Raw genomic sequence first — 56,999 nt, forward strand, 5'->3', positions numbered from 1 at the left:
CGGTGCCAGACATTGTCGCCGGTAACCGTGTGATACGGCGGGCGCGCAAGTTCGTAGGCCATGCTCATGGCATCGAGCATGCTCCACAGCACGTCGAGCTTGAACTGCAGGATCTCCAGCATGCGTTGTTGCCCCTCGGCCGTCACGTAGTGCGCCAGGGTGATGCGCAACCCATGCTCGACATCGCGCCGCGCCTGGCTCAGGCGCGTGCGGAAATAGTCGTAGCCGGCGGCGTCGATCCACGGGTAATGGGTCGGCCAGGCGTCGAGTCGAGACTGATGGATCTGTGGGGCAAAGAGTTCGGTCAGCGAGCTGCTGGCCGCTTCCTGCCAGCAGGCGCGACGGGCGAAATTGACGTAGGCGTCCACCGCGAAACGCACGCCAGGCAGCACCAGCTCCTGGGAGAGGATCTGCTCGCGATCAAGGCCCACGGCTTCGCCCAGGCGCAGCCAGGCTTCGATTCCGCCCTCGCTGCCGGGAGCGCCGTCGTGGTCGAGAATCCGTTGCAGCCACTCGCGGCGCACGTCGCGGTCCGGGCAGTTGGCGAGAATCGCGGCGTCCTTCAGGGGAATGTTGATCTGATAGTAGAAGCGATTGGCGACCCAGCCCTGGATCTGCTCGCGGCTGGCGCGGCCGGCGTACATGGCTTGATGGAAAGGATGGTGGATGTGGTAGTAGGCGCCCTTGGCGCGCAGGGCGGCTTCGAATTCGCTGGGGGACAGGGGGGTGTCGGTCATTGCGGGTCTCCGGGGAATCTTCGGTGTCTGATCCGGCCTCTTCGCGGGCAAGCCCGCTCCCACAGGGTTCGGCAGTGTCCACAAAACCTGTGGGAGCGGGCTTGCCCGCGAAGGCGTCCTTCGCTACAGCTCAATACTCATGCCGTCGTATGCCACTTCGATCCCCCGCCGCTCCAGCAAAGCCCGCTCGGCCGAGTCTTCATCGAGAATGGGATTGGTGTTGTTGATGTGGATCAGCACCTTGCGCTGGCGGTTGAAACCCTCCAGCACGTCCAGCATCCCGCCGGGGCCGCTTTGCGGGAGGTGCCCCATTTCGCTGCCCAGGCTCTGGCCGACTTCGCACAGACGCATCTCGTCGTCGCGCCACAGGGTGCCGTCCAGCAGCAGGCAATCGGCACGCTGCATCCAGCCCAGCACTTCATCGTCGATTCGGCCAAGGCCCGGCGCATAGAACAGCGACGCGCCGCTGCGCAGGTCTTCAACGAACAGGCCAATGGTGTCGCCCGGTTGCGGGTTGCCGCGATTGGGCGAATACGGCGGCGCGTTGCTCACCAGAGGAATCGCGCGAAATTGCAAATGCCCGCAGGCCGCTATGCCGAACGGCTGGCGATCGAGGCCGATCGGTTGCCATTGCAGACCGCCGTTCCAGTGGCCGAGCATGTTGAACAACGGGAAACCGCTGCTCAGGTCTTGATGCACGCGCTCGGTGCACCAGACGTCATGGGGGCAGCCTTCGCGCAGACTGAGCAAACCGGTGCAATGGTCGATCTGGCTGTCCAGCAGCACGATGCCGGCGATGGCGCTGTCACGCAGGCGCCGCGCCGGTTGCAGTGGTGCAAAACTTTCGAGTTGCGCGCGAATGTCCGGTGACGCGTTGCACAGCACCCACTCCACACCGTTGTCACTCAAGGCAATCGACGACTGCGTACGACGCTGGGCCCGCAGGCTGCCATTGCGCACACCGGCGCACTGGCGGCAGTTGCAGTTCCACTGCGGAAAACCACCGCCAGCGGCGGAACCGAGAACGCGGATGTGCATGGCGGATGCTCCAGGAGGCAGGTCCGGCCAACCCATCGGCTGGCCGGGTGATCATTCAACGGTTGGCGAAATACATCGTCACTTCGAAGCCAATGCGCAGATCGGTAAACGCGGGTTTAGTCCACATGGGTCATTCCTCTTCTTGTGCCGGGTGATTCCGGTAGAGCCATTAATACACGGTGGGTCGGGGGGCCGAATGCTACTTTCGAAGGAGGTTTGGGGGGGATTTGGTAGGGGGTAACCGTATACATGAAACACACACAAACCCCTGTAGGAGCTGCCGAAGGCTGCGATCTTTTGATTGTGTATTCCAAGATCAAAAGATCGCAGCCTTCGGCAGCTCCTACAGGGATTGTGTGCATTCAGTGGGTTAGAAGAACCCCAGCGGATTGATGTCGTAGCTCACCAGCAGGTTTTTCGTCTGCTGATAGTGATCGAGCATCATCTTGTGGTTTTCCCGGCCGACGCCGGACTTCTTGTACCCGCCGAACGCCGCATGCGCCGGGTACAGGTGGTAGCAGTTGGTCCACACCCGTCCGGCCTTGATCGCCCGGCCCATGCGATAGGCGCGGTTGATGTCGCGGGTCCACAGGCCGGCGCCGAGGCCGAACTCGCTGTCGTTGGCAATCGCCAGGGCTTCGGCTTCGTCCTTGAAGGTGGTGACACCCACCACCGGACCGAAGATTTCTTCCTGGAACACGCGCATCTTGTTGTGGCCCTTGAGCAGGGTCGGCTGGATGTAGTAACCGCTGGACAGGTCGCCTTCCAGGCGTTCGGCCGCGCCGCCGGTGAGCAGCTCGGCGCCCTCCTCCTGGGCAATGGTCAGGTACGAGAGGATCTTGTCGTATTGCTGCTCGGACGCCTGGGCGCCAACCATGGTCTCGGTGTCCAGCGGGTTGCCGCGCTTGATCCTGGCGATCTTCTTCATCACCTCGGCCATGAACGGCTCGTAGATCGACTCTTGCACCAGTGCCCGGGACGGGCAGGTGCAGACTTCGCCCTGGTTGAAGAACGCCAGCACCAGGCCTTCGGCGGCTTTTTCGATGAACGCCGGCTCCGCGTTCATGATGTCTTCGAAGAAGATGTTCGGCGACTTGCCACCCAGTTCGACGGTGCTCGGGATGATGTTCTCGGCGGCGCAATGCATGATGTGCGCGCCCACCGGGGTCGAACCGGTGAAGGCGATCTTGGCGATGCGCTTGCTGGTGGCCAGGGCCTCGCCGGCTTCGCGACCGAAGCCCTGGACGATGTTGAGTACGCCCGCGGGCAGCAGGTCAGCGATCAGCTCGGCGAACACCATGATCGACAGCGGCGTTTGCTCGGCAGGCTTGAGCACGATGCAGTTGCCGGCGGCGAGCGCCGGGGCGAGTTTCCAGGCGGCCATCAGCAGCGGGAAGTTCCACGGAATGATCTGCCCGACTACGCCCAGAGGCTCATGGAAGTGATAGGCCGTGGTCAGCTCGTTGATCTCGGCAGCCCCACCTTCCTGGGCACGGATGCAGCCGGCGAAGTAACGGAAGTGGTCGGCCGCCAGCGGTACGTCGGCGTTCAGGGTTTCGCGCACGGCCTTGCCGTTGTCCCAGGTTTCGGTGACGGCCAGGACCTCAAGGTTCTGCTCGATGCGGTCGGCGATTTTCAGCAGCACCAGGGAGCGGTCCTGGGCCGAGGTCTTGCCCCAGGCGTCGGCAGCGGCATGGGCGGCGTCGAGGGCCTTGTCGATGTCGGCGGCGCTGGAGCGCGGGAACTCGGCGATCACTTCACCATTGACCGGCGAGGTGTTGGTGAAGTACTCGCCATTGATCGGGGCAACGAACTCGCCACCGATGAAGTTGCCGTAGCGCGGTTTGAAGGTAATGACGGCGCCTGGGGTTCCGGGTTGTGCGTAGATCATGGTGGGCCTCTGTCTGGGTCGATGCCTGTCGTACTGACAGGCGATGAGCCGATACTAGAGAGCCCCGCGTGCCAGACGAATGCGTCGTTGGCAGGAGGGGCTCTCGTTATTTGGTCGTAGGTTTCACACAGATCACTGTAGGAGCGAGCTTGCTCGCGATGAACCCGAGAACGCCGCGGGGTATCAGGTTTCCAGCGTTATCGTTGACGAACATCGCGAGCAAGCTCGCTCCCACAAGGGATCAGTGTTTGGCTACAAGGTCCTTGGGCAGCTTGAAGGTCCAGAGCATGCCGCCCTGGTTGAAGTCCTTCACCCGCTTGGCCACTTCGCCGCCCCACAGCGGTACCGCGCCGCCCCAGCCGGAGAGCACCGAGACGTACTGTTCGCCGTCCATTTCCCAAGTGATGGGCGAGCCGAGCACGCCGGAACCGGTCTGGAATTCCCAGACCTTTTCGCCGGTCTTGGCGTTGAACGCCTGCAGGAAGCCTTCAGGCGTGCCGGTGAACACCAGGTTGCCCTTGGTGGTCAGCACTCCGCCCCACAGCGGCGCGTAGTTCTTGTGGCGCCAGACTTCCTTGCCGGTTTTCGGATCGATGGCCCGCAGCACGCCGATGTAGTCTTCGTTCAACGGTTTGATGGTGAAGCCGGCACCGAGGAACGCCGCGCCTTTCTTGTAGGCGATGCCTTCGTTCCAGATGTCCATGCCCCATTCGTTGGACGGCACATAGAACAACCCGGTGTCCCGGTTGTAGGCCATCGGCATCCAGTTTTTCGCACCGAGGAACGCCGGTGCTACGAATACTGAGCTGCCCTTGACTTCCGAACCCGGGGCGCCGGGACGGCTGGCTTCGTTGTAGATCGGCCGGCCGTCCTTATCCAGGCCGGTGGCCCAGGTGATCTTGTCCACGAACGGGAAGCCACGGATGAATTTGCCGTTGGTACGATCCAGCACGTAGAAGAAACCGTTACGGTCGGCCGTGGCCGCCGCCTTGATTTCCTTGCCGCCTTCGCTGTAGTTGAACGACACCAGCTCGTTCACGCCGTCGTAGTCCCAACCGTCGTGGGGCGTGCTCTGGAAGTGCCATTTGATGGTGCCGTCGTCCGGGTTGAGCGCCAGGCGCGACGAGGAGTAGAGGTTGTCGCCAGGGCGCAGGTGCGAGTTCCACGGCGCCGGGTTGCCGGTACCGAACAGCAGCAGGTTGGTTTCCGGGTCGTAATACCCGCCAAGCCAGGGGGCTGCACCGCCGGTTTTCCACAGATCGCCCGGCCAGGTCTTGCCCGCCTCGCCGCCGGAGATGCCGTTTTCCACCGCTTTGCCGTCCTTGTAGACATAGCCCATATGGCCTTCGACCGTCGGCCGGGTCCACAGCAGATCACCGTTTTTCGGATCGTAGGCCTCGATCTTGCCCACCACCCCGAACTCGCCACCGGCCACGCCGGTAATCAGCTTGCCGTTGATCACCAGCGGCGCGGCGCTGATCGAGTAGCCTTCCTTGTGGTCGGCGACTTTCTTGCTCCACACCACCTTGCCGGTGTCCTTGTTCAGCGCCACGAGTTTGGCGTCGAGGGTGCCGAAAATCACCAGGTCGCCATACAGTGCGACGCCACGGTTGATCACGTCGCAGCAAGGGCGGATGTCATCGGGCAGGCGCGCATCGTATTGCCAGAGTTTCTTGCCGGTACGCGCATCCACGGCGAAGACCCGGGAGTAGGAACCGGTCATATACATCACGCCGTCCTTGACCATCGGCTGCGCCTGCTGGCCCCGCTGTTTTTCACCGCCGAAGGAAAACGCCCAGGCCGGGCGCAGTTCCTTGACGTTGTCGACGTTGAGAATATCCAGCGGGCTATAGCGCTGCCCTTGAACGCCGAGGCCGTTGGTCACGACCTGTTCCGGGTTCTTCGGGTCCTGGAGAATGTCCTGGTCGGAAACCCCGGCCAATGCCTGGCCGGACAACAGCATGGCACTGAGCAGCAGGCTCAGGACGAAGGGCTGGCGACGTGCGGGTTGAGTCATGACGGCTTCCTCTGCGGATTTTTGTTATGTCCGGAAATTTTCCCGGTCTGGTGCAGATTCTTGGGCGCAGCCGCCCTGGCAACAATTGCCCGCAATGAGGAGATTGCTAGTTCCTTGGTACAGGGTGGGAGAGATGAGCAACGATTTTGTACCTGACGCAGCCCCCCCTGTGGGAGCGGGCTTGCTCGCGAAGAGGCCGGCACATTCAACATCAATGTCGCCTGACACTCCGCCTTCGCGAGCAAGCCCGCTCCCACATTAGATCGGGGTGGGTCAGTTGTTTGCGGGGGAATCCACCCGCGTCATCCGCTCGCGCTCATAGCGCGGATACAGATGACTGACGCTGCGGATCAGTTCATAACGGCTCAGGTTGATCCCGGCGAAGCGTTCGGGGATGGGGCTGCGGATCATCTCGGCCATATCACTGCCATTGGCCGCGCCGTCGCGCATGAGCTGATCGAGCCAGGTCAGGTAATCGCGCATCTGCTCGAAGGGTTGACGATCGCTGGCCACCGGCCCATGGCCCGGCACGACCTGCGTCCAGGGCAAACCTTGGAGGGTCGCGATGTCCGCCAGCCACACTGACAGCCCCGGACTGTTGGGCGTGGTCAGTGCCCGCTGATAAAACACCAGGTCCCCGGCATACAGCACGCCGGTTTGCTGGTCGAGAATAGCCAGATCCGCGCCCGTATGCCCACCCAGGCTCAGCAGACGCAGATCGTGATTCCCAAAACTTTTCACGCCGGGTGTCAGCGTCTGCGTCGGCAACACCACTTCGGTGCCACGCATCCAGTCGCCGACCATCCGGTACATATTCTCGGCCATGGCATCGCCTTGCCGGTGCAACAGCTCGGTGGTGCCGGCCAGGGCGCCGATCGGCACGTCGGTGAAGGCCTGATTGCCCAGCACATGGTCCGGGTGGTGATGGGTCAGCAAGACCTCGATCACCGGCTTGTCGGTGGTGGCGGCGATGGCCTTGCGCATCGCTTCGCCGTAACGCCGGGACGGCCCGGTGTCGATCACCACCACACCGCGTTCAGTGACGATAAACGCGGTGTTGACGATGTTGCCGCCATTGGCCTTGGCGAAATTATCGGTGCTGCCTTCCAGCAGCCAGGTGTCCCGGGCGATCTGCCGGGGCTTGAGTGAGTAGTCGAGATCGGCCAGGGCCGGCAGACTGACGCTTAACACCATCAACAGGATCCAGCGCATGCCACGCTCCTTGGGGTCAGGGGATCGACGCATCGAACTCATTGCCGCTGTTGTCCCGTAGTAACAGACGCGTTTGCCCTGCCCCCTCGATGTCAAAGGCCAGGTTGGGGTTTTCGCTGACGGCGGGGAACAGCTCCAGCCGGGCCAGCACGTGCTCGTTGTGGTCGCGCAGCTCGGCATGGTTGATGAAGAATTCCGGAATGCCGCTGACCATGCCGTTGTCCATGGGATGGGCCACTTGCATACGCACTCGGCTGAACCCGTCCCGGGGATAGCGCCCGCCGAGCACTTCGCCGATGTGCTCCTCCCAGCCCGGCTGGGTGCGCACCACACTCGGCGCGGTGCAACCGCCACCTGCGGCGTCAATCAGGGTCGAGCCGACATGCCACAGCCCGTCACGGGTCAACACCGCCGCACGCAGGGGTGTGGCCTGTTCGATGCGAATGCGCAACGACAGCCAGGGCAAAACCGAATCCAGCGGCTGGAAGTCGACGATTTTCGGCAACGGATTCAGTTCTGCCCAGGCGAGGATTCTTACCACTTCGCCCTTGAACGCGCGGGCGTCGATTTCCAGCGGCACCTGCCGGGCGTCTTCGGCAAACGGCGGCGCCAGCAACTTGACCCGCTCATCGAAAACGAACGGCGCATTGCCCAGAAACTGCTGGTGATAGAAAGCCCACATCACCGATGGCACCGGGTCTTTGCCGGGATCGATCGCGCCAGCCTGTGCCGCCAGGCTCAACCAGCAGGCCAACAGACAACTCCCTCGCCATTTCATCGCCTGCTCCTTATTGATACATCTCGGGCACGTCGTAACGCAGGCCGTAATGGCCATAGATGGTCTTCACCGAACCCTCACGGATCAGGCCTTCGAGCGCCTCTTCCACGGCATAGGCCAGTTGCCGGTTGCTTTCGTGCACCGCCATGCCGATTTCCCAGAGCTGCTTGCCCATGTTCGGGTAAGCGTTTTCTGCCAGCGCCAGCTGCGGGTCGGCCGCTTCGTGCACTTGCCAGTCGATTTCGCCGCGCATGGCCATCACCGCGTCGACCTCGCCGGCCTTCATCGCGGCAAACGCCTGGGGCACGCCCGGATAGTGATGGGTCTTGCCGGCAAGCATGCCGTTGAACACCGAGGTCAGGTAGAACGACGGCACGCTGTCGACTTCGACACCAATCGGGTGCTGCTCGAACACCGCGACGCTGGCGACCTTGTCCAGCCTTCGGCGGTCATAGGCCACCTGCCATTGTTCGTTCTGGTAGGGACCGAACATCACCACATGGCCGTTGACCAGCTCACCGAGCTCGTTGCGCTTCTGCGCGTAGTCATGGTCGTAGGGTACGCGCATCATCAGGTCGGCCAGTTGCTGGTTGTGCAAGGCACTGGCACGCCAGATGTAATCGCGCAGGTCGTCGTCGAGCTTTTCCCCGGCTGGCGCCCAGATCAGCGTCAGGCGCACGCCGAGCGCCTTGGCCACGGCTTCGGCCAACTCGACATCGACACCCTGGGGTTTGCCGGCACGTTCAAAGCTGTAGGGGGCGAAGTCCTTGTAGACCGCAACCTTCAGCTCCCCGGCGGCGATCATTTCGTCGTAGTTGCGAACCTGCGCCTGCGCCGCCTGGCAGCACAGCCACAGAGCGCTGATCAACACCGCGAACAGGCGCATAGGTCACTCCTCGACGTGCACAGTGTCCAGATAAGTGCGCACCGCCCACAGAGCTTCCTGGCTCAGGTAGTCGGCCATCTTCGGCATGTACACGCGACCGTCGCGTACCGCACCATGGCGCACCCGTTCGGCGAACCATTCATCGCCCGCCTCGCCGACATCGAGCATGCGCAAATCAGGGGCGATGCCGCCGGACTTGGCCTCCAGGCCATGGCAGGCCGCGCAGTTCTGGGTGTAGGCCGAGGCACCGATTTCTACTGCCTTGTCGTGTTCCGGGGCGGTGCGATACGGGTTCACCGCGGCCCAGCCATCGGCATCGAGTTGCACACCGGCTTCCTTGATCGGGGTCAGCCCCGGGGTGGCCACGGCTTGTGGGACCACGTTGCCGTGGGCCCAGACGGAACCTGCGCTGATCAAACTGGCCAATAGCCCGGTCACGAGCAAGGCGTTGCATTTTGTTGTCATTGTCATGCCCTCTGGATTGCACGCAAAACCTCTTGGCAGAGGCTATGGCAGCCATCTTAGAAAGCCCTGCGCCCAGACCCCATGCTGCTTTGGTGGTCGCCACCTACTCCCTTGGTCGTAAGGCGATCGTTGGACGCGGGACGCGGGCCCTGGAGCCGGTCGACGCCGATCAGGGTCAGGATCAGCAGAAACGGCAGGAGCAGTGCTTTGACGATACGCATGGTCAATCCCCTCCAGATCATTGGCCGTGGTTACCCATGCTAAAACCGCGCCGTGTGTGGCGGGCTACTACCTTGGTACTGGCCCTTCGGTACTTTCTGCATATTTTCACCGCACCAAAGGCTTCCTATGCTGGCGCTAACGGTCATGGAGAGCCTTATGCGCCAGCTTGCCCCTTACGCCCTGATCTACCTGCTGGCGATTGCCTGCGCCGCCGGCCTGGCCACCCAAAGCCAGGCCGCCGATGCACCCTTGCAGGTGCGGATCGGCTACCTGGGTTATCGCCCCGACCCCGGCCCGTTGCTGTCCAACGTCATTCCCGAACCCACCGATGCCGGGCTGCGCGGCGCCGAACTGGCGATCACCGACAGCAACAGCACCGGGCGCTTTCTCAACCACGGCTACAGCCTGGTCAGCGCCAGCGTCGACAGCCCCGAAGCCTTGCTCGAAGCGGCGAAGACTCAGCACGAACAAGGCCTGCGCCTGTTTGTGGTGAATGCCCCCGCGACCAGCCTGCGCCAATTGAGTGCGGCACTGCCCGACAGTTTGCTGTTCAACGCCGGCAGTGCCGATGACAGCCTGCGCACCACCGCTTGCCTGCCGAACGTGCTGCACACCTTGCCGAGCCGGGCGATGCTCGCCGATGCACTGGCGCAGTTTCTGGTGTTGCGCAAATGGCAGCGGGCGCTGCTGATTGTCGGCCCGACGCCGGACGATCAAGCCTATGCCGCCGCCCTGCGCCGCGGGGCCAAGCGTTTCGGCTTGCAACTGGTGGCGGAAAAAACCTGGAGCTTCGATAACGACCAACGCCGCAGCGCCCAGGCCGACATGCCGCTGTTCACCCAGACCGCCGAGTACGACGTAGTACTGGTGGCCGATGAACGCGGCGATTTCGGTGAATACGTGCCCTACCAGACCTGGTACCCACGCCCGGTCGCCGGCACCCAGGGCCTGACCCCGGTGGGTTGGCACAAGACCGTGGAAACCTACGGCGCCGCGCAGCTGCAAAAACGCTTCGAAGCCCTGACCGGACGCTGGATGAATGACCGCGATTTCGCCGCCTGGATGGCCGTGCGCAGTGTCGCCAGCGCCGTGAGCAAATTGCGCCAGGCCGAGCCGATGGCGATCCGTACGCTTGAAATCAGCGACCAGTTGCCCCTCGACGGTTTCAAGGGTCGCAAGCTCAGCTACCGACCATGGAACGGCCAGTTGCGCCAACCGATTCCCATCGTCCAGCCCCGGGCGCTGGTCAGCACCTCCCCCCAGGACGGCTTTCTGCACCCGTTCAACGAGATGGACAGCCTGGGCTACGACAAACCCGAAGTCAGCTGCCGCTTTCCCTGATCCGAACATCACAACAACAAGGAATCCGCCATGCGCCGCACCCTGCTCTCGTGCACCTTGCTGCTCGCCGCCGGCCATGCCGTTGCCAGCACTGCCTGGGTCTCCAATGAAAAGGACAACAGCCTGAGCCTGATCGACCTGCAGACCCTGCAAGTCACCGATACCCTGCCCGTCGGCCAGCGCCCTCGCGGCCTGCTGCTGTCCCATGACAACAAGCTGTTGTACATCTGCGCCAGCGACTCGGACCGGGTCCAGGTGATGGACGTGGCCACCCGCAAGATCATCAAGGAACTGCCCTCGGGCAAAGACCCCGAGCAATTCGCCTTGCACCCGAACAACCGCTGGCTGTACGTCTCCAACGAAGACGATGCGCTGGTGACGGTGATCGACACCGAGACCTCCAAGGTGCTCGGCCAGATCGACGTCGGTGTCGAGCCCGAAGGCATGGCCGTCAGCCCTGATGGCAAGTGGGCAGTCAACACCAGCGAAACCACCAACATGCTGCACTGGATCGACACCAGCACCCAGACCCTGGCCGACAGCACCCTGGTGGACCAGCGTCCGCGCTTCGTCGAGTTTTCCCCCGATGGCGCGAAGCTCTGGGCCTCGGCGGAAATCGGCGGCACCGTGACCATTCTCGATGTGGCCAGCCGCACCGTGCTCCGGACCCTGAACTTCCAGATCAAGGGCGTGCACCCGGACAAGGTCCAGCCGGTCGGCATCAAGCTCAGCGCCGATGGCAAGTACGGCTTCGTCGCACTGGGCCCGGCCAATCATGTGGCGGTGATCGATGCCAGGACTTACGAGATACTCGATTACCTGCTGGTGGGTCGACGAGTCTGGCAGATGGCGTTCACCCCGGATCAGAAGCAGTTGCTGGCCACCAACGGCGTCAGCGGCGATGTCTCGGTGATCGATGTCGACAGCCTCAAGGTCAGCAAGTCGGTGAAGGTCGGGCGCTATCCCTGGGGCGTGGTGGTGACGCCATGAACGCCCTTGAAGTCAGTGACCTGAGCTTTGCCTACGGCGCCCGTGAGGCCTTGCGCAAGGTAAGTTTCAGCCTGGAACCCGGACGTTTCGCCGCGCTGCTGGGCCCCAACGGCGCCGGCAAGTCGACCCTGATTGCCCTGCTGACCCGGCTCTATGATCTGCAGCACGGCGAGATCCGCGTTGGTGGCTGCTCATTGCGCAGCGCGGCACGCCCGGCACTCAGGCAGTTGGGCGTGGTGTTCCAGCAAAGCACCCTGGACCTGGACCTCAGCGTCGAGCAGAACCTGCGTTATCACGCGGCATTGCATGGCCTGTCCCGGCGCCAGACCGACCTTCGGGTCGACGCCGAACTGGCCCGCCAGGCCCTGACCGAGCGCCGCCGCGAACGGGTGCGCGAACTCAATGGCGGCCATCGTCGCCGGGTGGAAATTGCCCGCGCCTTGTTGCATGAGCCGCGCCTTTTGCTGCTCGATGAAGCCAGTGTCGGCCTCGACCCGGCGAGTCGCCTGGCGCTCAACCAGCACATCCGCAGCCTGTGTCGCGAGGAGCATATCAGCGTGCTCTGGACCACCCACCTGCTCGACGAAGTGCAGCCCAGCGATGACTTGCTGATTCTGCATCAAGGCCGGCTGGTGGCCAGCGGGCAGGCCGATGCCCTGAGCCTGGAGCACGGCGGTGACCTCGGTTCGGTCTTCGCTCGCCTTACGACATCAGGGGTGGCCCAATGAACGCTTACTGGCAATGCTTTAGCGGAATCGTGCTGCGCGAATGGCTGCGCTTTGTGCTGCAACGCACCCGTTTTCTCAGCGCCCTGGTGCGGCCGCTGCTGTGGCTGCTGGTGTTTGCAGCCGGTTTTCGCGCAGCGCTGGGGATAGCGATCATCGAACCCTACGACACCTACATCCCCTACGAGGTCTACATCATTCCCGGCCTGGCCTGCATGATCCTGCTGTTCAATGGCATGCAGGGGTCTCTGTCGATGGTCTACGACCGCGAGATGGGCAGCATGCGTGTGCTGCTGACCAGCCCTCTGCCCCGAACCTTCCTGCTGTGCAGCAAACTGATGGCCACGTCACTGATTTCGCTGTTGCAGGTGTATGCGTTCCTGGCGATTGCCTGGGCTTACGGCGTGCGGCCACCGGCCATGGGCCTGTTGCTGGCGTTGCCGGCGCTGCTGCTGGTGGCGTTGATGCTCAGCGCACTGGGCCTGTTGCTGTCGAACGCGATCCGCCAGCTGGAGAACTTTGCCGGGGTGATGAATTTCGTGATCTTCCCGCTGTTTTTCCTGTCATCGGCGCTGTATCCGCTGTGGAAGATGCGCGAGGCCAGCGAATGGTTGTACTGGCTGTGCGCGGTGAATCCGTTCACCCATGCGGTGGAGCTGGTGCGTTTTGCCCTGTATGAACGCTTCAATCTGCTGGCGCTGGCGGTGTGCACGGGGCTGACGCTGCTGTTTGCGTTGCTCGCCGTACTGACCTTCAACCCGCAGCATGCGGCCTTGCGTAAATCTGGGTAACAACACAATCCCAATGTGGGAGCGGCGGTGCGACGACTCGACTTGCTCGCGAAAGCGTTGTGTCAGTCAGCTCATTCATTGAATGTAACGCCGCCTTCGCGAGCAAGCCCGCTCCCACAAGGGGGATCTTCATTGAACAGGGTGAAATTACTACTTTAGTACTGGTTTCCCTGTCTATCGTCGCATTCCCAACGTCCCCCGACTGGCATGTAATAGGTCCATAACTATAAGGACTGACCCCATGCCGCGTGCCCGACGTTGCCTGTTGCGCCCTACTCTCGCCGCCCTGTCGCTGGGCCTGCTGCTGAGCACCGCGCAGGCCGACACTGCGCTGTTCTCCAGCGACGGCTATCGCATCGACCTGTACCGCAGCCCGACGCCGAACCAGTTGCCGGGCGCGACCATCGTCGACACACCTGCCCTGCAATTACTGCTTGAGCAAACTCCGCGCCCGCTGCTGATCGATGTCTACCGCCGCCAGTGGCTGCAAGGGCAATTCATCGAAGACCAGCCCCATGAAAACCTGCCCGGCAGCCATTGGCTGGCCAATACCGGTGACGGTGAGCTGACGCCGCAATGGCAGGACTATTTCGCCGCCAACCTGAAAAAGCTGACCGCCGGCGACCCGACGCAACCGCTGGTCTTCTATTGCCGCTCCGACTGCTGGTTGAGCTGGAATGCGGTCAAGCGCGCAGCCACCATGGGCTATAAGACCCTGTATTGGTATCGCGATGGCCTGGACGCCTGGCAAGCGGCCAACCTGCCGGTTTCGCCAGCAAGGCCCGAACCCTTTCCCTGAGCTTTACGCGTGCGTGTTGTTGCCACACCATAATCAAAATAATGAGGTGAAAGGCCATGTACAAAATTCTGATAGCCGACGATCACCCGCTGTTTCGCGAAGCCATCCACAACGTCATCAGCGACGGTTTTGCCGGCAGCGAAGTGATGGAAACCGCCGACCTGGACAGCGCCCTGGCCCTGACCCAGGAACACGACGACCTGGACCTGATCCTGCTCGACCTGAACATGCCCGGCATGCATGGGCTCAACGGCCTGATCAACCTGCGTAACGAAGCGCCGACCATTCCGGTGGTGATTGTCTCCGCCGAACAGGACAAGCAGATCGTGCTGCAGGCCATTACCTACGGCGCGGTGGGTTTCATCACCAAGTCTTCACCCCGTGCCCAGATGACCGATGCCATCCAGCAGATTCTCAATGGCAATGTCTACCTGCCCCCGGACATCATCCGCACCGCCAAAAGCAGCACCCACCGGCGCATGAACGACACCCCGAGCTTCCCGCCCGAACTGCTCCAGGCCCTGACCCGCAAGCAACTGCAGGTGCTGGAACGCATGACCAAGGGCGAATCGAACAAACAGATCGCCTACACCCTGGAAATCGCCGAGACCACGGTCAAGGCCCACGTCTCGGCGATCCTGCGCAAGCTCAACGTGCACAACCGGGTACAGGCGATCCTGAGTGCCGGGGATATTGATTTCGGGTCTTATCTGCGGCGTTGAGTCAGCAAGACCGCGGCGCGCCCTTCGCGAGCAAGCCCGCTCCCACATTTGACCGTATTCCAAATGTGGGAGCGGGCTTGCTCGCGAAGGGGCCGTCCCATGCTCCGAAGATTTCAAGGCCGGCCGAGTAGATGACTCATCGCCGTCTTCAGCTTCATCGGCCGCACCGGCTTGTGCATCAGGGTGTGGCCCAGTTCGCGGATCTGCTGCTTGAGTTCATTGCTGTAGTTGGCCGTGATCATCATCGCCGGCACCGGTGACGCGCGCCGGGCATTGATGCGCGCCACGGCGTCGACACCGTTGCGATCGTTATCCAGGTGATAATCGGCAATCAGCAGGTCGACCTCGGCGTGGAAATTGTCCACTTGCCGCGCCAGGTCCTCCTCCGACAGCGCCGTCACCACCCGACACCCCCACCCCTCCAGCAAGGTGCGCATGCCGGCACAGATGGTCGCGTCGTTGTCCAGCACCCATATCCGCGCCCCCCGCAGGCGCTCGAGCATCGGCTCGCTCATCTGCAACGCAGGCTGCGGTTTCGGCGCGGTGGCGCTCAACGGCACTTCGACCGAAAACATCGAGCCCCGGCCCGGCCATGAGCGCACATGGATGGGATGCCCGAGGATGCCGGCAATCTTCTCTACGATCGCCAGACCCAGGCCCAGGCCGCGATCCTGATCGGGGCGCTGCACATCACCACGCTTGAACTCCTGGAAAATCTCCTCCAGGCGATGCTCGGCAATGCCCATGCCGCTGTCCCAGACTTCGATCGTCAGGCACTGATGATGCCGCCGGCAACCGAGCACCACGCGACCACTGTAGGTATAGCGAATCGCATTGCTCAGCAGGTTGCGCAGAATCCGCGCCAGCAGCTGGATGTCACTGCGTACCAGCGCCGAACAGCCGATGAAGTGCAATTGCAGGCCTTCACTGCGCGCCACCTGGGTGTATTCGGCGGCCAGGTTGTCCAGCAGTTCACTGAGGGCGAACGGCGCAATGTCGGCCTTGATCACCCCCGCATCGAGCTTGGAAATATCCACCAGGGTGCCGAGCAGGTTCTCCACGTCTTCCAGGGAATTGCTCACGTTGCGCACCAGCGTCTCGCTGGACATCGGCTCGCGCCGTTCCAGCAAGGCACTGGTAAACAGGCGCGCGGCATTCAACGGTTGCAGCAGGTCATGGCTGACGGCGGCGAGGAACTTGGTCTTCGACAGGTTGGCCTGCTCGGCTTCCTGCTTGGCCTCGCGCAAGCGTGACTCGACCAGGCGTCGCTCATCGATCTCGCGCAGTAACTGGTCGTTGAGGGTGGTCAATTCCGCCGTACGCTCGCGTACCCGCAGCTCAAGGTTCTGATACGCCTGATGCAGCGCCTCGGCGGTGCGGCGGCGTTCGGTGATGTCGCGGATCAGCACGAAAATCCCCACCACCTCGCCACTGGCCAGACGGTTGGGCACATAGGAGCGCAGCATGTAGCGCTCCTGGTTGTTGACGTTGGTTTCGGCGAACTCGAACGTCACGCTCTCGCCGGCCAGTGCCCTGGCCACGTAGGGCTCCAGCCGCTGGTAATGCTGTTCGCTGTGCACTTCGCGCAGGCTCTGGCCGAGCATCACGCCGCGAGGCCAGCAGTACCACTCTTCGTAGACCTTGTTGGTGAACTCGTAGACCAGGTCGGCATTGAGGTAGGCAATCAATGCCGGGACATGATCGGTGATCAGGCGAATCCAGTGTTCGCTTTCACTCAACGCCTCGGCGTGCTGGTAGCGCTCGGTAATGTCGGTGAAGGTGTTGACGAAACCGCCGGTGGGCAACGGATGGGTGCGGATTTCCAGGACCCGGCCATCGTACAGGCGCTGCTCGCATTCACGCACCGGTCGTCCGTTGCCATCGCGGCTGGCCGGGGTCAGCAGGTTCAGCTCGCTGTCGGCGATCACTTCGGCAAACGGGCGATGGGCCGCCACCGGCGCCAGGCCACTCAACTCCAGGAAGCGCCGGTTCCACAACTCCAGTATGCCCTCGGCGCTGACCATCGCCACCCCTTGGGACAGGTTGTCGACGGCCCGTTGCAACAGATGCGACTTCTGCGCCACCGCCTGCTCACGGCGTACGGTTTCGCTGAGTTTGACGTCGGTAATGTCGGTGAACAGGATCACCCGCCCACCTTCCTGGGTCGGCCGCTCGCTGACTTGCAGCCAGCGCCCGTTCTGCAGGCGGTAAAGCAGGTTTTCGTCGGCATGCCCGCGCGGCTCTTCGGTGAACAGTGCGTTATTCATCATCAGCCGCTTGACCTCGGTCAGGCGCATGCCGGCGTTGATCCGCACCCGGCTGTTGCTCCAGAACGCCTTGAAGCGACTGTTGAACAGCACAATGCGCTGGTCGGCGTCGAACAGCACGAAGGCGTCGGAAATGCTTTCGATGGCATCGATCAGGTGTTGGTGCGCCGTTTCCGCGCGCAGGCGGGCTTCGCTGAGCAAATGATTGCCGGCCTTGAGTTCGGCCATGGCCTGGTTCAGGGCATCGGTGCGTTCACGCACTTGCTCGGCCAGCACCACCGAATGCTGGAATGCCGCGTACGGATCGTTGCCACGGGCTCCCCCGGACTCGACCCGTTCGATCAGCGCGCTATTGATGCGCTGCAGTTTATGGTTTTCCAGGCGCAGCCCGGCCAGTTCGGCCTGCAGTTCAGCGATGTCCTGGGGCGCGGCCACGGGCAATGGCAACGCCGGTGAAGGTCTGGTTGATGTGCATGCCATTGAACTGTTCTCCATAGGTGTTGAAACCCACCACCCGTTGCTCGCGCAAAAAACCGCCGATCTGATCAAGACTGCCGTCGTCTTCGAGTTCCAGACGCCGCAGGAAACAGTCGCAACCGATGGTCAGCAGCAAATCGCCCAGGCGCTCCTGCAACCCCTCGAACAGGCGCTGCAGGTTCGGCAGCATCGGCCCCGGGGTCATGGCGGTGAGGACGATGCCGTTTTCCACGGCGCAGTAGAAACTCAGGCTCAGGTCCGGATGCACTTGCTGGATGGCCCGCACGTAGTACTGCTGGTTGATCCGCACCGCCAACGGGTGCGCGGCGAAGACCCGGTGATCGAGCTGCGCCACCGGTACGCCGATGTGCCGGGCGTACTCCTCGGCAGCCGGCTCGGCATTGAGCTCGAAGACCCGGCGCAAGGTGCTGTCGGCCCCGGTGACCACCAGCTTTTCGGCGCGGGGCAGCACGTGGTGGGTGGTGAACACTTCGAAATCCAGCCAGGTATTGACCAGCACCACCACGGCCGCGCCGCTGTGGAACTCGCCATCGAAGTACACATGGGTATGGGTCAGGTAGTTATCGTCGCCGGCCGAGCCGCCGAAATGCGGAATGTCGCCCAAGGCCGCACTCAAGGCCGCCAGGACCATTTCTTCACGGCTGGACAGGCCATCGAGCAGGGTCAGGGCAAAGCTGTTGCCCTTGATCGGGGCCAGGGTGTTGCTGCGACAGCCACTGACCAGGCGCTCGACCATTTGCTGGGCGTCGATCAGGCTGAAGTGCTCCATCTGGTCGATCAGCTCGATCGAGATGGAAAAGTGCCGGTGGTCGAAACCCACCGCCGTCACGCAATTGCGCCCATAGCCCAGCGGAGTGATTTCCCCGGCGCTGGTGCAGCCCGCCAGGCGAATGCCGCCGAAGCTTTGCTGCAAGGCCTGGCCCAGCGCCTGCAAGTCGTATTCGGCGGAACAGAAGAACAACACGAACCCCAGGTGCGGATGCAACAACTGTCGTGCCAGTTCCTGCGCGACCTGCCGGGCATCGGTGGCCTGGGACATTGCACTGACGACGCCTTCGCTCTGCTGCATCCTTACCTCCCGCAGGTGCGTGTGTATGAGGCACGAGTGTACGAAGTCTGTGGGGGGCGACGAATGCTACTTGGGTAGCGGGTAGCCGCTTCGATGGGATGAGAATGTTTGAGGGAATGGGGACTTGAGGGCTGTAGCTGGAGATCTGAAGCACGCGCTTTTGTGGCGAGGGAGCTTGCTCCCGCTGGACTGCGCAGCAGGCCAGAAAACCGGCCGATGCGCGACCAGATTCGGGACCGCTACGCGCTCCAGCGGGACGGTGCGGCGATCCGACAAGCTCCCTCGCCACAGGGAAAAGATGAGCAGATCGGCTTTATTACCAGGTCAGCACCGCGCCCACGGCAAAGGTGTCGGTGTCTTCGTTCTGCTCATTGGTGTCGTGGCCGTTGATTTCGAACTGGTTGTACTCGGCCACCAGCTTGAGGTTGTCGTTCACGTCATGGAACAACGCGATGCCACGGGTTTCGTAGTCCGCACCGCTGCCGACCACGCCGTTGCCGTCGTCATTGGTCTTGCCGTAGGACAAGGCCAGGCGGTTCTTGCCCAGCTTGTAGGAGCCCTGCATCAGGTAGCCGTCGCTGTCGACGTTGCGCAGGGTCGGCTCGCCGGCATTGTTGGTGAAAAACGGGTTGATACCCTTGGCCTGGAAGCCGGACCCGGTGAGGGACAAGCCGCCCATCTTCGCCTGCACGCCATAACCGACCCCCTTGGAGGTGACGGTCTCGACCGTCGAGTCGGTGTTGTCCGAGGTCTGGTAGCTGCCGTTGACCCAGCTGTAGATCTTTGCCCCGGCCAGGTCGAACTGATAGGTGACTTCGCTCTCGGTACGCGGGTTTTCCTGATATGCCTTGCCCGTCGGGCTGCTGTCGTTGGTGTCCACCGGGTCCATGATGCCGACCGCCACGCGCAGTCCGTCCATCACCGGGGTGCGATAGGTGATTTGCGAAGTCGGGAACGGATACGGGTAACCGGTACCGATGTTGCCGAACGACACCCCGCCGCCATCCACCAGCCCCAACGTATCGCTGACCTGGCCGTAACCGGCGAGCATTTCGTCGAGCAGGATGTTGGAACGGGCGAACAACCCGAAGTCCTTGCCGATCAGCACCTCGCCCCACTCCTGGTTGGCTACGGTGCCGAAGAACTGCCGCACATCAATGGCGGTGTCGGTGCCGTTGGTTTGGCTGTCGTTGATGGTGACCCAGAACGAGGCACGGGCGCCGAGCTTGAGATCGTCCACCTGCTTGCCCATGTTGAACCCCAGGTAGTTGGGCAAAAAGCCCATCTTGACCCGCGACTGCCGACGGTCGTACTGATCGCCGGCGCGGTCGACATCGCTGTTTACATAGAAGGCATTGATGTAGCCGTCGGTGGAGAACGTGGTCTGGTCCTTGTCGTACAGCATGATATCCGCCTCAGCCACCTGGCTCAGGCCAAGTGCAGACAGGCTGGCGATAAAGGCAGGCAGAAAACGATGCGTGACGTTCTTATTGTTGTGCATGGCGCGCTCCGAAACGGGGGACTGAGTGTCGGAGGCGATTATCGAAACCTGACGGGCGGCGCCATACGCTGCCTTGGGGCTGGTTTTGAGGTGCTTTGGATTGGCTGGCGGCGCGTGACCGCTACGGCGTAAGACCGCTCGTCGGCGAGGCTCGCCACTTAGGGCGTAGGCCTGTGGACCCGACTGGCATCCACAGGAACCGCTACCGGCTAGGCGTTGGCCTTGAGCAACATGTAGGCGGCGACCATTACGCAGATGCTGGCGAACCCGACCTGCAACGCCCGCGCCGGCACCCGGGCGCACAGCTTGCGGCCGATGATCATGCCGATGATGCTCGCGCCAATGAAGGTGGCCCCCACACTGTCGATGCGCACGCCGGCATGGAACGCGCCGATCACGCCGATGGCCGAAATCAGGCTGATCACCATCAGCGAGGTGGCGATGATTCCGCGCATTTGCACATCGGTCAGTTGCTTGAATGCCGGGACGATCAGAAAGCCGCCGCCCACCCCCAGCAATCCCGAGACCACACCCGTGACCGCTCCGAGCGCGGCGAGGGTCGCGGTGCATTTGGCGGTCCAGGAAAAGCGCCCGGTCTGTTGATCGAGCATGCAGTTTTTCTGGCCCCAGTTGGCATGCCCGTGGTCGCTCGGGCCTTCGTCCTTGCGTTCACGGCGCAACATCCGCCAGGCCACCATGACCATCAGCAGGCTGAACAGGATCATCAGGATTTTTTCCGGCAACTGATGGGCGAAATAAATGCCCACCGGCGAAAACACCGCACCGAGCGCGGCGATCAGCAACGCCGCGCGGTACCGCACCAGGCCATGGCGCAATCCATCGATGGCGCCGACCGCCGCCGCACTGCCCACCGCAAACAACGCCACCGGAGCGGCCTGGGTCATGCTCCAGCCCAATCCCAATACAAGGGCCGGCACCGCGAGAATCCCGCCGCCCGCTCCAGTCAACCCCAATACCAACCCCATCACCACGCCAAACAGACTTGCCAGCAACATAGGGAGTTCTCAGTCGACCCTGGACAGACGCGTCAGCCACTCGCGACCCTTGAGCATACCGTTCCAATAGAACCACGGTAGCAGTGTTGCCTTGAGCCACCACGCCGAGCGGCGCGGCCTCGTCGGGTCAAGGGGAAAGGTCGGCAGCAATTTGCCCGCATAACCGAACTCGGCCAGGATCACCTTGCCCTTCTCCACCGTCAGCGGACAGGAGCCATAGCCGTCGTACTTCAGCGGCAATGGTTGTTGCTTGCGCAAAGCCAGCAGGTTTTCGGCCACGACCACTATCTGCTTGCGCACCGCCGCGGCGGTTTTTGCATTGCTGGTTCCGCAGATATCCCCCAGCGCGAAGACGCCTGGATAACGCGGATGCTGCAGGCTGTGGGGATCGACTTCACACCAGCCGGCGGCGTCGGCCAGCGGACTCCGGGCGACGAAATCCGGGGCCACCTGAGGTGGTACGACATGCAGCAGGTCAAAGGTTTTTGCCTGGCGGGTGACAGTGCCCTCGGCGTCCTTGACCTCGAACCACGCAGTCTTCGCCGGGCCGTCGACCTTGACCAGATTCGAATTGAATGCCAGCCGGGCGTTGTACTTCTCGATGTACTTCATCAGCGGCGGGACAAAGGTCGCCACGCCGAACAATGCAGCGCCCGCGAGATTGAACTCGACGTCAATGTTGTTCAGCACACCGCTCCTGTTCCAGTGATCACATGACAGGTACAGCGCTTTTTGAGGCGCCCCCGCACATTTGATCGGCATGGCCGGCTGGGTGAACAGCACCTTGCCGCCGCGCAGTTTCTGCACCTGGTCCCAGGTGTAGGTCGCGTGCCGGTAGCTGTAGTTGGAGGTCACGCCGTGCTGGCCGAGGGTCTCCTCCAGGCCTTCGATTTTCTCCCAGGCCAGGCGCAGGCCGGGGCAGACCACCAGATTCTGATAGCTGACCGTGCGCGCGTCACTGAGGATGAGCCGGCAATGGTCGGGGTCGATGCCGGTCACGGCAGCCTGCAGCCAATTGACCCCGCGCGGCATCACCGATGCCATCGGCCGCACGGTGTTTTCCACGTTGTAGGCACCACCGCCGACCAGCGTCCAGGCCGGTTGATAGAAGTGCCGGGAGTCGGGTTCGATCACGGTGATGTTGAGGTGCGGGCTACGCTTGAGCAGGCTGGCGACAAGGCCTATGCCCGCCGTGCCGCCGCCGATCACCACGATATCTGCACTGATGGATGGGCCCCAGTGTTGATCGTTCATTGCTTGTTCCTTTTGCTGCACGCAAGGATTTTGCCAGTCAACACACAAAACTACTGTGGGAGCGGGCTTGCTCGCGAAGGCGGTGTGTCAGCCAACGTTTATGTCTACTGACACACCGCCTTCGCGAGCAAGCCCGCTCCCACAGGTTCGGTGTGTTGGATAAGATCAAGGTTGAACCCAGCTTTTAAGCACCGCCCCGCAATACAGCCCGGAGAGGGTTTTCATCACCTGGATCACCTCGTGACTGGCGAGACCGTAAAAAATGTACTTGCCTTCACGACGGGTCGCGACCAGTCCTTCATCGCGCAGGATCCCCAGTTGCTGGGACAGGGTCGGTTGGCGCACGCCGGTCATTTTTTCCAGCTCGCCAACGTTGCGCTCGCCCTGGGTCAGCTGGCACAGGATCAACAGGCGATCCTCATTGGCCAGGGCCTTGAGCAGCGCACAGGCCTTGGAGGCCGAGGCGCGCAGTTGGGCGACTTCACATTCGGTCAGACTGGATTGCATTTGCAGGATGCCTTCAACGTCACTTAAGCTGCAAACATTATGTTTAAACATATATTGTTGCAACCCGTGATCGAAATTTCGTCCTCTTGCTCAGGTTCATGTCCATGCCCGCACTGATTGAAGCGTTCCTCGACCCCGCCTCCTCGACCTACAGCTACGTGGTCTACGAGGCTGATGGCGGGCAGTGTGCGATTGTCGACCCCGTGCTCGACTACGACGGTGCGGCCGGGCGCACCGCGACCACCCAGGCTGACAAAATCATCGCCTTCGTCCGTGCCCACACACTGCAAGTGCAATGGCTGCTGGAAACCCACGCCCACGCCGATCACCTGTCCGCCGCGCCCTACCTGCGCGAGCAACTGGGCGGAAAAATCGCCATCGGCGAATCGATCAGCAAGGTGCAGGACGTGTTCAAGGCACTGTTCAATCTGGAGCCATCATTTCGCGTCGACGGTTCGCAGTTCGATCACCTGTTCGCCCCCGACGAGTCGTTCATGATCGGCAACCTCAAGGCGACCGCCCTGCACGTGCCCGGCCATACGCCGGCGGACATGGCCTACCTGATCGACGGTGATGTGATTCTGGTGGGCGATACGATGTTCATGCCCGATGTCGGCTCTGCCCGTTGTGACTTCCCCGGTGGCAATGCCAACCAGATGTTTGCCTCGATCCGCAAGCTGCTGGCCTTCCCCGCCAGCGTGCGCCTGTACGTCTGCCACGACTACCCGCCCGAAGGGCGCGCTCCCGAATGCATGACCACCGTCGGTGAACAGCGCAAAAACAACATTCACGTGCGCGACGGTATCGACGAAAACGCCTTCGTGGAAATGCGCACCAAACGCGATATCGGGTTGGGCATGCCAACACTGCTGCTGCCGGCGATTCAGGTGAACGTGAGGGCGGGGAATTTACCCCCGGCGGAGGAAAACGGCGTGGTCTATCTGAAAATCCCGCTAAACGCCCTATAAGAAAAGGCAACGAACGGCTTGGCACAAAGGCCTTTGCCTACATACTCTGGCGATAGGGGTGAAGTGGAATATTTCTCATCAGATAATCAAACTTCATTGGGCAAACAACCAATGGAGATTTCGCAATATGGATATTCGTCGCAACCATCGAGACATGACGCAACAACAGAAAAACGCCTTCATCGGGGCCATCCTTATCCTGAAAAACAATGTCGACAGCGTGCTGCTGCCTGGGCAACAAAGTCGCTACGATGACTTTGTGCAGATTCACAAAAACTCTATGGGTCGGGGCAACCCGCTTATTCCCAACCCGCATCGCAACCCGTTGTTTTACCCTTGGCATCGCATCTTGATTCGTCAATTCGAACTCGCCCTGCAGGCCGCCGCCAACGACACGAGCATTTCCCTGCCCTACTGGAACTGGCAAATCACCGGAGCAGACAACCCATTCACATCAAACTTCATGGGCGGGAACGGTGACAATACACAAGACAATCGCGTTACCAGCGGGCCATTTTCCAGGGAGCACTCTCAATTCGAGATAAGGGTATGGGACGCGGAAGCAGGCAACCCAGGCTTACGCCGCAACTTTGGGCAGATCGGTGTGTTGCCATCGGCCGAAGCCGTCGAGTCCGCGCTCAATAGAACGCCCTACTGGATGGAGCAGAGCGGTTGGGAAAACTATTCAGAAATTGCACTGCACAATCCAGTACATGCCTGGATAGGGGGCAATATGGCTGAAGCGTCCTCGTCCAACGACCCAATATTTTTCTTGCATCATTGCTATCTCGATCTGTTATGGGAGCGATGGAAACACCAGCACCCGAATGTTCCTGGCTTTTCGCCTCGAGACGACGCTCCCAATGGGGTAGAGGGATCAACGCTGATTTTTCATCCAGACAACGAACCTGCTCCCTGGGAACAAACCTATACAGTTGAACAAACGTTTTTTACTTCTAATCTCGATTATCGATATGACTACCTATGACGGCACCTGATACTCAATTGCCGAGGGTCAGCCCATTCGCCGGCAGCGGCAGCGCGGTCTTGTACCGCACCTGCTTGAGCGCAAAGCTCGAACGTATGTTCGCCACCCCGGGCACCTTGGTCAGAAAATCCATCATGAAACGCTCCAGCGACTGGATGGTCGGCACCAGCACCCGGATCAGGTAGTCCGGGTCGCCGGCCATCAGGTAGCACTCCATCACCTCGGGGCGGTCGGAAATCGCCTCTTCGAAATGCTGCAACGCCTCCTCCACCTGCTTCTCCAGGCTGACGTGAATGAACACGTTCACATGCAACCCCAGCAGGTCGGCATCGAGCAACGTCACTTGCTCGCGGATCACCCCCAGTTCTTCCATGGCCTTGACCCGGTTGAAACACGGCGTCGGCGAGAGGTTCACCGAGCGTGCGAGGTCGGCGTTGGTGATGCGCGCATTCTCCTGAAGGCTGTTGAGAATGCCGATGTCGGTACGGTCCAGTTTGCGCATGAGACAAAACCACCTGTTTTTTTTGTTTATGCAGGTTTTTTATCTGCAAATGATCTTTGGCGCAACGAAACAGAGAGAAATATTCTTCTTGGGCGGGCCTATGATTGTTGTAGGACAAGATTTCTTCTACCGAACGAAATCTGTCAGCTCACTACAAGAAATTCACAAGATCGAGCGTAGAAGCCATGACCCAAGCGTATGAACCGCTGCGCCTGCACGTCCCCGAACCCTCGGGCCGTCCCGGCTGTAAAACCGACTTCTCCTACCTGCATCTGACCGATGCCGGCACGGTGCGCAAACCCCCAATCGACGTTGAACCGGCGGACACGGCTGACCTGGCTCGTGGCCTGATTCGCGTGCTCGACGACCAGGGCAATGCCCTTGGGCCGTGGGCCGAAAACGTGCCGGTGGAGATCCTGCGCAAGGGCATGCGCGCCATGCTCAAGACCCGCATCTACGACAACCGCATGGTGGTCGCCCAGCGTCAGAAAAAAATGTCGTTCTACATGCAGAGCCTCGGCGAGGAAGCCATCGGCAGCGCCCAGGCCCTGGCCCTGAACATCGACGACATGTGCTTCCCGACCTACCGCCAGCAAAGCATCCTGATGGCCCGCGACGTACCGCTGGTCGACCTGATCTGCCAGTTGCTGTCCAACGAGCGCGATCCGCTCAAGGGCCGGCAGTTGCCGATCATGTACTCGGTCAAGGAGTCCGGTTTCTTCACCATCTCCGGCAACCTCGCCACCCAGTTCATCCAGGGCGTGGGCTGGGGCATGGCCTCGGCGATCAAGGGCGACACCAAAATCGCCTCGGCCTGGATCGGCGACGGCGCCACCGCCGAGTCGGACTTCCACACCGCCCTGACCTTCGCCCACGTGTACCGCGCGCCGGTGATCCTCAACGTGGTCAACAACCAGTGGGCGATCTCCACCTTCCAGGCAATCGCCGGTGGTGAAGCCACCACCTTCGCCGGTCGCGGCGTCGGTTGCGGCATTGCCTCCTTGCGGGTCGACGGCAACGATTTCTACGCCGTGTACGCCGCCTCCGCCTGGGCCGCCGAACGTGCGCGCCGCGGCCTCGGCCCGACCATGATCGAATGGGTCACCTACCGTGCAGGTCCGCACTCGACCTCCGATGATCCGTCGAAATACCGCCCTGCCGATGACTGGAGCCACTTCCCGCTCGGCGATCCGATTGCGCGCCTCAAGCAGCACCTGATCAAGGTCGGCCAGTGGTCCGAAGAGGAACACGCCGCGGTCAGCGCCGAGCTCGAAGCCCAAGTGATCGCCGCTCAGAAAGAAGCCGAACAGTACGGCACCCTCGCCGGCGGCCAGATTCCAAGCGCTGCGACCATGTTCGAAGACGTCTACAAAGAGATGCCGGAGCACTTGAAGCGCCAGCGTCAAGAGTTGGGGATCTGACATGAACGATCACAACAACAATATCGAGCTGGAAACCGCCATGACCACGACCACCATGACCATGATCCAGGCCCTGCGCTCGGCCATGGATGTGATGCTTGAACGTGACGACAACGTCGTGGTCTTCGGCCAGGACGTTGGCTACTTCGGCGGCGTGTTCCGCTGCACCGAAGGCCTGCAGAACAAGTACGGCACCTCCCGGGTGTTCGACGCGCCGATCTCCGAAAGCGGCATCGTCGGTGTCGCCGTGGGCATGGGCGCCTACGGCCTGCGCCCGGTGGCCGAGATCCAGTTCGCCGACTACGTCTACCCGGCCTCCGACCAGATCATTTCCGAAGCCGCCCGCCTGCGCTATCGCTCGGCAGGCGAGTTCACCGCACCGATGACCCTGCGCATGCCGTGCGGCGGTGGCATCTACGGCGGCCAGACCCACAGCCAGAGCATCGAAGCGATGTTCACCCAGGTCTGCGGTTTGCGCACGGTGATGCCGTCCAACCCGTACGACGCCAAGGGCCTGTTGATCGCCTCCATCGAAAACGATGACCCGGTGATCTTCCTCGAGCCGAAACGCCTGTACAACGGCCCGTTCGACGGCCATCACGACCGCCCGGTAACCCCGTGGTCAAAACACCCTGCCGCGCAAGTGCCGGACGGTTACTACACCGTGCCGCTGGACGTCGCTGCGATCACCCGTCCGGGCAAGGACGTCACCGTGCTGACCTACGGCACCACCGTGTACGTTTCGCAAGTCGCTGCTGAAGAAAGCGGCGTTGACGCCGAAGTCATCGACCTGCGCAGCCTGTGGCCGCTGGACCTGGAAACCATCGTCAAATCGGTGAAAAAGACCGGCCGTTGCGTGGTGGTGCACGAAGCGACCCGTACCTGCGGCTTTGGTGCCGAACTGGTGTCGCTGGTGCAAGAGCATTGCTTCCACCACCTGGAAGCGCCGATCGAACGCGTCACCGGTTGGGACACCCCTTACCCGCACGCGCAAGAGTGGGCGTATTTCCCAGGGCCGTCCCGAGTGGGCGCGGCGTTGAAACGGGTCATGGAGGTCTGAATGGGCACGCACGTCATTAAAATGCCGGACATTGGTGAAGGCATTGCAGAAGTTGAATTGTCGGTCTGGCACGTCAAGGTCGGCGACATGGTCGTCGAAGATCAGGTGCTGGCCGATGTCATGACCGACAAGGCGATGGTCGATATCCCGTCGCCGGTGCATGGCAAGGTGATTGCCCTCGGTGGCCAACCGGGCGAAGTCATGGCGGTTGGCAGTGTGCTGATCAGCATTGAAGTCGAAGGTGCAGGCAACGTTAAGGAGTCGGCGCAACCGGCTCCCGCGAAAGAAACGCCAGTCGCAGCACCTAAAGTCGAAGCCGTGGTTGAAAGCAAACCGGTCGCGGCCCCAGCGCCGAAAGTTGCTGTCTGCCAGGGCCCGATGGTGGCTCGCGCGGCCGATGAACGTCCGCTGGCGTCCCCGGCCGTGCGCAAGCATGCGCTGGACCTCGGCATTCAGCTGCGCCTGGTGCGTGGCAGCGGCCCAGCCGGCCGCGTGCTGCATGAAGACCTGGACGCCTACCTGGCTCAGGGTCAGTCGAATGCGTCGACGGTCAGCAGTGCTTACACCCAGCGCACCGATGAACAGCAGATCCCGGTGATCGGCATGCGCCGCAAGATCGCCCAGCGCATGCAGGACGCCACCCAGCGCGCCGCCCACTTCAGCTACGTCGAGGAAATCGACGTCACCGCCGTCGAAGAGCTGCGCGCGCACCTCAACGAAAAACACGGTGCGACTCGCGGCAAGCTGACCTTGCTGCCGTTCCTGGTCCGCGCCATGGTCGTCGCCCTGCGCGACTTCCCGCAGATCAACGCCCGCTACGACGACGAAGCCCAGGTCATCACCCGCCTCGGCGCCGTGCATGTCGGCATTGCCACGCAAGCCGATATTGGCCTGATGGTGCCGGTGGTACGTCACGCCGAAGCCCGCAGCCTGTGGGACAGCGCAGCGGAAATATCCCGTTTGGCCACCGCCGCGCGCAATGGCAAGGCCAGCCGCGATGAGCTGTCCGGCTCGAGCATCACCCTGACCAGCCTCGGCGCCCTGGGCGGCATCGTCAGCACGCCGGTGCTGAACCTGCCGGAAGTGGCGATTGTCGGTGTGAACAAGATCGTCGAACGGCCGATGGTGATCAAAGGCCAGATCGTGGTCCGCAAGATGATGAACCTCTCCAGCTCCTTCGATCACCGCGTGGTCGACGGCATGGACGCGGCGCTCTTCATCCAGGCCATTCGTGGCCTGCTCGAACAACCCGCAACCTTGTTTGTGGAGTAAGACATGCAAACTTTGAACACCACGCTGCTGATCGTCGGCGGCGGCCCCGGCGGCTATGTGACGGCGATCCGCGCCGGCCAGTTGGGCATCCCGACTATCCTGGTGGAAGGCCAATCCCTGGGCGGCACCTGCCTGAACATCGGCTGCATTCCGTCCAAGGCACTGATTCACGTCGCCGAGCAGTTTCATCAGACGCAGCAGCACCATCAGCTTTCGGCCCTGGGCATCAGCGTTTCGGCGCCGACCCTCGACATCACCAAGAGCGTCGAATGGAAAGACGGCATCGTCGATCGCCTGACCACCGGCGTTGCCGCGCTGCTGAAAAAAAACAAGGTCCAGGTCATTCAAGGCTGGGCCAAAGTGGTTGACGGTAAAACCGTCGAGGTCGGCGACACACGCATCCAGTGCGAGCACCTGGTGCTGGCCACCGGTTCGAAAAGCGTGAACTTGCCGATGTTGCCGATTGGCGGGCCGATCATCTCGTCCACCGAAGCCCTGGCGCCGACATCCGTGCCCAAGCGCTTGATTGTGGTCGGCGGTGGCTACATCGGTCTGGAGCTGGGCATTGCCTATCGCAAGCTCGGTGTCGAAGTCAGCGTGGTGGAGGCGCAGGAGCGCATCCTGCCGGCCTACGACGCCGAACTGACCCAGCCTGTGCACGACGAACTGAGAAAGCTCGGCGTGAAGCTTTACTTGAAACATAGCGTGCAAGGCTTTGATTCAAAAGAAAATATATTGCAAGTATTGGCCCCGAACGGCGCGACCCTGAACCTGGAAACCGACCAGGTGCTGGTGGCCGTCGGTCGCAAGCCGAACACCCAGGGCTGGAACCTCGAAGCGCTGAACCTGGACATGAACGGTTCGTCGATCAAGATCGACAACCGCTGCCAGACCAGTATGCGCAACGTCTATGCCATCGGCGACCTGAGCGGCGAACCGATGCTCGCGCACCGGGCCATGGCCCAGGGCGAGATGGTCGCCGAGCTGATCAGCGGTAAATCCCGCGAGTTCAACCCGACCGCCATCGCCGCCGTGTGCTTCACCGACCCGGAACTGGTGGTGGTCGGCAAGACCCCGGACGAGGCCAGGACTGCTGGCCTGGACTGCATCGTGTCGAGCTTCCCGTTCGCCGCCAATGGCCGGGCAATGACCCTGGAGTCGAAAAGCGGCTTCGTGCGTGTGGTCGCCCGTCGGGACAATCATGTGGTTGTCGGCTGGCAGGCGGTGGGGGTTGGCGTGTCCGAATTGTCCACGGCGTTCGCGCAAAGCCTGGAGATGGGTGCGCGGCTGGAAGACATCGGCGGCACCATCCATGCGCATCCGACGCTCGGCGAGGCGGTGCAGGAAGCGGCGTTGCGTGCGCTGGGGCATGCGTTGCATCTGTAAAGATCAAAAGATCGCAGCCTTCGGCAGCTCCTACAGGGGTTCGCCGATTCTGTAGGAGCTGCCGCAGGCTGCGATCTTTTCGACGAAGAACCGGGAAGTTTAATAAGCAGGCTAATAAATCTGCTCCTCCCCCTATCGTCTGGGCTGCGATTTAGCCCAAGAATGAAGTATTGTTGTGCCCATCCGGAAAAACGTCAGAAGCCTTGAACCGTTTCGGCGGTTGTTAAGTGATAGAGGGTGTCATGGGTAACGAAAGCATCAATTGGGACAAGCTGGGTTTTGACTACATCAAGACCGACAAGCGCTATCTGTCGTACTTTCGCAATGGCGAATGGGACAAGGGCACCCTGACCGAAGATAACGTGCTGCACATCAGCGAAGGCTCCACAGCCCTTCACTATGGCCAGCAATGCTTCGAAGGCATGAAGGCCTATCGTTGCAAGGACGGCTCGATCAACCTGTTCCGCCCCGACCAGAACGCCCTGCGCATGCAGCGCAGCTGCGCCCGTCTGCTGATGCCGCAAGTCGACACCGAGCAATTCATCGAAGCCTGCAAGGCCGTGGTCCGCGCCAACGAGCGTTTCATTCCGCCGTACGGCACCGGCGGCGCGCTGTACCTGCGCCCGTTCGTGATCGGCGTGGGTGACAACATCGGCGTGCGTACCGCCCCCGAGTTCATCTTCTCGATCTTCTGCATCCCGGTCGGCGCCTACTTCAAGGGTGGCCTGACCCCGCACAACTTCCAGATCTCCAGCTACGACCGCGCGGCGCCACAAGGTACCGGTGCGGCCAAGGTCGGTGGCAACTACGCCGCCAGCCTGATGCCGGGCTCCAAGGCCAAGAAAGCCCACTTTGCCGACGCCATCTACCTGGATCCGATGACCCACACCAAGATCGAGGAAGTCGGTTCGGCCAACTTCTTCGGGATCACCCACGACAACAAGTTCGTGACCCCGAACTCGCCATCGGTACTGCCGGGCATCACCCGTCTGTCGCTGATCGAGCTGGCCAGGACCCGTCTGGGCCTGGAAGTGGTTGAAGGCGACGTGTTCATCGACAAGCTCTCCGACTTCAAGGAAGCCGGTGCTTGCGGTACTGCGGCGGTGATCACGCCAATTGGCGGCATCGACTACAACGACCACCTGCACGTGTTCCACAGCGAAACCGAAGTCGGCCCGGTCACCCAGAAGCTCTACAAAGAGCTGACCGGCGTGCAAACCGGCGACATCGAAGCGCCAGCGGGCTGGATCGTCAAGGTCTGACCTGACGCCTGAGACACAAAAGCCCCCCATCGGGTGACCGACGGGGGGCTTTTTCATGGCCGAATGAAAAGATCGCAGCCTTCGGCAGCTCCTACAATGGATATTTCGCGGCCCCTGTAGGAGCTGCCGCAGGCTGCGATCTTTTGCTCTTCTCCTCGATATCCAACCGCAACTCAAGCCCGAACCGCCCCGTCATCTCCTTGCGCCCCAACGCCGTCAACGCCAACGCCCGACTGTCCAGATCCTGGGTCACCCACTGGCGCTTGAGCGCCGTTTGCAGCAAGGCTGCCCCCAGCGACCCGCCCAGATGCGGCCGACGCATGCTCCAGTCCAGGCACGGGCAGGCAAAGCGGCGGCGCAAGGTGCTCAAGTCCTGTACCTCGATCCCGAGCCCTTGAAACATTGCCGTACCGCTGTCGCTCAAGCGATAGGCCTGTTCGTCGGTTTCCTCCAGCCAGCCCGCTTCGAGCAACCGGTCATGCAACAGTACCGCCAGGGTGCCCGCCATGTGGTCGTAGCAGGTGCGGGCAAACTGCAGGCGATCCGGCGTCCGCGCCTGGAAGCGCGGCGCCGTGTTCTGGCCGATCACCATCAGCGCTTCCAGGGCCTGGGCGACGCGTTTGTCCGCCAGGCTGTAATAGCGGTGACGTCCCTGGACGTGCAGCCGCACCAGCGCCAGCTCCTTGAGTCTGGCCAGGTGGGCACTGGCGGTCGACGCGCTGACTTCGGCCACCGCCGCCAGCTCGGTGCTTGTGCGGGCGTGGCCGTCCATCAGCGAACAGAGGATTTTCGTCCGCGCCGGTTCGGCGATGGCCGCCGCCACCTGCGACACGCCCATGTCGTGTTGTTCTGCGCTCATATTTCGCTCCCGGACGAATCAACGCCCTTTCGGACTGGAGATAGTAGCAATACTTTCCAACAACAAAAGGCTGTGACCCATGGACCCGATCATCGCTGCGACCCATGCCGATCCTTATCCCTACTACGCACAACTGCGTGCCGAGGGCGGGTTGGTTTTCCATCCAGGGCTGAACATGTGGGTGGCCAGCAACGCCCGGGCGGTGGCCGCCGTGCTGGCGCATCCTGATTGCAACGTTCGCCCCGCGCAGGAGCCAGTCCCCATGGCGATTGCCGATGGCATGGCCGGCGAGGTGTTCGGCCAGTTGATGCGCATGAATGAGGGTGAGCGCCAGCGTTGTCCACGGTCGGCGATTGCGCCAGGGCTGGAGTTGATCGATACGCGGGAAGTGGAGAGCCTGGTCAGCGCCCGGTTGATCTCCGCCGACGCCGTCGGCCTGCACAACGCCATGTTCCGTGGGCCAGTGTGCGTGGTGGCGGCGTTGCTGGGATTCACCCCGGCTCAGGGCCGAATCATCAGTGAACTGACGGCGGACTTCGTGGCTTGCCTGTCGCCCTTGAGCACCTCGGCACAGCTGGCTGCCGCCCATGCCGCCGCCGAACAACTGAGCGGTTACTCTGTCGAGCTTTTGGCCGATCCGGACAACCACAGCCGCCTGCTTGCAGGCATCCGCCAGCGCTTCACCGGCGGCGTACCGCAAATGCTGATCGCCAACCTGATCGGCCTGTTTTCCCAGACGTTCGACGCCACGGCCGGGCTGATCGGCAACACTGTGCTGGCGTTGATTCAACACCCGCCGTTACTCAGCCAATCCCCCCATGTCGACGATCTGCTGGCCGAAGTACAGCGCTTCGACCCGTCGGTACAAAACACCCGCCGCTTCGTCGCCGCCCCCTGCGAGATTGACGGCACAAGGCTGAATGCCGGGGACGTGATCCTGGTGCTGCTGGCCTCGGCCAATCGCGACCCGCAGCTCAACGACAACCCCGACGACCTCCTGCTCGACCGCCCGAACCGGCGCAGCTTCACTTTTGGTGCGGGGCGCCATCAATGTCCGGGGCAGTCACTGGCGTTGAGCATTGCCGGCGCTTCCGTCCGGCACATTCTGGCGATGAAGCCGGGACTGGACCGCCTGACCTGGGACTACCGCCCGTCCGCGAATGGACGAATTCCGTTGTTCAGCGACTGGCCGGTCGCTTGATCGACGCTCAGTCCAACTGCCCAACCCGTGCAGCATCCGGCCAGAACAACGCCGCCTGCCCCAAACGCACACCCTGCTGATCAACCAGCGTCCACACCTTGCCTTCATGAATCATGAAGGCATTGCCCTGCCGATCCACCCGATAACCGCTGTAGCCATGCGCTATGCCATGGGCCGTGACCTGCTCCAGCAGGGTCTGGCGCCGGGCGCGGTCCAGTGGCGAGGCGCTGAAGCGTGAGGGCATGCCCAGAAACTCCGGGCGCGGGTACTTGAAGCACGCCAGCGCCTGTTCATTGGCGTAGAAGAAAAGTGGGTCGTCTTCAGTACCGTGAGCCAGCAAACTGTAGGGCGCGTGGGCGTGCAGCCAATGCAGGCGCTCCCTTCCTGCCAGCGACGGCGGCGCTGGCAGATGTTCGCCGGTCCAGTGCCGATAAGACTCATCCAGCAGTTCGATCGCCATGGCGTATTCGTTGATTGGCAACCCGCCCTCTCCTCTTCAGATCCTGGTTTCAAACCCGGCCCAGCCTAACCAAAGCCGCCAGAAAAGTCCTGCTGCCCGGTTGATTGATTACACCGGGTTAAAACAGTCATGACGGGAAGTGCATTTATCCCGCAGGCCTTTCCCCATAAAGTCACCTGGATCATGGTGAACAACGAGGCTCGATTGATGCAGACCCCACTGGACAAGTCACTGAGTGTTTTTGCGCGGGCCGACCTGCTGCAAGGTCCCACGCCCATTCAGCGGGCTGCGCGACTCGAACAACGGCTGGGCCTGGACAAACAGGGGATCGGCCTGTTTCTCAAACGCGACGACCACATGTTGATCGGCGCGGGCGGCAACAAGCTGCGCAAGCTTGAATTCCACATCGGCGCGGCGCTGCAAGCCGGAATCGATACGATCATTACCGTGGGCGGCATCCAGTCCAATCATGCTCGTTTGACCGCCGCGGCGTGCGCCCGGCTGGGCATCGCGTGCGAGTTGTTCCTGACCCGGGCCGTGGCCAAAGCCGAGGTGGATTACGAACTCAATGGCAACGTGCTGCTCGACCAGCTGTTCGGTGCGCAGATGCAAGTGTTTGCCGGCGGTACCGACTCACTGGCCAAAGCCGAGGCTAGGGCGGCGCAGCTTCGGGATGGCGGACGCAAGGTGATGGTGCTGCCGACCGGTGGTTCAACGCCCTTGGGTAGCCTGGGTTATGCCCGCTGCGCAGCGGAAATCGCCCGGCAAGAGGCCGAACTGCAACTCACGTTCAATCAAGTGGTGGTCCCCAATGGCAGCGCCGGAACGCATGCCGGGCTCGCGGCGGGCTTCCAGTTGCTGGGCCGGGGTACCTGCGTGGTCAAATCGTTCTCGGTGTTGTCCGACCAGGACTCATCAGCCGCGAGAACCCTGCAACTGACCCGCGAGACATTGGGGCTACTGGGCAGTGACGCCGAGGTGCAGACGGCCGGGATGGTGATCGACGGCAGCCAGCTGGGTGCCGGCTATGGCCTGCCAACCGCCGCCATGCAGGACGCGGTACGCCTGATGGCGCGTACCGAAGGCCTGCTGGTCGACCCGGTGTACTCCGGCAAAGCCTTCGCGGGAGTACTGGCCGACCTGCAGCAAGGGCGCTTCGCCCCCGGGGACAATGTGCTGTTCGTCATGACCGGCGGTACACCCGGCCTGTATGCCTATCGGGAAACCTTTCAGGCCTGACGGTCAATCATCCCGCGTCAGCACTTCCAGCAATTCAATTTCGAAGATCAGGTTCGAATTCGGCGTGATCTTGCCCATGGTGCGTTCGCCATAGGCCAGGTGCGCCGGCACCAACAACTTGCGCTTGCCACCGACCTGCATCCCCATGATGCCCTGGTCCCAGCCCTTGATGACCCGCCCGGTGCCGATCACGCACTGGAAGGGTTTGCCCCGGCTGTAGGAAGAATCGAATTCGCTCCCGTCCTCCAGCCAGCCACGGTACTGGGTGGTGATCAGCGCGCCTTTTACCGCGGCTTTTCCGTCACCCAACTGCAGATCGATTATCTGAAGCTCGTCATTCATTGAATTCACTCGTATGCTCACTCGCCCACAAGGGCCTGATGGGCGCCGTTTTCCCAGATTTGCCCGCGATTGGCAACCATTGCCGTCTGCCCGCGCTGCGTTCAAAGCTGTTGGCTGAACTAAAATAATCAACTATTACCCGTACGGTTCAACGCCCTGATGGCCATGCCCGAATGATCCTGCTCTGGACCAGCGTCATCCTTGGTTCAATGACGCTCACCCTGATCGTCGCGCTGGTCTGGCGCGAACACTCGCTGCACAAACAACTGGCGCAGTACCGCGCGATCATCAACAGCCTGTCCGAAGGCCGGAACATCCATCAGGATGGCGACGTCGAGCGGTTCAAGCGCAGCCAGTACTTCGCTCGCATCGGCACCTGGGATTGGGATGTCGACACCGACCGCCTGTACTGGTCCGACGCGATTTTCGGCATGTTCGGGTTCAAGATCGGCGAAGTGACGCCCTCCTATGCCCTGTTCTGCTCCTGCGTGCACCCCGACGACCGGCTGAGGGTCCGGGCCGGCGAACTGCGTTGCCTGGAAACCGGCGAAAACCATGATGAGGAATACCGCGTGGTCTGGCCCGATGGCACGATCCGCTGGCTGCGGGAAACCGGCAACGTGGTCAAGAATGACCATGACGAAACGATCAAGATGATGGGCGTGGTACGCGACATCACCGAAGAAAAGGCCTCGGCCAACTACCTCAAGCACCTGGCCCATTTCGACCCGCTGACCGGCCTGCCCAATCGCCTGGTGCTCGAAGAGCGCCTGTCCGAAGCATTGGAGCAGGCGCGCACCAGCGCAACGCGGGTGGCGCTGGTGTTTGTCGATCTCAATGGCTTCAAGGCGATCAATGACCGCTATGGCCATGCGGCCGGCGACCGCGTGCTGGTCACTACCGCCACACGGCTCAAGCGCATCCTGCGCGGCACCGACACCGTCGCCCGGATCGGTGGCGACGAATTCGTGGTCATCATCCAGGACTTGCCCCAAGGCAACAGCCTGCAGGACGAAGCGCGCAGCATCTGCCAGAAAATCTTCGTCGAGCTCTCCCCGCCCATCACCATCGGCAACGACCAGCGCCACATCGGCACCAGCCTGGGCGTCGCCGTGTTCCCCGATCATGCGCCGAGCATCGACCGCCTGCTGCACATTGCCGACCTGGCGATGTACGAAGCCAAGCGCAACGGGAACAATCAATATCGGCTGGGCACCGAGAGCGTGGTGCGGTTGTATAGCCAATAAGGCTGCGTCGTCCGACTACGCCGGTTCCGGAAAGATTCGCGACTCTTTGCGGTTTGTAGATCAGGCCCGGTACCGAAGGGTCAATGATCACCCCGGCAAACAGACAGCCCAACACCATCCACGACTGGAGACACTCGAGCGGTGCTGATCGTTGTTCCTGCTAAACGCTCACTTTCTTCTTTCTACGCTGGAACCCTGGCGCTTTGACGGCAGGAAACACGCCATCCCACTGCGCATCAATGCGCCAGATTCGCTCACTCAAATCAGGATGACTGGCCAGCAAACGGTCCAAGGACGAAGTCCCGCCCGCACAGAAGTACAGGTGACTGAACTCGTCTGCCCTGTCTGCGCTCATGTGCGAGCCTTGCGCATGGCCGCCAATTTTTTTCAATGCGCCGGCAATACTGTGTGGGTTACGGGTGTACTGCACCGCAGTGGCATCAGCCAGAAACTCCCGTTGCCGACTCACGGCAGCCTTGATCAGGCTGGCCAGAAAACTCCCGGCAAACCCGGCGATGCACAAAACCACGCCGACCAGCAGGCCCACCAATTTAAGACGGTTGTCACCGTTCTCACGGTTACTGACTCGACTCACTCTCAGCAGTATCAGGCTGCCCGCCAGGCCAAGCACCAGCAAGCCGTTGACGGTCGCCAGCATGTGCATGTTCAGGCGCATATCGCCGTTGAAGATGTGGCTGAACTCATGGGCAATCACCCCTTGCAGTTCTTCGCGTGTGAGCAGCGATATCGCCCCCTGCGTCACACCGATCACTGCGTCCTGTGGAGTGAACCCGGCCGCGAAGGCGTTGATGCTCTCATCCGGTAGCACATAGATTGGCGGTACGGTCATGCCCGAGGCGAGAGCCATTTCTTCGACGACGTTGATCAGGCGCTGCTCTTCGAGCGTTCGGGCGCCTTGATTGATCAGACGCCCGCCCAGGCTTTCGGCGATGACTTTGCCTCCGTGCCGTAGTTCTGCATATTTAAACAAACTGCCCATCAGTACGACGGCGGTGATGACCGATGCCGTAATCTGCACCGCTTCCCAGTTGATCGCCAGAGCATCGCTGCCATCGTCGGCATGTTTGAGGCTGAAAACGAGGGAAGTCATGGTGATCAGGCTCAGCACCGCCAGGATCATCAATATCACGAGTAGCGCCGTTCGGTGTCTGGACTGACGCTGTTGTTCAAAAAAGTTCATCGGACCGTCCGTGGGCAAATTGCGTCAGAAGGAAACCTGGGGGGCTTGTTGAATGGACTCGGTGTCGGAAAACTCCAGCGGTGTAGCGTCAGCGGCATGGCCGAAGCGGGCTGCCAACAGCACGGCGGGGAAGCTCTGCTTGAGATTGTTGTAAGCCAGCACGGCATCGTTGTACAACTGACGTGCGAACGTCACTTTGTTTTCGGTGCTGCTGATCTCTTCACTCAGTTGCTGCATGGTCTGCGAAGCCTGGAGTTCAGGGTAGGCTTCCAGGGTGACGTTCAATCGCCCCATGGCGCTGTTGAGTGCGCCATCAGCCAGACTCAGTTGTGCAATATTGCGCGCATCACCCGGTTGCGCCTGAGCTGCCTTGAGCCCGGCCAACGCGGTATTGCGCGCGGTAATGACGGCCTCAAGGGTTTCGCGCTCGTGGTCCAGATAGCCCTTGGCGGTTGCTACCAGGTTAGGGATCAGGTCGTAGCGCCGCTTGAGTTGAACCTCAACCTGCGCGAAGGCATTTTTGATTTCGTTGCGACGGGCAACCAAACCGTTGTAGAGCCCGATCGCATACAGAATGCAGAGAGTCAGAACGGCCAAAATGACCAGCAGGATGATGCCGTTAGTACTCATGGTGTGATGTCCTTGTTCACGCAGGGGGAATATTGCGCAGGATGTTAACGGAATATCCTGTTTTATGTGAGCACGCGCATTGATCCGCTTTGCACATCAATGTATGCCAACTATGCAATTAACATATCGATGCCCCTGCTCCACTATCCGCCCTAATAAGAACCGTGCGCCGCGTCCAGCCGGCGCACGTCATAAAAGCGGTGGAGTACAGATCAATGACAGCATCAATCCAACGGCCCGCGACTGCCGGTCGCTCTCGGGCCAGCGCAATCTTCCGGGTCACCTCGGGCAACTTCCTCGAACAGTTCGACTTCTTTCTTTTTGGTTTCTATGCCACGCAGATCGCTGCCGTGTTCTTTCCGGCCAGCAGCGAATTCGCCTCGCTGATGATGACCTTTGCCGTGTTCGGCGCAGGCTTCCTGATGCGTCCGTTGGGCGCCGTGGTGCTGGGTGCCTACATCGATGACGTGGGTCGACGCAAAGGCTTGATCGTGACCCTGTCGATCATGGCCAGCGGTACGGTCCTGATTGTGCTGGTGCCCGGTTACGAAACCATCGGTTTGTTCGCCCCGGCCCTGGTGCTGATCGGGCGGCTGTTGCAGGGCTTTTCCGCCGGTGCGGAACTGGGTGGCGTGTCGGTGTATCTCGCCGAAATCGCCACACCCGGCCACAAGGGTTTTTTCACCAGTTGGCAGTCGGGCAGCCAGCAAGTGGCGATCATCGTCGCCGCCGCACTGGGTTACGCCTTGAACCAGTGGATGGCGCCGAGTGTGATTACCGACTGGGGCTGGCGGATTCCGTTCTTCGTCGGCTGCATGATCGTGCCCTTCATCTTCCTGCTGCGCCGCAACCTGGAAGAAACTGAAGAGTTCGCCACCCGTAAACACCGCCCGAGCATGGGTGAGGTGTTCCGCACCCTGGGGCAAAACTGGCTGATCGTGTTCGCCGGCATGATGATGGTCGCCCTGACCACCACCGCCTTCTACCTGATTACGGTGTACGCACCGACCTTCGGTAAAACCGTCCTGCACCTGAGCACGTCCGATGCGCTGCTGGTGACATTGCTGGTGGGTGTTTCGAATTTCATCTGGCTGCCGATTGGCGGCGCACTCTCAGACCGTATCGGTCGACGCCCGGTGTTGATCGCCATGGCCTTGCTGGCCATCGCCACCACTTACCCGGTGCTGACCTACCTGGTGAACGCGCCAAGCTTCATCCACATGCTGCTGGTGCTGTTGTGGCTGTCGTTCATCTACGGCCTGTACAACGGCGCGATGATCCCGGCGCTGACAGAGATCATGCCCGTGGAGGTCCGGGTGGCCGGTTTCTCCCTCGCCTACAGCCTGGCCACGGCCGTGTTCGGCGGGTTCACCCCGGCGATGTCGACCTTGCTGATCCAGTACACCGGCGACAAGGCGGCGCCAGGCTACTGGATGAGCTTTGCAGCACTGTGCGCGCTGTGCGCGACGCTCATGCTCTATCGCCGCGCCTCGAATCACCTGCAACCGGTGGCGTCGTGAACCTGCCCTTGATCGAGAACACAATCATGAAAAAACAGTTCGGTTTTGCGGCCATCGCGTTGGTGGCCAGCCTTGGATTGAGCGGCATTGCCCAGGCTGAAGAGATCCGTGTGATGACCTCCGGCGGCTTCACGGCGGCCTACAAGATCCTCGGCCCGAAGTTCGCCGCCGCCACCGGCCACACCCTCGACACCGCGCTCGGTCCCTCCATGGGCAAGGCCCCGGAAGCGATCCCCAATCGCCTGGCCCGGGGTGAGCAAGCCGACGTGGTGATCATGGTCGGCTACGCACTGGACGATCTGATCAAACAAGGCAAGGTCGACCCTGCTTCACGGGTCGAACTGGCGGATTCGCGCATTGGCCTGGTGGTGCGCGAAGGCGCACCGAAGCCGGACATCGGCAATGTCGAGGGCCTGAAAAAGACATTGCTCGAAGCGAAATCGGTGGCCTACTCCGACAGTGCCAGCGGCGTGTACATCGAGCAGCAACTGTTCAAGCGCCTGGGGATCGAAGAGCAACTCAAGCGCAAATCGACGATGGTGCCGAAAATCCCCGTGGGCTCCGTGGTTGCCACCGGCGACTATCAATTGGGCTTTCAGCAGGTCAGCGAATTGTTGCCGGTGCCGGGGGTCAGTTTCGTGGCGAAGATTCCGGAGTCCGTGCAATCGGTGACCCGGTTTGCCGCCGGCATCCCGGTAGGGGCGCAGCACCCGGTCGAAGCCAAGGCCTTGCTGGAATACCTGGCCTCGACCCAGGCTCAACCGGATGTGAAAGCGACCGGACTGGACTCGGTCAGTCGCTGACCGACGGCTGCAGGACTTTCATCTCCACCACCAGCCGTTCCAGCTCCAATGCCGCCGGGGTCAGGGTTCGACCCCGGCGCTTGATCAGACCGACGCTACGCATCACTTGCGGATCGGTCAGCGGCACCCGCGTCAGGATCGGATGATCCGCCGCCGGCATCGCCATCAACGGCACCGCCGCCACACCCAACCCGGCCTCCACCAGACCGATCATGGTGGTCACATGGCGGGTTTCACAAATACTCGACCGCTGCGGCACCACCCCGGTCAATGCCTGATCCAGCAGAAAGCGGTTGCCTGAGGTTTTATCCAGCGAGATGTAATCCTGCCGATAGAACTCGTCCCAGGTGACACTGCTGCGCCCCGCCAGCGGATGATCGCGCCGGCACGCCACTACATACTCTTCTTGCACCAAGGGCTCGAAATCCACTTCGGCCTCCAGCGTGCCCATGAAACTCAGGCCGAAATCCGCTTCGCCATTGACCACCGCGCTCAAGACGTCGTGGGCGCTCGAGTCCAGCACCTTGACCTTGATCCGCGGAAACTGCCGGTGATAGTGCGCAATCACCCGCGGCATGAAGTAGTAAGCCGCCGAGGGTACGCAGGCGACCGTGACATGGCCGAGCCGGGTCGAAGCGACTTCGCTGATGCCCAGCAATGCCACGTCCAGATCGTCTAGCAGGCGCTCAACGCTGGGCATGAAACCCCGTCCGGCCTGGGTCAGGCTGACCTTGCGCGTGGTGCGTTCGAACAGGCGCACGCCAAGGGCATCTTCGAGTTTTTCGATCCGCCGGCTCAACGCGGGCTGGGAAATGCGCACCGTATCGGCGGCCTTGCGAAAGCTGCCCTGCTCGACCACGGCACGGAAGGCTTGCAGGTCATTGAGGTCGAAGTTGATCGCCATGGCGTTACCCGGAAACGAGGCAGATTGATCAGCTTATTCTATGAGTGTAACCAATTGATGCAAAGCTTTGTGGGCTGAGCCGGTCATTTCCACAGGGATTTGATTTTTTTCAGATCAGTTAAAACGGCCGATCGGCCCTCATACACATGACGCGCAGCTGAAGCTCGATCGGTTGAATCCAAAGCCAAAAACGGACAGCCGAGCGTGCGCCCGAACCCAAAGCGCCGGCATCTCCCCACTTTTTTTGTTGAATAGTCTGTTTGAGGTATTACCGAGGGCTGAGTTTGATCAACCATGACGCCAGTATTTTCCCCACGTGTCTGCACGGTTGCTTCATCCAACAATCATAACGAGGCGCTTGATCGCTATGGAAAAAGTCATCTATCTGCTGTGGCGTGATGCTCAAGTCAGTCCTGATACCTTCACCCATCGCCTGCGCAGTGAAGTCGCCGGGCAATTGCTGGCACTCGGTGCCAGTAGCGTGCAATTGAACCTGTCCGATGTCGATGTGCAGCCCGCAGCCGGACTGCGCCAGGAAAACAACCGACCACTGCCCGATGCCAGCCTGTCGCTGTGGCTGGACAGTGCCAACGGGCCCGCTCGTCGTCCTTTCGACGGCGTCATCACGGCCGCAACGGCACGCATGGCCGCCTACCTGGTATGCGAGTCGGTAGCCATCGCCAATACTCGCTTCCCTTCAACGCCCGGCGAACGTACTCACGGGTTCGCCCAGTTGGCCCTGCTGACCCGACCTCCGCGCCTGACGCCCGAAGCCTGGCTGGACATCTGGCGCAACCATCACACTGAGGTGGCCGTAGACACGCAGGACAACTTCCAATATGTACAAAACCTGGTGGTGTTGGCGCTGTCGCACGGTGCGCCAAGGATCGATGCCATAGTCGAGGAATGTTTCCCACCCGCTGCCATGACCGATCCCCGGGCCTTTTTCGATGCAGTGGGCGACGAAGCGAAATTCCAGCGTAACCTGGCGACGATGATGGACAGCTGCAGCCGATTCCTCGATTTCGACAAGATCGACGTGCTGCCTACCAGCCAGTACTGTCTGTAGGCCCGACGGTGACCTACGGCGAAGGGCTGATCTGCCTGCTCATCAGTCACCCATCGACCCCAGGAGCCACTGGCGAAATATCTCGGCGGAGGCAGAACGCTTGCGATGCTTGAGCGACACCAGGAATTCGCCATTGCCCGTCACGCATTCGAAAGGCGTCACCCGCTGCAATTCCCCCTTGGCCAGCGCCTCATCCGCCATGAACGTCCAGGCCAGGCCGATGCCCATGCCTTGTTGAACGGCCCGATACGCCAACGTCAGCTGGTTAAAGACCGGGGCCTTGTCCCGCGCGACGAAGTCGATACCAAAGTGGCCGAACCATTGATGCCAGTCCAGACACTGCCAGGCGCAGGTGTCGATTTGCACCAGGTTGGCTTGCGCCAATTGTTCCAGCGTCTCGACCCCCGAGACATCCAGTGAAGGATGAGCCACGGCGTAGACGATTTCCGGCAGCAGGAAATCGCTGTCCAGCGAGGGCCATTGGCCGGAACCATAGAGTACGCCCACGTCGAAATCATTGAGGCTGGCCTCATCGAACTCATTCATCGCGTGAACGTGCACGGCGATGTCGGGGTACGCCTTGTTGAATTCGATCAGTTTCGGGAATAGCCAGAATTGGGCCAGGGCATGGGTCGCCAGCACCGAGACGGCGTTGGACTGATGAACGTTGCGAATTCGCGTGACGCTTTGGTACATCGTGGTCAGGAGCACATTGACCGTCATCAGCAGTTCATCCCCTGCGCTGGTCAACTTGACCCCTCTCGGCTTGCGCTCGAAGAGCGGGACGCCCATGCAATCCTCAAGCTGGCGCATCTGTTTGCTCACGGCGCTCTGGGTCAGAAACAGTTCGCCCGCGGCGCCCGTGAAGCTGGCGTGTCGTCCCACGGCCTCGAACGTGATCAGGGTCTCCAATGGGGGCAAAGTACGCAGATAGCGGTTGATGACGGATCTCCAGGACTGGCGATTGCCGCAAGACATTCCCCTGCGGAATGGGTGACCAACTTTATATCGCAGGTGGCGCTTGTCTGCCATGGCTAGAATGCGGCTAAACAGCCTGTCAGAGCCGAGATGATGAACAGTGGAGTTGTATTTGCGATACTGGCGGGCGCCATCTGGGGTGGCGTGATTATCGGCCCTTCGTTGCTGCCGGAATTCAATGCCGTACTGATCAGCAGCGTACGGTTTGCCCTGTACGGGATGATCTCGCTCCTCGTGGCCTTGCCCTTCGCGTCCCGCCTGTTGTCGCGTTTGACCCGCCGCGATGCCTGGATGCTGCTGCGTCTGTCACTGACCGGCAACGTCCTGAACTACGCGCTCCTGGGCGCTTCCGTACAACTGAGCGGGGTGACCGCGGCCGCCCTTATCAACGGCATGATGCCGGTTGCCATCACTTTTCTGGGGCGTAGCGATGCAGGGTCCCTGCCCCTGACCAGGCTCAAGCTTCCCCTGCTGCTGGTATTCCTGGGCATCGTATCGGTCAGTCTGGAACATACCGGCGTGCAGGTGGCGAGCACCTCGCTGTCTTCCCGGTTGCTGGGCCTGGCCTGCGGGTTCAGTGCCGTGGCCTGCTGGTCGTGGTACGCCACCCACAACGCCCGGTATCTCAAGCAAAGCCATTTCAACAGCAGCGAATGGTCGACGCTGACCGGCATCGTGACGGGCATCGTGGCGATCGTGTTCGGCATCGCGGCCTTGATGCTGTTCCCGAACCTGGTGCCCTCTGAGGTTGAAAGCAGCCGCTGGACGACTTTCCTGTGGGTTTGCCTGTTCCTGGCACTCTGTGGCTCATGGCTGGCCAATGGGCTCTGGAATGCTTGCTCGCGTCGAATGCCCGCGTCGTTGAGCGGCCAGATGATCGTGTTCGAAACGCTGTTTGCCTGCGTTTACGGCTTTCTGTTCAGTCAGCGCATGCCTGGCTTGATGGAAGTGATCTCGATCCTGTTGCTGGTGGGCGGGGTCGTATGGGCGGCGAAACGTCATCGGATAATGCCAGTGAAACAGGCTGAACCCTGCGAGTGACACCCCATACCGTGACGCAACGACTTCGAGACGACGGTCAGGGCAGAGGTTGCAGGCTGGTCTTGAAGGCCGTGACCACACGGTTACGGCCTTGGTGTTTCGCGTGATACAGGCGTTGATCGGCGGTACGCAGAATGGCCTCGATGGTGTCGCCATCGCGGCCGGATTGCGATACGCCGATGCTCACTGTGACCACGGTTGGCCGCTGCAGGCCATGAAAGGAACTATTGGCCACGGTGCTTCGCAGACGCTCGGCGATTTCGTGCGCGCCTTCAAGTGAAGTCTGAGGCAGCAGTATCATGAATTCTTCTCCGCCCACTCGGGCCACGCCGTCATACGGCCGGATCGAGTCGAGGCATTTTTCCACGAAACTCTTCAGGATGTCATCGCCCACCTGATGCCCGAAGCGATCGTTGATGGACTTGAAATTATCCAGGTCCAGTGCCAACACGGAGAACGGCGCATCGCCGCGTTTGGTCCGGCCAATTTCGCCTTCGACCCGCTCCATGAACCGACGCCGATTATCAGCGCCTGTCAGTGGATCGGTCGCCGCAAGGTGCCCCAGTTCCTGATTGGTGCGCTGGAGTTCCTGCAGGGCGTTCTCGGCATACGCCATCGCTTCGGCAAGACGCACCATCAACTCTTCCTGGCTGTAGATCCTGGAAAACGACCGCGTGGTGAGGAACGCTTGCACGACCCCATAGCTCAACATGAAGAATCCACCGGCGAAGATCGCGTGCGCGAGCCACCACATATGGTTCCACGGACGTGCAAGGATGAAGGCAAGGGAGGACAGCGCGAACGCGGTGACAGAGATGATGAAAATGCTCATCAGCGGCGAACGGATACGCCGCAACAGAAGTATGGTCACGGTCAACGTGGAAAGAACGAGCGCTCCCCCCTCCATCGACAGGCGCACCGCGAGATTGCCGGCGATCGGCGAATTCGCGATGTACGCCACTGCCACGTCAACCAGCAGGAACAGTCCTATCCAGGTCAACCACGGGCGGGCCTTCGTTCGCTGGTCCGTGGCATCCGGTGGGCGGTGGTACGACAGCATTCCGATCAACAGCAAGATCGACATGACCAGTCGAGAGGCCGGTCCATAAAGCAGGAAGAGCCAGATATTGTGGTGCGCAAGCCCGGTGAACGCACCATGCAACGCGTAGATCACTACAAAGCCGAGAAATCCAAGCGTCATCCATCGCAGCAGCGGCTCTCCCGATGACTGATAACAGCGCCACGTGACGTAAGTAACAAACAGGCCTGCCAGGGTGGCTGCCGTGATCGCAAAGATATGGAACAGGTGATTCTCGAATAAAAGCGTGGGGTCCTGAAAAAAGTACAAGTAGCCGATCAGATAGGCCGGAACCAGCGCAAACCCTGCGAGCAGCAAGCAGGCGTAAACCTTGACCATCAGGCGAACGGCTTCAGGTGACTCGTCGGTGGCGATGAGATTGCTCATGGGTCCCTCCGGTTTCGATCCGTTCATAGTTTTTTCAGGAAGCCCAGTAGCAGCTCATTGACCTCTGTCGCGCGCTCTTGCTGTATCCAGTGGCCGGCACCTTCGAGGATATGACACCCGCGCAGTTCCGGCAGTGTCTGCGCGAAGGCTTCGATCTGCCGCGGGGAACTGGGAAACTTCAGCACGGCGTCGCGGCTGCCGGCAATGAACATCGACGGCTGCCGAATAATGCAACCGCGCCAGGGTGCCAGCAGTGTCCATGAGCGCGTCATGTTGCGGTACCAGTTCAAGCCGCCGCGAAATCCGCTGCGGGTGAATTCGCGTGTGTAGTAGGCAATATCCTCCAGGCTTAGCCAGCCTGGCAGGGTTTCAGGCTCGATCATCGCGCCCAGGAAGCCCTGGCCCGGCTGCAGCCGGCCGAACACCAGCCCCTCGGGCCCGTCCCCCGAGCCACTGAAGTAGATGCGCCGGATCGACGACTCGACGTCCCTTTCCAGCTCGGCTTCGGCCACACCCGGCGTCTGGAAATACTGGATGTAGAAGTCGCTGATCCCCCGCGAGACCAGCGCACTGAGGAGCTCCACGCGCGCCGGCGGCGAGAACGGAACGCTCATGCCGACCACTGCGCGAAACAGATCGGGTCGCAGCAAGGCGGCGCTCCAGGCCACCTGCGCCCCCCAATCATGGCCGACGATCACGGCTTGCCGTTCGCCGAGTGCGTTGACCAACTCGACCATGTCGCCTACCAGGTGCAGCGTGGTGTAGGCGTCGGGTTCGGCCGGCGCATCTGTGCCGCCATAGCCGCGCATGTCGGGCGCTACGGCCCTGTAGCCGGCGGCGGCCAACGCCGCAAGCTGGTTGCGCCACGAATACCACAGTTCCGGAAAACCGTGGCAGAGCAAGACCAGCGGGCCGCTACCTTGCGTGGCTATCTGCATGCGGATGCCATTGATGTCGAGCAGTTCGAAGTGTGGCTCGTTCATGTGCGCTTCCTGCGATTCAAGCGATGGCCCCCAGCAACCGTGGCAAGTTCGCCAGAGCCTGCTGCCTGCTGACGGAGAGCCGATGCAGCTGTGCCAGTTTCTCGGTGTCGGTTTCCTGCAGGCCCCTGACCACCGCCGTCATAAAGTACAAACGCGACTGCTTGACCCAGCGGGCCAAGCCTTCATGCTCTCCCCAGCGTAGCTGGTTACCCAGGTAGACCGCCCAGATTCTGATCCAGTCCGTGGGGACGTGAGGCGCAGGGACCATCCTGCACAACGCGTTCATTTGCGCTTGATCGACCAGGTGACTTTCCACATAGGCGATCAAGGCCGCGCCGAACACGGGTTGGCAGCTGCTGACCATCAACAGGTTGATCTTGCCGCCGTCGAACACCTTCATGTCAGGCAGTGTCGGGATGGCACTGGCGCTGCAATCAATGTGCAGCGCATGCGGGCTTGTGGCGATGCTGCCCTGCTCGAGCACGATGCGCGTTGACTCGATAACCCGCACCCGCCCCAGGCGCACAATGTTGTCGATGCGTCGAAGCTCGCGTAATTCCGCTTGAGTGACGGTGGCGCAGCGGTAAGCAGTCGGTTCGACGGCCTTATCGATGCGCAAGAGCTGGCCCGTCGCCTCAAGCCTTAAGAACAGGTCCGGGATCGAATCTGCAGCGGCGATGGCCTCGAACTGTGCCGTGAGGCCGCCGATGGTTTGTTCGAAGCTGTCGAGGCCGGGTTGCAGGTTGGCCCGGTCGATCAACCACGGATCGTTCGGCATGATCCAGCAGATGGTTGCGGGCGCAACACCGTTTTGCAGCAACCACAGGCAAGCGTCGATCCCGGTCTTGCCCGCCCCCACCACGACGTAGCTGGCGTATGGGTGGCGGATTTTCGGCAAGTCGTTCAGCGGCACGCATTGCACGCCGGGCTCCACCCTGTACTTGGGCGGATGGGTCGAGGGCACTGCTGTCTGGGCATGGGTGGCGTCCACCACCTTTTTGTGCACCCGCACCTGATGGTCTGCGCCGCTGACGAGCGAGGTAAACCGGTGATCGTCAATGCGGTCGCCGGTGTAGTTGCACATGGGGAAAAAACGGACTCGACCTGAGGGCAGAAACTGCTGATTCATCACCTGATCGAAGTAGCTCACCACCTCGGCGCCGGAGGCCAGCTCATACAAGCCCTCGTTCAGTGCCGTCGTGTCTTTCGTTCCACTGCCCAGTTCCCGTGAGTTGACGCCATAGAAAGCCGAGGGCTGGTGTAACCGTACGAACGGGTAGGCATCATTCCAGTGCCCGCCAGCTCGTTCGTGTCGATCCACCATCACGATACGTGCATTGGTTTCCTTGAGTAGCGTATCGACGAAGGCCATGGCCATCGCGCCAGCACCGATGACCAGGTAATCGGTTTCGATCGGATTTTCGTCCATATGGCTGCACCTTCCTGAAGGTTGCCCTCCTTCAACCTCCGTAGATTAGCCACCCATTCCACGGCCAATAGAACGAATGCTGCTGACCGCCATAACCAATGGAATTAACGGCTGCAGCCCGCGCGCCAGACGGATGCCCGTCAACCGCCGAGCATCGTTTGTGGCGATCGCCGGATGAATCCACAGCCGATGGCTGCCTGTCACGAAGGACTCGCCCGACTGACTTGAAGGCACTGATTCACCCTGGGTAAAAATCCGTCATGACATGTTATGACCTCCTTCAAAAACGTACTTTAACCAACAAATTCAGGGGTTTTAGGACGAATGGTCGAGAGGCGTCAAGCGCGGGGAATTGCAGAGAGTTTGCAGCCACTACAGGCTTTTCAGATGGGCACGTTCGTCGTGGTGAAGTGAACTTCACTTTCATGACGTGTCACATTAAGTCCTTGTCAAGTGAACTTCAGTGGAGGTACAGCCTTATGAGCATGGCCACGATAGTCAGTGCCGTGATTTCCAGTCTCGCACCCAGTGTCTTTGACCAGAACAACCTGCAAGACCCCGGTGCGCATGTCTCAGCCGTCGAATACCACTACGGTATGGACATCGATGTGAAACGGGTGCTGCAGCGCACCGATACATCCGACAAGACCGGCGTCGTACCGGTGACCCTGGTCTACGAAGACAGCGAGGGCGAGATTCACAAGATCCGTTTCCTCGAATGGGGTGGAAGCCCTGCCGCCGACCCTGCCAGCATTGCCTGATCAACGCGTCGATCGGGTTCCGGGCGTAGTCGCCCCCAACAAGAAGCGGAAGTTAAACCTCCTGTGCACTCAGTGCGATTGAGGTTTTGTGTTACCTGAAAATGGACATATTCGAATGACTGAAAGTTCATTCGCGAAACTCACTATTATCTTGGCGGCGTATTGCCCCAGGATTAATTGATAACAATGGCTGGATCTGAATGGCAGTCAGCAACGGTAATCAAGCCGTGCCAAGAGCCAAGTTGATTCACTATTGAATAAAAGAGGTCACCATGGAACTTAGTATGTTTTCTTCGTCCACCGTGGAATATGTGCGTTTGGGCGTTGTCTATTTTCATCTCATCGCCTGTTGCGTGGCAATCGGGCTGGTCTTGACCAGTGACATTGCAATGGTCAAGCAACTCCTGAAGGGGGATGCGTCAGGTCACCACGATGACGCGCACATGGAAAGCCTTCAAAAAACCGTATCGCTTGCACTGGTAGCGCTTTGGATTACGGGCATTGGTATCGTCGGGATCGATTATGCCGGTAAGGGGATGGAGTATTTCCTCAATCCAAAACTGCAAGCCAAAATCGGCATCGTAGTGCTGTTGACCTTTAACGGCTTCCTTCTGCATAGCGCTGTATTGCCGACGCTGAAAAAAGCCGGTTCGTTACTCAAACTCTCCTTCAGCCTGCGCATGCTGGCGCTGTTCTCCGGCGCACTCTCCGCCGTGTCCTGGTTCTATGCCGCCATGCTCGGTGTCGGTCGGCCGCTGGCCTGGAAATACTCGCTGGTCGAGTTGCTGGCAGCCTATCCGGTTCTCATCGTCGGCGGTTTTGGGATGATGGTCCTGCTCACTGCCTGGGCAAAAAACAGAGACACCGAAACGCGTATGGAGCAAGGCTTTAGAACTCCAGGAAACGCCGCCCTCGCTGGATGGTGAAGCCAGGCTGAACAAGGAAGTTCAGCTTTAGCCAATAAAGCCTGCTGTCAGTCAGCCGTTCGAAAACGGTGCTGCTAACGCCTCTGTCGCTTCCCTTTCATGCAGACCACGGAAAGATAAGTCCCCCAAAGAACACCACCCAGGGCAAGTATCAGTTCCGGATTGAAAATACTCTGTTCAACCGGCGCCACCAGGATTTCGCTGTAAAGGCACATTGCGCCCGCGATCAGCGCAATAAAGTAGCCCGTCCGGTTTCTGGTCCGGCGCAGCAGCAGAACCTTTTTCAGACCCTCGTCTTTCCATTCCTGAAGGGGCATGAGTTGGATCTCTTCCAGCAGCACCACACCCCACAGTAGTGCGCACAACCCATAACCTATCATCACGATGCCCTCCAGTTTGAACGTTGATTCAACATGAATGCAGCGTGCACTCAGAACTCAACTTGTGAATCTCCCTTGCGGAGTCTTTTCTGACTCGTTGACGAAGACAACTCCATTGCGCGGACCGAAATTTTCCGAGGGGTAAATATGCTTGATTGGGACGCCCCCCGCTATCGACGTTAGCAGGAGTTCTTTGTGGATATATCGACCAGAAGCTTGTAGTGGTTCAACTACAAGCAGTCACCCTAGGTTAACAAGCCGTTTTCAAGTGCATAGCGGGCCAGTTTCGCGTTGCTGTCCATCCCGGTTTTTTCCAGGATGCGTGCCCGGTACGTCGTGACGGTACTCGGACTCAAGTGCAGTATCTCGGCGATGCGCACAATTCTTTCGCCTGCAGCGAGGAGCTTCAGTACTTCAAGCTCCCGGTCGGAGAGCGCTTCGTGGGGTGCCTCGTCGCCTCTGCCGATAGCGTTGACCAGTTTTTCTGCCAGCTCAGGGCTGACATGCTTGCCGCCTGAAGCCACCTTGCGAACGGCCGCCACCAGAGTGGCTGCGGAAATATCCTTGGTGAGGTATCCCGCTGCGCCGTGCTTGATTGCGCGTAACGCATAGGCCTCGACCGAATGCATGCTCAACATCAGAACGGCGAGTTTGGGTTTGTGCGCACGCATGAGTTTGAGGAGTTCGAGGCCGTTCTTGTCGGGAAGCTGAATATCGACCAGCGCCACGTCGAACTCCTGCTCGCGGACCAGGAGCATGGCGTCTTGTGCCGTCTCGGCTTCACCCGTTACGTCGATCTCGCCGGCTGTCTCCAGCATGCGTCGCACGCCGCTTCGCACGATGCTGTGATCATCCACCAGCAAGACTCTGATTTTGTGGTCAGTCATCGGTCTTTTCCATTCGCACCCGCAAGGCCCCGGCCGTATCGTGTCTCGATGTACAGATGATGTCGAACCCGCCGGCCCCTTCGACACAAAGGCGCGCGCTCATGCTTTTCCACACTCATCCTGCGGCCAGTGGCCAGCAAGCCAGGGAATCTGCTGCCGGGTTCTACGTTAGCAGGTCGGGATTGCACTGCAAGATGACAATTCCCCCCAGGATCCGGGGCATTGCGCCAACCTTGCTAGTATTTCGTAAGCCAGCGCTCAGTGTTCGACAGGGTAAACACTGCGAAGCCGGCTCCTGCGGCAAGGGTTGATGCCTTGCCTGCGGCATCCATTTTGACTGGACACAGACATGGCCACAGTGACGACACCGATCGAAGTATTGGACATGAAGACATTGCTGGCAGCGCTGAAATCGTTGCGCAAAGGTGACTTCACCACGCGTATGCCGGAAGACTGGACCGGCATGCCGGGCAAGATCGCCGACACGCTCAACGAGATCATCGACATGGCGGCCGAGACCACCACCGAATTCGAACGCGTGGCGCAACTGATCGGCAAGCAGGGCAAGGTCGACGAGCGTATCCAATTGCCGATGATGAAAGGCTCGTGGCAAAAGATCGTCAACTCCAGCAATGCGCTCACCAGCGACCTCATCAGCCCGATGAACGAGATCATTCGTGTGGTCGGTTCAGTGGCCGAGGGCAATCTGAGCCAGCAGGTACCGCCGGTACTCGACGGCCTGAAACTGCGGGGCCAGTTCCTCAAGTCCGCCGAGATCGTCAACACCATGGTGACGCGCCTGGGTTCCTTCGCCTCCGAGGTCACCCGCGTGGCGCGGGAAGTCGGCACTGAGGGGATTCTCGGTGGGCAGGCCAATGTCAAAGGGGTGTCCGGCACCTGGAAAGACCTGACCGACTCCGTCAACGACATGGCCGCCAACCTGACCACCCAGATGCGCAACATCGCTTACGTGACCACGGCAGTGGCCAAAGGCGATCTGGGCAAGACGATTACCGTCGAAGCCCGGGGTGAGATTCTCGAACTGAAAAACACCATCAACACCATGGTCGGCCAGCTCTCGAGTTTCGCGGCGGAGGTGACCCGCGTGGCGCTGGAAGTCGGTACCGAAGGCAAGCTGGGCGGTCAGGCGGAAGTCCGCGGCGTCTCAGGCACCTGGCGCGACCTGACCGAATCGGTCAATGGCATGGCGGCCAACCTGACCACCCAGGTGCGCAACCTCGCCCAGGTGACGACGGCGGTGGCACGCGGCGACCTCGGCAAGAAAATCACTGTTGAAGCCAAGGGCGAGATTCTTGAACTGAAAAACACAATCAACACCATGGTCGACCAGCTCTCCAGCTTCGCCTCGGAGGTGACACGAGTCGCGCTGGAAGTCGGTACCGAAGGCAAGCTGGGCGGACAGGCCGAAGTGACCGGCGTATCCGGTACCTGGAAAGACTTGACCAATTCGGTCAACGGCATGGCGGCCAACCTGACCACCCAGGTGCGCAACATTGCCGACGTGACGACGGCAGTGGCCAACGGCGACCTGTCGCGCAAGATCACAGCCGAAGCCAAAGGTGAAATTCTCCAGCTCAAGGAAACCATCAACACCATGGTGGATCAGCTCTCGACCTTTGCCGACGAAGTGACGCGCATGGCTCGCGAGGTGGGGACTGACGGCAAACTCGGCGGCCAGGCCAAGGTGACGGGCGTCGGTGGCACCTGGAAGGACTTGACCGACTCGGTCAACAGCATGGCGGCCAACCTGACCAACCAGGTGCGCAACATCGCCGACGTGACGACGGCGGTGGCCAAGGGCAACCTGGGGCGCAAGATCACCGTGGAAGCCAAGGGCGAAATCATGGAGCTGAAGAACACCATCAACACCATGGTGGACCAGCTCAACAGCTTTGCCGCCGAAGTGACGCGGGTGGCGCGCGAAGTCGGCACCGAAGGCAAGCTCGGCGGGCAGGCACAGGTGCAAGGCGTGTCCGGCACCTGGAGGGACCTGACCGAAAACGTGAACTTCATGGCGGCCAACCTGACCAGCCAGGTGCGAGGCATCGCGAAAGTGGTGACCGCCGTGGCCAACGGTGACATGAAGAAGAAGCTGACACTGGAAGCCAAGGGTGAGATCGCCGAACTGGCCGACACTATCAACGGTATGACCGATACGCTGGCGCTGTTCTCCGACCAGGTGACCTCAGTGGCGCGTGAAGTGGGCGTCGAGGGCAAGCTGGGGGGCCAGGCCAACGTGCCGGGTGCTGCCGGCACCTGGCGCGACCTGACTGACAACGTCAACGGTCTGGCGGCCAACCTGACCAACCAGGTGCGCGCAATTGCCGATGTAGCGACGGCCGTGACCAAGGGCGACCTGACCCGTTACGTGGAGGTGGAAGCCAAGGGTGAAGTGGCGGAACTCAAGGACAACGTCAACGAGATGATCCGCAACCTGCGCGAAACCACGCGGCAAAACGCGGAGCAGGACTGGCTCAAGAGCAATCTGGCGAAATTCAACCGCCTGCTGCAGGGCCAGCGTGATCTGGCGGCAGTCTCCAAGATGGTGCTGTCTGAACTGGCTCCGCTGATCAATGCCCAGCACGGTGTGTTCTACATGATGGACGAGAACCCGCCGGATCCGGCGAAACTCAAACTGCTGTCCGCCTATGCGTACAAGGGCAACATCAATGTGAACGATGAGTGGCGGCTCGGCGAGGGCCTGGTCGGGCAATGCGCCTACGAGAAGCGGCGCATCCTGCTGACCGATGTACCGGCCAATTACGTCGCGATTTCATCGGGACTGGGTGCTGCCGCCCCGCTGAATATCATCGTGTTGCCGATCCTGTTCGAGAACAAGGTCAAGGCCGTCGTCGAAATGGCTTCGTTCACGCGCTACAGCATCATTCATCAAACCTTCCTTGATCAGTTGGCCGAATCGATCGGTATCGTGCTCAACACGATCGAAGCCAATATGCGTACCGAAGAACTGCTCAAGCAGTCGCAATCGCTGGCGCACGAGCTGCAAAGGCAACAGGAGGAATTGAGACAGACCAACGAGGAGCTGGAGGACAAGGCCGGACTGCTGGCGGAGCAGAAAGCCGAAGTCGAGCGCAAGAACCGCGAAGTCGAAATCACCAAGCTGTCGCTGGAAGAGAAGGCGGAGCAGCTGACGCTGACCTCGAAGTACAAGTCCGAATTCCTCTCCAGCATGTCCCATGAACTCAGAACGCCCTTGAACAGCTTGCTGATCCTGGCCCGGCAGCTCAGCGACAACGCGGAACACAATCTCACCCCCAGGCAGGTCGAATATGCCAAGACCATCCGCAGCGCGGGCAAAGACCTGCTGGAGCTGATCGACGAGATTCTCTACCTGTCCAAGATCGAGTCGGGTACGGTCACACTGGATTTGAATGAAGCGCTGTTCGCCGATCTGCACGACCAGATCGAACGCACCTTCCGGCCGGTCGCCGAAAGCCGGGGCCTGACCTTCACGATTGAACTGGCACCTACCCTGCCCCCCGTCTTGTGGACCGACGAAAAGCGCCTGCTGCAGGTGGTCAAGAACCTGCTGTCCAACGCCTTCAAGTTCACTGAGCAAGGCAGCGTCAAGATCAGCATCGAGCCCGTTGTGTCCGGGTGGAGTGTGGATCACAGCGAACTGAATCGCGCCGATGCGGTGGTCGCCTTCGTGGTCACCGACACCGGCATCGGCGTATCGGCCGGCAAGCAGAAGCTGATCTTCGAGGCGTTCCAGCAAGCCGATACCGGAACCTCACGAAAATACGGCGGCACCGGCCTCGGCCTGTCGATCAGCCGCGAGCTCGCACACCGGTTGGGCGGTGAGCTGCGGCTGATCCCCGGTGAGATCGGCAAGGGCAGTACTTTCGCGCTGTACGTGCCCTTGCGTACACAGGACGCCCAGCGTCAGACGCTGGACGAACCCGCGACAGAGACAGCACCTGGCCAAGTCAGGCGCGACCTCCTGTCAGGCCCGACTGCACAGATACTGGACGACCGCGAGTCGGTCCAACCCGGCGACCAGGTGCTGCTGATGCTCGAGGGCGACGCCCGATTCGCCGGCATCCTGCTCGAGGCCGCGCACCAGAAGGGGTTCAGGGCTATCGTCACGACCCGTGGCGCGGATGCACTGGAGCTGGTCGAGCGCTTCAAACCCGCCGCGATCACGCTGGACCCGGGCCTGACGGACATCGATGGCTGGTTGCTGCTCGAGCAGTTGAAGGGAAATTTCGCCACGCGTCACATCCCGGTCCAGATCATCTCGAACACCGACGACCGCACACGCGGGCTGCGCTATGGCGCTTACGACTATCTGCTCAAGCCGGTCACCGCCGACGAGATTCAACATGCGCTGGTCGGCATCGTCGCATTCGCAGGGCGCAACACCAGGAGCCTGCTGCTGATCGACGGCGACGAAACGAACCGCGCCCGCATCCTCGATCTGCTCGGCAACACCGACGTGAAGATCGAAACGACCGCCAGCGGCGCCGAAGCCTTGAAGAAACTGGCAAAGAAACGCTACGACTGCATGGCAATCCATCTCGAACTGCCCGACGCATCCGGCATCAAGCTCCTCGAGGCGTTGCAGCAAGACCAGGCCATGCGTGAGTTGCCGATTGTGGTCTACGGTGCAGAGACACTGACCAAGCCGCAACACGAGCGTTTCAGGACACTGCTGGGCACGGGCGTGATCAAGGCCGTTCAGTCTCCCGAGCGCATACTCGACGAAACCGCACTGTTTCTACACCGTGTCGTCGACAGGCTGTCGCAGACCCAACGCAGGATGCTGGAAAAACTCTATGAGGGGTCGGACAGCCTCGAGGGTAAAAAGGCCCTGGTGGTCGACGACGACGTGCGCAATATCTTTGCCCTGACCAGCGTGCTCGAGAGCAACAACATGCAGGTGGCCACGGCCGAAAACGGCCGGACCGCCATAGAACTGCTGCAACAGCAGCCCGATACCGACATCGTGCTGATGGACATCATGATGCCCGAGATGGATGGCTTTGAAACCATGCGCCAGATCCGTACCTTCAAGCGATTTGAAGCCCTGCCCATGATTGCGCTG

At 61.0% G+C, this 56,999-nt stretch carries 52 protein-coding genes (2 of these 52 only partly in view); 23 read left to right on the top strand and 29 right to left on the bottom strand.

What is annotated here, in order from left to right; all coding sequences use genetic code 11:
• From pqqC to KW846_RS20070, 10 genes are all read right to left on the bottom strand, one after another.
• A protein-coding gene (gene pqqC, locus KW846_RS20025) for a pyrroloquinoline-quinone synthase PqqC (RefSeq protein ID WP_218474400.1) crosses the window boundary here: on the bottom strand, positions 1-737 show its 5' portion. The gene continues 16 nt to the left of window position 1, outside the view; only the first 737 of its 753 coding nucleotides appear in the window; the start codon lies at positions 735-737; its stop codon lies beyond the left edge, outside the window.
• Positions 738-860: 123 nt separating this feature from the next.
• The gene (pqqB, locus tag KW846_RS20030) at positions 861-1,775 is read right to left on the bottom strand and encodes a pyrroloquinoline quinone biosynthesis protein PqqB (protein WP_218484586.1); all 915 of its coding nucleotides are present in this window, start codon (positions 1,773-1,775) and stop codon (positions 861-863) included.
• A gap of 55 nt (positions 1,776-1,830) precedes the next feature.
• The gene (pqqA, locus tag KW846_RS20035; RefSeq protein WP_003253598.1) at positions 1,831-1,902 is read right to left on the bottom strand and encodes a pyrroloquinoline quinone precursor peptide PqqA; all 72 of its coding nucleotides are present in this window, start codon (positions 1,900-1,902) and stop codon (positions 1,831-1,833) included.
• A gap of 243 nt (positions 1,903-2,145) precedes the next feature.
• Entirely contained in the window at positions 2,146-3,666 is a 1,521-nt protein-coding gene (locus KW846_RS20040; protein WP_015095428.1) for an aldehyde dehydrogenase family protein, read from the bottom strand.
• Positions 3,667-3,907: 241 nt separating this feature from the next.
• The gene (locus KW846_RS20045; protein WP_104447410.1) at positions 3,908-5,683 is read right to left on the bottom strand and encodes a PQQ-dependent methanol/ethanol family dehydrogenase; all 1,776 of its coding nucleotides are present in this window, start codon (positions 5,681-5,683) and stop codon (positions 3,908-3,910) included.
• A gap of 273 nt (positions 5,684-5,956) precedes the next feature.
• The gene (locus KW846_RS20050; RefSeq protein WP_218484588.1) at positions 5,957-6,895 is read right to left on the bottom strand and encodes a quinoprotein relay system zinc metallohydrolase 1; all 939 of its coding nucleotides are present in this window, start codon (positions 6,893-6,895) and stop codon (positions 5,957-5,959) included.
• Positions 6,896-6,911: 16 nt separating this feature from the next.
• The gene (locus KW846_RS20055; protein WP_116582813.1) at positions 6,912-7,673 is read right to left on the bottom strand and encodes a quinoprotein dehydrogenase-associated SoxYZ-like carrier; all 762 of its coding nucleotides are present in this window, start codon (positions 7,671-7,673) and stop codon (positions 6,912-6,914) included.
• A 10-nt stretch (positions 7,674-7,683) separates the two neighbouring features.
• The gene (locus KW846_RS20060) at positions 7,684-8,559 is read right to left on the bottom strand and encodes an ABC transporter substrate-binding protein (RefSeq protein ID WP_218484590.1); all 876 of its coding nucleotides are present in this window, start codon (positions 8,557-8,559) and stop codon (positions 7,684-7,686) included.
• Positions 8,560-8,562: 3 nt separating this feature from the next.
• Positions 8,563-9,024 carry a cytochrome c-550 PedF gene (gene pedF, locus KW846_RS20065; protein WP_104447415.1) on the bottom strand — a complete coding sequence of 154 codons (462 nt, stop codon included), beginning with the start codon at positions 9,022-9,024 and terminating at the stop codon, positions 8,563-8,565.
• Between the two features lie 56 nt (positions 9,025-9,080).
• Entirely contained in the window at positions 9,081-9,245 is a 165-nt protein-coding gene (locus tag KW846_RS20070; protein ID WP_165824819.1) for a hypothetical protein, read from the bottom strand.
• Between the two features lie 157 nt (positions 9,246-9,402).
• Between KW846_RS20070 and KW846_RS20075 the strand changes: the two genes are divergently transcribed.
• The 6 genes from KW846_RS20075 to KW846_RS20100 all read left to right on the top strand — a co-directional run bounded on the left by KW846_RS20075 (position 9,403) and on the right by KW846_RS20100 (position 14,614).
• Positions 9,403-10,587 carry an ABC transporter substrate-binding protein gene (locus tag KW846_RS20075; protein ID WP_218484592.1) on the top strand — a complete coding sequence of 395 codons (1,185 nt, stop codon included), beginning with the start codon at positions 9,403-9,405 and terminating at the stop codon, positions 10,585-10,587.
• Between the two features lie 30 nt (positions 10,588-10,617).
• On the top strand, positions 10,618-11,577 hold the full coding sequence (locus tag KW846_RS20080) for a YVTN family beta-propeller repeat protein (protein ID WP_218484594.1): 960 nt from the start codon (positions 10,618-10,620) through the stop codon (positions 11,575-11,577).
• Positions 11,574-12,305 (top strand): ABC transporter ATP-binding protein, encoded by a 732-nt coding sequence (locus KW846_RS20085; protein WP_218484595.1) that lies wholly within the window; start codon positions 11,574-11,576, stop codon positions 12,303-12,305. Before KW846_RS20080 ends, KW846_RS20085 begins: the two co-directional genes overlap by 4 nt.
• A complete protein-coding gene (locus KW846_RS20090) occupies positions 12,302-13,093 on the top strand; it encodes an ABC transporter permease (RefSeq protein WP_218484597.1) in 792 nt (263 codons plus the stop codon). Before KW846_RS20085 ends, KW846_RS20090 begins: the two co-directional genes overlap by 4 nt.
• 241 nt (positions 13,094-13,334) lie before the next feature.
• Positions 13,335-13,892, top strand: a complete 558-nt coding sequence (locus KW846_RS20095; RefSeq protein ID WP_218484599.1) for a PQQ-dependent catabolism-associated CXXCW motif protein — start codon at positions 13,335-13,337, stop codon at positions 13,890-13,892.
• Between the two features lie 56 nt (positions 13,893-13,948).
• Positions 13,949-14,614 carry a response regulator transcription factor gene (locus tag KW846_RS20100; RefSeq protein ID WP_007976602.1) on the top strand — a complete coding sequence of 222 codons (666 nt, stop codon included), beginning with the start codon at positions 13,949-13,951 and terminating at the stop codon, positions 14,612-14,614.
• 113 nt (positions 14,615-14,727) lie between these two features.
• Here KW846_RS20100 and nahK read toward each other — a convergent pair whose 3' ends face one another.
• The 6 genes from nahK to KW846_RS20130 all read right to left on the bottom strand — a co-directional run bounded on the left by nahK (position 14,728) and on the right by KW846_RS20130 (position 22,726).
• Entirely contained in the window at positions 14,728-17,322 is a 2,595-nt protein-coding gene (gene nahK / locus KW846_RS20105; protein WP_218484749.1) for a hybrid sensor histidine kinase/response regulator NahK/ErcS', read from the bottom strand.
• Positions 17,291-18,448 (bottom strand): nitric oxide-sensing protein NosP, encoded by a 1,158-nt coding sequence (gene nosP, locus KW846_RS20110; RefSeq protein ID WP_218484601.1) that lies wholly within the window; start codon positions 18,446-18,448, stop codon positions 17,291-17,293. The genes nahK and nosP overlap by 32 nt, the downstream gene beginning before the upstream one ends.
• Before the next feature lie 316 nt (positions 18,449-18,764).
• Positions 18,765-19,949 carry a porin gene (locus tag KW846_RS20115; protein ID WP_218484603.1) on the bottom strand — a complete coding sequence of 395 codons (1,185 nt, stop codon included), beginning with the start codon at positions 19,947-19,949 and terminating at the stop codon, positions 18,765-18,767.
• 209 nt (positions 19,950-20,158) lie between these two features.
• Entirely contained in the window at positions 20,159-20,965 is an 807-nt protein-coding gene (locus tag KW846_RS20120; RefSeq protein WP_218484605.1) for a sulfite exporter TauE/SafE family protein, read from the bottom strand.
• 9 nt (positions 20,966-20,974) lie between these two features.
• The gene (locus KW846_RS20125; RefSeq protein ID WP_218484607.1) at positions 20,975-22,219 is read right to left on the bottom strand and encodes an FAD/NAD(P)-binding oxidoreductase; all 1,245 of its coding nucleotides are present in this window, start codon (positions 22,217-22,219) and stop codon (positions 20,975-20,977) included.
• A 165-nt stretch (positions 22,220-22,384) separates the two neighbouring features.
• Entirely contained in the window at positions 22,385-22,726 is a 342-nt protein-coding gene (locus KW846_RS20130) for a helix-turn-helix transcriptional regulator (protein WP_007976596.1), read from the bottom strand.
• A gap of 104 nt (positions 22,727-22,830) precedes the next feature.
• Here KW846_RS20130 and KW846_RS20135 point away from each other — a divergent pair, with 104 nt between their 5' ends.
• Entirely contained in the window at positions 22,831-23,694 is an 864-nt protein-coding gene (locus KW846_RS20135) for an MBL fold metallo-hydrolase (RefSeq protein ID WP_218484609.1), read from the top strand.
• Positions 23,695-23,821: 127 nt separating this feature from the next.
• Positions 23,822-24,682, top strand: coding sequence for a tyrosinase family protein (locus KW846_RS20140; protein WP_218484611.1), 861 nt, complete (start codon positions 23,822-23,824; stop codon positions 24,680-24,682).
• 13 nt (positions 24,683-24,695) lie between these two features.
• On the opposite strand, the gene bkdR is transcribed toward KW846_RS20140, so the two are convergent.
• Complete coding sequence (gene bkdR / locus KW846_RS20145) at positions 24,696-25,184, bottom strand: Bkd operon transcriptional regulator BkdR (protein ID WP_007976593.1); 489 nt, start codon at positions 25,182-25,184, stop codon at positions 24,696-24,698.
• A 185-nt stretch (positions 25,185-25,369) separates the two neighbouring features.
• Between bkdR and KW846_RS20150 the strand changes: the two genes are divergently transcribed.
• The 5 genes from KW846_RS20150 to KW846_RS20170 all read left to right on the top strand — a co-directional run bounded on the left by KW846_RS20150 (position 25,370) and on the right by KW846_RS20170 (position 31,585).
• On the top strand, positions 25,370-26,605 hold the full coding sequence (locus KW846_RS20150) for a 3-methyl-2-oxobutanoate dehydrogenase (2-methylpropanoyl-transferring) subunit alpha (RefSeq protein ID WP_007976592.1): 1,236 nt from the start codon (positions 25,370-25,372) through the stop codon (positions 26,603-26,605).
• 1 nt (position 26,606) lies between these two features.
• On the top strand, positions 26,607-27,665 hold the full coding sequence (locus KW846_RS20155; protein WP_015095444.1) for an alpha-ketoacid dehydrogenase subunit beta: 1,059 nt from the start codon (positions 26,607-26,609) through the stop codon (positions 27,663-27,665).
• Complete coding sequence (locus tag KW846_RS20160; RefSeq protein ID WP_218484613.1) at positions 27,666-28,937, top strand: dihydrolipoamide acetyltransferase family protein; 1,272 nt, start codon at positions 27,666-27,668, stop codon at positions 28,935-28,937.
• Between the two features lie 3 nt (positions 28,938-28,940).
• Positions 28,941-30,323: a dihydrolipoyl dehydrogenase gene (lpdA, locus tag KW846_RS20165; protein ID WP_218484615.1), complete on the top strand. Its 1,383-nt coding sequence runs from the start codon at positions 28,941-28,943 to the stop codon at positions 30,321-30,323.
• 242 nt (positions 30,324-30,565) lie between these two features.
• Positions 30,566-31,585, top strand: a complete 1,020-nt coding sequence (locus KW846_RS20170; RefSeq protein ID WP_102701816.1) for a branched-chain amino acid aminotransferase — start codon at positions 30,566-30,568, stop codon at positions 31,583-31,585.
• Positions 31,586-31,676: 91 nt separating this feature from the next.
• On the opposite strand, the gene KW846_RS20175 is transcribed toward KW846_RS20170, so the two are convergent.
• Positions 31,677-32,444: a helix-turn-helix transcriptional regulator gene (locus KW846_RS20175; RefSeq protein WP_218484618.1), complete on the bottom strand. Its 768-nt coding sequence runs from the start codon at positions 32,442-32,444 to the stop codon at positions 31,677-31,679.
• A 79-nt stretch (positions 32,445-32,523) separates the two neighbouring features.
• Here KW846_RS20175 and KW846_RS20180 point away from each other — a divergent pair, with 79 nt between their 5' ends.
• Positions 32,524-33,645 (top strand): cytochrome P450, encoded by a 1,122-nt coding sequence (locus KW846_RS20180; RefSeq protein ID WP_218484619.1) that lies wholly within the window; start codon positions 32,524-32,526, stop codon positions 33,643-33,645.
• A gap of 7 nt (positions 33,646-33,652) precedes the next feature.
• Here the strand turns inward: KW846_RS20180 and KW846_RS20185 are convergent, their stop codons facing one another.
• Positions 33,653-34,126 carry an MEKHLA domain-containing protein gene (locus tag KW846_RS20185; RefSeq protein WP_256356803.1) on the bottom strand — a complete coding sequence of 158 codons (474 nt, stop codon included), beginning with the start codon at positions 34,124-34,126 and terminating at the stop codon, positions 33,653-33,655.
• Between the two features lie 186 nt (positions 34,127-34,312).
• On the opposite strand from KW846_RS20185, the gene KW846_RS20190 reads away from it, so the two are divergent.
• Positions 34,313-35,344: a D-cysteine desulfhydrase family protein gene (locus KW846_RS20190; protein ID WP_218484754.1), complete on the top strand. Its 1,032-nt coding sequence runs from the start codon at positions 34,313-34,315 to the stop codon at positions 35,342-35,344.
• A gap of 3 nt (positions 35,345-35,347) precedes the next feature.
• Here KW846_RS20190 and KW846_RS20195 read toward each other — a convergent pair whose 3' ends face one another.
• Entirely contained in the window at positions 35,348-35,686 is a 339-nt protein-coding gene (locus tag KW846_RS20195; RefSeq protein WP_218484621.1) for an FKBP-type peptidyl-prolyl cis-trans isomerase, read from the bottom strand.
• Positions 35,687-35,859: 173 nt separating this feature from the next.
• Between KW846_RS20195 and KW846_RS20200 the strand changes: the two genes are divergently transcribed.
• Entirely contained in the window at positions 35,860-36,933 is a 1,074-nt protein-coding gene (locus tag KW846_RS20200) for a sensor domain-containing diguanylate cyclase (protein WP_218484623.1), read from the top strand.
• Between the two features lie 160 nt (positions 36,934-37,093).
• On the opposite strand, the gene KW846_RS20205 is transcribed toward KW846_RS20200, so the two are convergent.
• Complete coding sequence (locus KW846_RS20205; RefSeq protein WP_218484625.1) at positions 37,094-38,134, bottom strand: M48 family metallopeptidase; 1,041 nt, start codon at positions 38,132-38,134, stop codon at positions 37,094-37,096.
• 24 nt (positions 38,135-38,158) lie between these two features.
• Entirely contained in the window at positions 38,159-38,764 is a 606-nt protein-coding gene (locus KW846_RS20210; protein ID WP_218484626.1) for a LemA family protein, read from the bottom strand.
• 215 nt (positions 38,765-38,979) lie between these two features.
• Here KW846_RS20210 and KW846_RS20215 point away from each other — a divergent pair, with 215 nt between their 5' ends.
• Together KW846_RS20215 and KW846_RS20220 are read left to right on the top strand one after the other, a co-directional pair.
• Positions 38,980-40,284, top strand: a complete 1,305-nt coding sequence (locus KW846_RS20215; protein WP_218484627.1) for an MFS transporter — start codon at positions 38,980-38,982, stop codon at positions 40,282-40,284.
• 26 nt (positions 40,285-40,310) lie between these two features.
• The gene (locus KW846_RS20220; RefSeq protein WP_218484630.1) at positions 40,311-41,087 is read left to right on the top strand and encodes a substrate-binding domain-containing protein; all 777 of its coding nucleotides are present in this window, start codon (positions 40,311-40,313) and stop codon (positions 41,085-41,087) included.
• On the opposite strand, the gene KW846_RS20225 is transcribed toward KW846_RS20220, so the two are convergent.
• On the bottom strand, positions 41,077-41,991 hold the full coding sequence (locus KW846_RS20225; protein ID WP_218484632.1) for a LysR family transcriptional regulator: 915 nt from the start codon (positions 41,989-41,991) through the stop codon (positions 41,077-41,079). The two genes, KW846_RS20220 and KW846_RS20225, sit on opposite strands and share 11 nt — an antisense overlap.
• A gap of 367 nt (positions 41,992-42,358) precedes the next feature.
• Here KW846_RS20225 and KW846_RS20230 point away from each other — a divergent pair, with 367 nt between their 5' ends.
• Positions 42,359-43,060, top strand: coding sequence for an EthD domain-containing protein (locus tag KW846_RS20230; protein WP_218484634.1), 702 nt, complete (start codon positions 42,359-42,361; stop codon positions 43,058-43,060).
• Positions 43,061-43,102: 42 nt separating this feature from the next.
• On the opposite strand, the gene KW846_RS20235 is transcribed toward KW846_RS20230, so the two are convergent.
• The gene (locus KW846_RS20235) at positions 43,103-44,038 is read right to left on the bottom strand and encodes a LysR substrate-binding domain-containing protein (protein ID WP_218484636.1); all 936 of its coding nucleotides are present in this window, start codon (positions 44,036-44,038) and stop codon (positions 43,103-43,105) included.
• 90 nt (positions 44,039-44,128) lie between these two features.
• On the opposite strand from KW846_RS20235, the gene KW846_RS20240 reads away from it, so the two are divergent.
• On the top strand, positions 44,129-45,079 hold the full coding sequence (locus KW846_RS20240) for a DMT family transporter (protein WP_218484639.1): 951 nt from the start codon (positions 44,129-44,131) through the stop codon (positions 45,077-45,079).
• A gap of 37 nt (positions 45,080-45,116) precedes the next feature.
• Here KW846_RS20240 and KW846_RS20245 read toward each other — a convergent pair whose 3' ends face one another.
• Genes KW846_RS20245 through KW846_RS20255 form a run of 3 tightly spaced genes read right to left on the bottom strand, consistent with a single transcriptional unit; the run spans position 45,117 to position 48,956 of the window.
• The gene (locus KW846_RS20245; protein ID WP_218484641.1) at positions 45,117-46,544 is read right to left on the bottom strand and encodes a GGDEF domain-containing protein; all 1,428 of its coding nucleotides are present in this window, start codon (positions 46,542-46,544) and stop codon (positions 45,117-45,119) included.
• A gap of 23 nt (positions 46,545-46,567) precedes the next feature.
• Complete coding sequence (locus KW846_RS20250) at positions 46,568-47,527, bottom strand: alpha/beta fold hydrolase (protein WP_218484642.1); 960 nt, start codon at positions 47,525-47,527, stop codon at positions 46,568-46,570.
• Between the two features lie 16 nt (positions 47,528-47,543).
• Positions 47,544-48,956, bottom strand: coding sequence for an NAD(P)/FAD-dependent oxidoreductase (locus KW846_RS20255; protein WP_218484644.1), 1,413 nt, complete (start codon positions 48,954-48,956; stop codon positions 47,544-47,546).
• 479 nt (positions 48,957-49,435) lie between these two features.
• Here KW846_RS20255 and KW846_RS20260 point away from each other — a divergent pair, with 479 nt between their 5' ends.
• Both KW846_RS20260 and KW846_RS20265 read left to right on the top strand, forming a co-directional pair.
• Complete coding sequence (locus KW846_RS20260) at positions 49,436-49,717, top strand: DUF2790 domain-containing protein (protein ID WP_218484647.1); 282 nt, start codon at positions 49,436-49,438, stop codon at positions 49,715-49,717.
• 272 nt (positions 49,718-49,989) lie between these two features.
• A complete protein-coding gene (locus KW846_RS20265) occupies positions 49,990-50,643 on the top strand; it encodes a hypothetical protein (protein WP_218484649.1) in 654 nt (217 codons plus the stop codon).
• Positions 50,644-50,717: 74 nt separating this feature from the next.
• Here KW846_RS20265 and KW846_RS20270 read toward each other — a convergent pair whose 3' ends face one another.
• Together KW846_RS20270 and KW846_RS20275 are read right to left on the bottom strand one after the other, a co-directional pair.
• Positions 50,718-51,023: a hypothetical protein gene (locus KW846_RS20270; protein WP_256356807.1), complete on the bottom strand. Its 306-nt coding sequence runs from the start codon at positions 51,021-51,023 to the stop codon at positions 50,718-50,720.
• A 245-nt stretch (positions 51,024-51,268) separates the two neighbouring features.
• Positions 51,269-51,910 carry a response regulator transcription factor gene (locus KW846_RS20275; RefSeq protein WP_007971220.1) on the bottom strand — a complete coding sequence of 214 codons (642 nt, stop codon included), beginning with the start codon at positions 51,908-51,910 and terminating at the stop codon, positions 51,269-51,271.
• A gap of 349 nt (positions 51,911-52,259) precedes the next feature.
• Here KW846_RS20275 and KW846_RS20280 point away from each other — a divergent pair, with 349 nt between their 5' ends.
• Positions 52,260-56,999, top strand: the 5' portion of a protein-coding gene (locus KW846_RS20280; protein WP_218484652.1) for a response regulator. The gene runs 123 nt beyond the window's last position; the window shows 4,740 of its 4,863 coding nt (coding positions 1-4,740); the start codon lies at positions 52,260-52,262; its stop codon lies beyond the right edge, outside the window.

The organism is Pseudomonas sp. PDM32 (genome assembly GCF_019219225.1).
Classification (GTDB): domain Bacteria; phylum Pseudomonadota; class Gammaproteobacteria; order Pseudomonadales; family Pseudomonadaceae; genus Aquipseudomonas; species Aquipseudomonas laurylsulfatiphila.

Excerpts from the sequence above, each read along its gene's own strand:
- KW846_RS20080 (WP_218484594.1), top strand. The coding sequence starts at position 10,618 with ATGCGCCGCACCCTGCTCTCGTGCACCTTGCTGCTCGCCGCCGGCCAT.
- KW846_RS20050 (WP_218484588.1), bottom strand. The coding sequence starts at position 6,895 with ATGCGCTGGATCCTGTTGATGGTGTTAAGCGTCAGTCTGCCGGCCCTG.
- KW846_RS20230 (WP_218484634.1), top strand. The coding sequence starts at position 42,359 with ATGGAAAAAGTCATCTATCTGCTGTGGCGTGATGCTCAAGTCAGTCCT.
- KW846_RS20160 (WP_218484613.1), top strand. The coding sequence starts at position 27,666 with ATGGGCACGCACGTCATTAAAATGCCGGACATTGGTGAAGGCATTGCA.
- pedF (WP_104447415.1), bottom strand. The coding sequence starts at position 9,024 with ATGACAACAAAATGCAACGCCTTGCTCGTGACCGGGCTATTGGCCAGT.
- KW846_RS20155 (WP_015095444.1), top strand. The coding sequence starts at position 26,607 with ATGAACGATCACAACAACAATATCGAGCTGGAAACCGCCATGACCACG.
- pqqB (WP_218484586.1), bottom strand. The coding sequence starts at position 1,775 with ATGCACATCCGCGTTCTCGGTTCCGCCGCTGGCGGTGGTTTTCCGCAG.
- KW846_RS20090 (WP_218484597.1), top strand. The coding sequence starts at position 12,302 with ATGAACGCTTACTGGCAATGCTTTAGCGGAATCGTGCTGCGCGAATGG.
- nosP (WP_218484601.1), bottom strand. The coding sequence starts at position 18,448 with ATGCAGCAGAGCGAAGGCGTCGTCAGTGCAATGTCCCAGGCCACCGAT.
- KW846_RS20070 (WP_165824819.1), bottom strand. The coding sequence starts at position 9,245 with ATGCGTATCGTCAAAGCACTGCTCCTGCCGTTTCTGCTGATCCTGACC.
- KW846_RS20135 (WP_218484609.1), top strand. The coding sequence starts at position 22,831 with ATGCCCGCACTGATTGAAGCGTTCCTCGACCCCGCCTCCTCGACCTAC.
- KW846_RS20055 (WP_116582813.1), bottom strand. The coding sequence starts at position 7,673 with ATGAAATGGCGAGGGAGTTGTCTGTTGGCCTGCTGGTTGAGCCTGGCG.
- KW846_RS20210 (WP_218484626.1), bottom strand. The coding sequence starts at position 38,764 with ATGAGTACTAACGGCATCATCCTGCTGGTCATTTTGGCCGTTCTGACT.
- KW846_RS20250 (WP_218484642.1), bottom strand. The coding sequence starts at position 47,527 with ATGAACGAGCCACACTTCGAACTGCTCGACATCAATGGCATCCGCATG.
- KW846_RS20270 (WP_256356807.1), bottom strand. The coding sequence starts at position 51,023 with ATGATAGGTTATGGGTTGTGCGCACTACTGTGGGGTGTGGTGCTGCTG.
- KW846_RS20205 (WP_218484625.1), bottom strand. The coding sequence starts at position 38,134 with ATGAACTTTTTTGAACAACAGCGTCAGTCCAGACACCGAACGGCGCTA.
- lpdA (WP_218484615.1), top strand. The coding sequence starts at position 28,941 with ATGCAAACTTTGAACACCACGCTGCTGATCGTCGGCGGCGGCCCCGGC.
- KW846_RS20170 (WP_102701816.1), top strand. The coding sequence starts at position 30,566 with ATGGGTAACGAAAGCATCAATTGGGACAAGCTGGGTTTTGACTACATC.
- KW846_RS20260 (WP_218484647.1), top strand. The coding sequence starts at position 49,436 with ATGAGCATGGCCACGATAGTCAGTGCCGTGATTTCCAGTCTCGCACCC.
- KW846_RS20100 (WP_007976602.1), top strand. The coding sequence starts at position 13,949 with ATGTACAAAATTCTGATAGCCGACGATCACCCGCTGTTTCGCGAAGCC.
- KW846_RS20220 (WP_218484630.1), top strand. The coding sequence starts at position 40,311 with ATGAAAAAACAGTTCGGTTTTGCGGCCATCGCGTTGGTGGCCAGCCTT.
- KW846_RS20195 (WP_218484621.1), bottom strand. The coding sequence starts at position 35,686 with ATGAATGACGAGCTTCAGATAATCGATCTGCAGTTGGGTGACGGAAAA.
- KW846_RS20120 (WP_218484605.1), bottom strand. The coding sequence starts at position 20,965 with ATGTTGCTGGCAAGTCTGTTTGGCGTGGTGATGGGGTTGGTATTGGGG.
- KW846_RS20045 (WP_104447410.1), bottom strand. The coding sequence starts at position 5,683 with ATGACTCAACCCGCACGTCGCCAGCCCTTCGTCCTGAGCCTGCTGCTC.
- KW846_RS20240 (WP_218484639.1), top strand. The coding sequence starts at position 44,129 with ATGATGAACAGTGGAGTTGTATTTGCGATACTGGCGGGCGCCATCTGG.
- KW846_RS20200 (WP_218484623.1), top strand. The coding sequence starts at position 35,860 with ATGATCCTGCTCTGGACCAGCGTCATCCTTGGTTCAATGACGCTCACC.
- KW846_RS20085 (WP_218484595.1), top strand. The coding sequence starts at position 11,574 with ATGAACGCCCTTGAAGTCAGTGACCTGAGCTTTGCCTACGGCGCCCGT.
- KW846_RS20075 (WP_218484592.1), top strand. The coding sequence starts at position 9,403 with ATGCGCCAGCTTGCCCCTTACGCCCTGATCTACCTGCTGGCGATTGCC.
- KW846_RS20265 (WP_218484649.1), top strand. The coding sequence starts at position 49,990 with ATGGAACTTAGTATGTTTTCTTCGTCCACCGTGGAATATGTGCGTTTG.
- bkdR (WP_007976593.1), bottom strand. The coding sequence starts at position 25,184 with ATGCGCAAACTGGACCGTACCGACATCGGCATTCTCAACAGCCTTCAG.
- KW846_RS20130 (WP_007976596.1), bottom strand. The coding sequence starts at position 22,726 with ATGCAATCCAGTCTGACCGAATGTGAAGTCGCCCAACTGCGCGCCTCG.
- KW846_RS20140 (WP_218484611.1), top strand. The coding sequence starts at position 23,822 with ATGGATATTCGTCGCAACCATCGAGACATGACGCAACAACAGAAAAAC.
- KW846_RS20215 (WP_218484627.1), top strand. The coding sequence starts at position 38,980 with ATGACAGCATCAATCCAACGGCCCGCGACTGCCGGTCGCTCTCGGGCC.
- KW846_RS20115 (WP_218484603.1), bottom strand. The coding sequence starts at position 19,949 with ATGCACAACAATAAGAACGTCACGCATCGTTTTCTGCCTGCCTTTATC.
- KW846_RS20225 (WP_218484632.1), bottom strand. The coding sequence starts at position 41,991 with ATGGCGATCAACTTCGACCTCAATGACCTGCAAGCCTTCCGTGCCGTG.
- KW846_RS20040 (WP_015095428.1), bottom strand. The coding sequence starts at position 3,666 with ATGATCTACGCACAACCCGGAACCCCAGGCGCCGTCATTACCTTCAAA.
- KW846_RS20175 (WP_218484618.1), bottom strand. The coding sequence starts at position 32,444 with ATGAGCGCAGAACAACACGACATGGGCGTGTCGCAGGTGGCGGCGGCC.
- KW846_RS20245 (WP_218484641.1), bottom strand. The coding sequence starts at position 46,544 with ATGAGCAATCTCATCGCCACCGACGAGTCACCTGAAGCCGTTCGCCTG.
- KW846_RS20275 (WP_007971220.1), bottom strand. The coding sequence starts at position 51,910 with ATGACTGACCACAAAATCAGAGTCTTGCTGGTGGATGATCACAGCATC.
- KW846_RS20255 (WP_218484644.1), bottom strand. The coding sequence starts at position 48,956 with ATGGACGAAAATCCGATCGAAACCGATTACCTGGTCATCGGTGCTGGC.
- KW846_RS20125 (WP_218484607.1), bottom strand. The coding sequence starts at position 22,219 with ATGAACGATCAACACTGGGGCCCATCCATCAGTGCAGATATCGTGGTG.
- KW846_RS20190 (WP_218484754.1), top strand. The coding sequence starts at position 34,313 with ATGCAGACCCCACTGGACAAGTCACTGAGTGTTTTTGCGCGGGCCGAC.
- KW846_RS20095 (WP_218484599.1), top strand. The coding sequence starts at position 13,335 with ATGCCGCGTGCCCGACGTTGCCTGTTGCGCCCTACTCTCGCCGCCCTG.
- KW846_RS20060 (WP_218484590.1), bottom strand. The coding sequence starts at position 8,559 with ATGCGCCTGTTCGCGGTGTTGATCAGCGCTCTGTGGCTGTGCTGCCAG.
- KW846_RS20180 (WP_218484619.1), top strand. The coding sequence starts at position 32,524 with ATGGACCCGATCATCGCTGCGACCCATGCCGATCCTTATCCCTACTAC.
- KW846_RS20150 (WP_007976592.1), top strand. The coding sequence starts at position 25,370 with ATGACCCAAGCGTATGAACCGCTGCGCCTGCACGTCCCCGAACCCTCG.
- KW846_RS20235 (WP_218484636.1), bottom strand. The coding sequence starts at position 44,038 with ATGTCTTGCGGCAATCGCCAGTCCTGGAGATCCGTCATCAACCGCTAT.